Source organism: Comamonas faecalis (genome assembly GCF_039538025.1).
GTDB lineage: Bacteria > Pseudomonadota > Gammaproteobacteria > Burkholderiales > Burkholderiaceae_C > Comamonas_C > Comamonas_C faecalis.
Genome location: NZ_BAABBP010000013.1, coordinates 52,700 through 95,155 on the forward strand (window position 1 = coordinate 52,700; position 42,456 = coordinate 95,155).

Consider the following 42,456-nt stretch of genomic DNA (forward strand, 5'->3'; position numbering starts at 1 on the left):
AGGCGCTCGCGCTCGGTCTGCAGGCCGTCCTGTGCGCTGCGCGCGCGCTCCATCGCGCCGCGTGCTGCGCGCCATTGCTGCCACAGGGTTTGCGTGCCCTGATCCGATGCGCCGGCGTAGGCGTCCAGCAGCTCGCGCACCGCATCGGCGCGCGTCAGGCTTTGCCAGGCGTGCTGGCCGTGGATGTCCAGCAGGTGTTCGCCCAGCGCACGCATCTGCGCCGCGGTGGCGGGCGTGCCGTTGATCCAGGCGCGGCTCTTGCCCTGGGTGTCGATGGTGCGGCGCAGCAGCAGGCTGGCATCGCGGGCAATGCCAGCCTCGTCAAGCCAGGCCAGCAGCGCGGTGGGCAGGGCGTCGAACTCGGCGCTGATGTCGGCGCGCTGCGCCCCTTCGCGCACCACGGCGGCGTCGGCGCGCGCGCCCAACAGCAGTTGCAGCGCGTCGATCAGAATGGATTTGCCGGCGCCGGTCTCGCCTGTGAGCACGGTAAAGCCGCCGTGCAGCTCCAGCTCCAGCTGCGCGATGATGACGAAGTCGAGCAGCGCAACCCGCACCAGCGCCATGGTCAGCAGCCTCCCTCGTTCCAGCTCAGCTTTTGGCGCAGCGTGGCAAAGTAGCTCCAGCCCTGCGGGTGCAGAAAGCACACGTTGTAGGCCGAGCGGCGCACCAGCACGCGGTCGCCGCGCTGCAGCGACGCGAGCGAATGCATATCGAAGCTGGCGCTGACCTTGCCGCCGGCGACCACCTCGATGACCACGTCCAGCGCGTCGGGCAGCACGATGGGACGGTTGGAGAGCATGTGCGGCGCGATAGGCACCATCACCCAGCCGGGAATGCGCGGGTGCAGCATCGGCCCGCCGGCCGACAGCGCGTAGGCCGACGAGCCGGTGGGCGAGGCGATGATCACGCCATCGGCGCGCTGGTTGGAGACGAAGACGCCGTCGACCTCGATGCGCAGCTCGACCATGCCCGAGGTGGAACTGCGGTTGACCACCACGTCGTTGAGCGCCAGTGCCTCGTACATGCACTCGCTGCCGCGCAGCACGCTGGCGTGCATCAGTGGGCGCACGTCCTCCTCGTAGGAGCCGGTCAGGATGGGCTGCAGCGCCTGCTGGTAGTTGTCCAGCGCAATGTCGGTGATAAAGCCCAGCCGCCCCTTGTTGATGCCCACCAGCGGCGTACCGTAGCGCGCCAGTCGCCGGCTGGCGCCCAGCATCGTGCCGTCGCCGCCGACGACCAGCGCCACGTCGCACTGGCGTCCGATGGCGTCGATATCGAGCGCCGGATAGTCCGTGATGCCGGCGTTGGCAGCCGACTCCGCCTCCAGCGTCAGCGTGCAGCCCAGTTGCGTGACGAAGCCGGCAATCTCCTGCAGCGCCTGGCGCAGCGACTGGCGCAATTTGGCCGCGGGCTCGCCCGAGCCGGGTTTGTGGTATTTGCCGATCAGGGCAACGTGACGAAAGAGGGACATGGCGACGCAAATTACATCATTAAACCGATGTAATTTCGCGCCAGAACGACATCTGTTCTTTGATCTTTGCTTTGCCGCGTGTCTCTGGTTCGGCTTCCATCGCTGCGACGGCTATCCATCGTTCCATGTCGAGGCCCATTAACCGTGCTAGGTTGCCTGCGATGGTCGGGCTGAGTCTTCCGCGTGCTCTGGCTACTGCCAATGCGGTTCTGTTCACGCCAAGTTCTCGACACCAGAACGTCGCGGTGTTTCTGCTGAGTGCTTCGTCCAGTAGATCCATGGTGCTTTTCACGTCCGTTGCTCCTTGTTGACGGTATGTAAACATTATTTGTGAAAACGTGTTGTCTGTCTGACAACATTCTGTTAGGCTCCGCGCATTGTTGTCACATCGACAACATTTCCAGGAGCCGGCAATGCCCCCCACCCCCATCATTCGCGGAACCCAGGTCACCTACCAAGGCATCCCCTACACCGTCCGCAGCGTTGACGGCAACGTCCTCGCCCTCGAATCTGACGACGGCCACTTCTGCCGTTTCGCGCACGTCTCCAGCGTCATCGTTTGCCCGCCCCCTGCCGCAGCGCCTGCGGTTGACAGCTTGCCGGCTCCGGCCGCAGCAGTGCAGGGGGCGGGCATCCATTCCTACCTGTGGCATCAGGTCTTTTTGACTGATCCGGTTGGTCAGTGGCTTTGCATGAGCTTTAGTCGTGCGTGCCCTACCTGCGGTTTCGATCCCTTGCAGCCGCTTTGTCATCTGCCCCCCGATCCTCAGTTCATTTGTGACGGCTGTGGCGGCACCTTCGCAGCTGACCTGTCCCCTTGTTCTGACATGAGCACCCCCGCCCCCGTTGAGATCAACGGCCAATCCGGCCTGCTGCTGCAGCGCCTGCAGCGCGAAGACGCCAACCGCGCCGCCTGGATGGCGATTGCTGATTTCCTGGCCCTCCAGAACCTGCGCGACAGCCTGCGAAATTCCCAGCGCCAGGAGGCCAAGGCATGAGCACCAGCGCAAGTGCCGTCCGCCTGTATTCGGCCCCGCCCCGGGCCATGAGCCGCGCGGCAGAACGCATTGTTCTGCTGTCCGGCTCCTACCAACTGATGATGCAGCAGCCCGAGCGCAGCCCCTGGGCTGACCGCAGGCTGTTCGAGACCGAAGAAAACCTTCGCGCATTCGCTCACGACTACATCAGCCAGGCCACTACTGACCTGTATTTCCACGCCTTCCTGAGCCGTGAAGCGGCTGCGGGAAGGCGTTTTTCTTCGACGCTCGCGCAGGGCGCTTTTTTTCAGGCGGGCGTGGTAGCACCGCCTGAAAGTCTCATATACGAGAAAACGCCGGGGTTTGGGGGCTGCTGATGGCATACGACACCGTAAAGCTGCGCAGCCCCTACATCGATGAGTCCCTCATGCAGCGGATTGAGCAGCAATGCGTCCTGCGCTCCGGCCTGGATCTCGCATCCGGCCAGATCCTGTACGAACTGCACACCGGCGAACTGCTCGGCTCCTGGGACAGCCGGATCTCTGTTAAGCCCATGCGTGAAGAGTTTGTGTCCGACAAGAACGGGCGCACTGCCTTGCACCCCTGCGAACCGTACCTGTTCATTGAAGCCAGCGTTCACAAAATCCGCCTGGGCCATAACGTCTACGGTGGGCCCACTGACTTCCTGGCCGCATGCCGTGACTTTGTTGCGCTGGTCGAGGAGCTTTTGGGAACTGATTTGCCGGTTGCCGACTGGTGGACGGTCCACCGCGTGGACGTGGCGAACGTCTTCGCGCTGCCCCCGGCTGAGGTGGGGCGCTTCTTCGATTCCATGCAGCTTCTGAGCTTTCCGCGTCGTTCGAAGAAAGCCATGAAGACCAAGCAAAGCTGCTATTTCCCGGGCAAGACGACCACCGTGAAGTTCTATCACAAAGGTCCCGAATTTCAGGTTCACGACGCGGGCCGGCTCAAGCGCTTTTTCCGCCAGGTTTTCACCGCAATCCACGGCGTGGATGCGCAGAACCACGAACGTGCAGAAAAGCGCGTCGCGGCCTTGCAGCGCCTTGCAGACAACCGCCTGCGCGTCGAGGTCGAAATCCACAGCGACAAATTTCAGTATGACTTCGGACGAAACCCCCGCGTATCCGAAGTGACCGACGACTACTTGAACGGGGTACACGACAGCGAGATTGAGCGCATTTTGCGAGAAGGGAAACAAGGCATGGAAACCGTTCGAACCGAAGAAGCCGTTTGGCAAAGGCTGCACGCCCATCACCCCGCCCGCCTCGCCCACGTGCTGCATGCCTTCTGGCAAGTCATGGCCGTGCGCGGCGACGAAAAAACCCGTGAGCGGTACACGAAGGCCACCTTCTACCGCAACCGCAAATTGCTTGAGGCGTCCGGCATCAGCTGGCGCGGCTCTGATCTGGTCATCGTCGCAAACGATGCCATCCAAGACTTCGCGCCCCTGCGCGTTGATCGGCGTTTCTGCTGTGCCCCGGCGCGGAACCGTCCTGAGTACCTGTCCAGCCGGGATTTGATGCGCCTTGCCGCTTGAAAGAAACCACATGAACGCACCTGCAGTAACCCCTATGCCATCGGCCAAGCCTGTCCCGATGCAAGTCTTGATCCGGGGCCGCGTTGAAGCGACGCGGCGCTTCGACAAGACGCGCTACACGCGGATCGTGACGCCCGCTCCTGACCCGTACAGTCGCCCGCAAACCGTTGAGATCCGTTCCAAGGCAAGCATCGGCCAGGCCGGCGACGAAATCACCGTGGTGGCGATGCTCGGCGGCTACTCGCGCAAACCGTTCCGCGCGACGGACAAGGAAACGGGCGAAGTCTCCACGATCACGCCGGTGGATCTGACGTTGGATGCGGTCGAATAACCCGGCTCATTGCCTCGCGTGCGGGGCAGTGGGACGGGCTATTCCGTCGCATCCTCCGAAAGGAAAACCATGTTCCAAAAAATCCGCACCGCTGGCGCAAAGCTGGCCGCCGTCCCCGCCCTGGCCTTGATCGGTGTTTCGTCGGCCTATGCCGAGTTGCCGACTGAGGTGTCCACCGCTGTCACCGAATACAAAACCGATGCTCTGGCTGCAATCGGCATGGTACTGGCCGCTGGTGTAGCGATCTGGGGCTTGCGCAAGCTGGGCACCAAACTGGGCTGGTTCTAATGCCTGACTCCACCCCCACGGAAACCGGCTCCACGGTCACCGTGGTGGTGGAGCCTGCGCCTGTCAATCCTGATCACATTGCGGACATGTCTGCAATGTGGTCTCTTTTTTTGGTCGCTGCTGTCGTCATCTTTTGTGCGCGTCGGCTGCTTGACCTTTTCCGAGTTGACGAGTCATGACTTATGGCAAACGCTATCGAATTGCAATTCGCCTTGCTCTCTGCGCTACTGCTTTGGGTGGCCTTTCGCTAGCCTGGGCGTCCAGCTCGGGTAGTCCTGGCGGTTCGTCGGCCTATGACGCATTTCGGGCAAAAGTCGCTGGCAACAAGACGACTGTTGGCTATGGCTCCAACGGCACGCCGGTGGTGACAAGCTCGGCGGGCCTGGGTACGCCCCATGTAGCCGGCAACGTGGGCATTGATACTGCAAGTCCGGCTGTTAAAACCACTGCCACATTGCCGCTCGGTAATACCGGAAAAACGGTGGATACTGTCGCCAAGATGCCTCTGAATAAGGGTTCTGTCGCGCGCGGCATGGTGGATGCCATTAAAAAAGCTGTCCCTATTGGCGGATCAATTGTCGGCGGCGCGATTGGTGGCGTCGCCGGTTCTGCCATCTCTGCCTTGCTTGATTATGGTCTTAGTGGACTAAGGCTTGATGATGATGGTAATTTGGTGGGTGAATATGAGGATGAATCTATCCCGTCCTATCCATCTGACGGGCGTTTGTGGAGCGGTTCAAAAAACACCACTCATCTGACGGCTGAATTAGCTATGGATAGTTGGCGGCGTGATAACCCTACTTATAAAGAGGATGGGGCTTGTTATTCTGACGTTCAGAGTAATGGCAGGCCCAGTTTTAAATGCCCCTATTACTATACTTATTGGGGTACAAAATATGAGGTTGTTTTTACTACCAATCAATTGCTTAACGTGTCTAGTTGTGCGGCGGGTATGTATGTTGTTCAAAGTGATGATGGTTGGATTTGTTCGCCAACTTCTGGCAGGGGGCAATTAACTGGGCAGGCTCTTGAGGATTGGATTGCTTCGCGCAGCGGTTGGCCGACATCAGCCGCCAGGGCGACCGCTGGCATGTGGGAAGACGCCAGCCTGCGCGACATTTTGACTGCTGATGCTGGCCCGGTTGAACTCACGGGGCCGGCCTCTGTCCCTGGCGCGCAAACCACGACGCAAGAGCCCGTAAAGCTTGCCCCTGGAACCACGACCGAAGCGGCTCCGGGCACGACCACGGGCACCGACAGCGGCACCAAGGAAACCACCAAAGTACAGACCCATGATCTGACCTATGACGGCCCGAATGTGACCTACAAGACTACGGTAACGACTGTCACGAATATCACTAACAACGTCACGAACCAGACCAATATTGAGACCAAAACCGAAACCACGGAAAAAGACGCGCCTGACGAACCGGAGAAAGACGATTGCGAAAAGCGCCCGGATTCGCTAATGTGCGCTGACCTAGATAGTCCCCAGGGCGAGATACCCCGGAAAACTTTTAACGTGAGCTACAACGTAGAAGACAGTTTCGGCAATGGCTCCTGCCCTGCTGATGTTTATTCGATGGTCGGCGGCAAAAACATGCTGATCTATGACTGGCAGCAAACCTGCGGATATATCTCGTCCTATTTCCGCCCAGTGCTGCTTCTGGTGGCCGCATTCGCGGCAATGATGATCTTAATGCCGGGGAGAGCAGACGCATGAAACTGGGCACATGGTTGCTTGCGCTCATGGAACCCATGCTTGCGCGCATATTGGCCGCACTGGGTTTTAGCGTCGTGACTGTCACGGGCTTTGACCTGGCCGTGAATCAGATAAAGCAGCTAGTCATGTCGCAAGTGAATAGCCTTCCCATGGACATGCTCAATCTGTTTTTGTACGCGGGTGGCGGCTACGCCCTGGGCATGATCTTTGGAGCGGTCACAACAAAACTGCTGCTTTGGCAAATTCAAAGTGCCACGAAAATCCTGGGGGCAAACGTCGGATGATTACGGTAATCACGGGCACGCCCGGGGCCGGGAAAACGCTTTATACCGTGTCAAAGCTGTTATTGCCGTTGGTGGGCGCTACGGTGGATGTTACGGACGATAAAGGCGAGATTAAGAAAATCCCCCGCACCATTTACACCAATATCAAGGGCCTGCTGATTGATCATGAATTGATTGACGATGGCGACAATCAGGGGCTGCGAGACTGGCACAAATGGGCCAAGCCTGGGGCCGTCATTGTCTTTGATGAATATCAAAAAGCATGGCCGCCCAGGGCAAACGGCTCGAAAGTCCCTGACGATATCCAGGCGCTTGATACGCACCGCCATATGGGCGTGGATTTCATCCTGATCACGCAGAACGTCATGAACACAGATCGGCACGTGCATGGGCTTGTCAACCGCCATCTGCATGTGCGCCGCCTGGGCAATAGCAGGATGGCGGTAGTGTATGAATGGGATCATTGCAGCCGTGCTCTGATGTATTCCAAGGCGTTCACAAAATCGCCCTGGCGCTACGACAAAAAAGTCTTCAAGCTTTACAAAAGCGCGGAAGTTCACACCAAGCAGCCGCGCAAGCTGCCCGGCCTGCTCTGGTTCATCTTGGTCGGCCTGGGCTTTGCGGCCTATCTCGGCCCTTCGACCTATGCGCGGCTCAACGAGCGCATCGCAGGAAAGCCGCTGGCGGAAAAAGTCGCGGCCGCCCAGGTCGAGGGTGGTGCACCGACGATCACCACCCCTGCGGCGCCGGCCACGCCGAACCCTGTCCAGGCTCCCGACGCTGCGCCTGCGTTTGCCGGCTGCATCGCATCTGCGGAGCGCTGCGCCTGCTACGACAGCGTCGGGGAATTCGTCGAGCGCCCAACTGCGGAATGCCGGGCGCGAACCCGAAAAGCGGCCATCGTTTTGGCCGGTGGTACGTTCCCCGAGCCCCCGCCACGGCCGCAGGAAGAACCGCCAACCCTGCTACTGACGACGATCAACCCTAGAACATACCGATAAACAATAGGTGTTATTACTTATTGATTAATATTTATTTCAATAAAACATGAAAAAGACTTGACAATTAAAAAGTCAATAAAACTAAAAAAATAAATGCTAAGTATTTTCCCTGGTCGCACCCGAGAATATCGCGGCGACGCCCCTGCGAAAGGGATGGTTACGCCGCCCCGAGTGACGAGCGCCAGAGCGGGCAAGCTTGCGCCGCACGCTCTGGCGCTCGGAACGAATGCGGTTCGGATCCCGGGGTATGGGGCAGCGCCCCATGTTGCCGTCCAGCTCGCGCGCGTGCCCCGTGCAGTGGAAGTCATGGCATCCTGCGCGCCCCCTGCTGGCCTGGCCCGCGCGTGATGGTCAACCCTGCCGCATCCGCACGCCCGCACATGACAGCGAACCGAGCGCGGCCATGCCAGTGAAACCGCAGCCGCGGCCCCTCGTGTTTGATAAACAAATTGCCTGCAATACACTTCGTCACAAAGGAGGGCAGGGGGATGGGAATAGAGGATCGGGACTACTATCGCGAACGCTACGCGAAGCGCCAGGGCATGCGCTACAACGCGGCCAAAGGCACGTACAGCAGTGCGCAAGATTGGTATGCCCCGAAGCAATACCGCACGTACGTTGAAGACGGCCCCGAGCCAGAACCCGGCGAAACAAAGCGGCCGCCACCGAAGCGCCCGTCCGTCGCGCAAAAGGCCGCAGATCGTGGGTCCGGCCCGCCGGATATTCCAGGCTCTAACCTGCCCTGGTACATGCAAGCTCTGATCTATGCGGCTCTGACGTTCACGTGCGTGACCGCTTACAAGCTTCTGATCGGTAAAAAGCCGCGCATCGCTCCCAATCCGGTTGTTACAGCGCCTGCGTTCGTGCCTGAATCCGCACCGGTGCTGATTTACCGCCCGCAGCGCCCTCAGGTTGACACGGCAGCGCAGCAGGAGAAGATGCAGCGCAGACAGCTTGAGGATCAGCGCGCAGCAGCTGCGCACGCTGCCCATATCGCCAAAACGAAAGATCGGGATGCGCGGTGGAAACGCTTCTACCAACCATCGCCGCCTTGCCGCTCCAACCCTGGAACCGTCGATTGCGCCAATGAGTTCATCCGCGCGCGGCGCGCCTTCGACGCGTCCAACGAATGAGCTCAATGCATTGCTGGAAAAACCCCGGCCTATTCTGAGTTGACCATTTACGGATACGCCCGCGTCTCAACGCTCGAACAGAACACTGCCGCGCAGCTCGCGGCCTTCCGGCGTGCCGGCATTGAACACGTCGTCGAAGAAAAGCGCTCCGGCGTCAAAGACCGCCCCGAGCTCGACAAGCTCCTTCTGCAGCTGCAGGCCGGCGATACGCTCGTTGTCTACAAGCTTGACCGCCTGGCGCGCTCCGTCTCCCATTTCGTCAAAGTGTTCGACGCGCTCAAAGCCAAGGGCGTCGGCTTCCGCTCACTGACCGAAGCGATAGAGACCGACACGCCGCAGGGGCGCATGTTCCTGCACCTGCTGACCGCGTTTGCGGAGTTCGAAAGGGAGTTGATCAGGGAACGCTGCCTTGCTGGGCAACGTGCGGCGCGGGCCGCTGGGAAGACGTGGGGAAGAAAACGCTCGCTGTCCGACGAGGACACCGCTCAAGCCGTTGCAGCCTGGCGTAGTGGCTGGTACACGCAGGCCATCCTGGCCGACATGCTCGGCATCACTGTCCCCTGCATGCGTGACCACATACACCGGTACGAGAAGCGCGGGCGCTGGCGGGAGGAGTGACCTCGGTAAAATGATTCGATGCTTGACGATCGTTCCAGGTTGTTGCTCAAGGCGCTGGTGGAGCGCTACATCGCCGACGGGCAGCCGGTCGGTTCGCGCACGCTCTCGCGTGCGTCGGGCCTTGAATTGTCGCCTGCGACGATACGCAATGTCATGGCCGACCTGGAGGAACTGGGGTTGATTGCCAGCCCCCACACTTCGGCCGGGCGCGTGCCCACAGCCAAGGGCTACCGGCTGTTCGTCGACACCATGCTCACGGTGCACAAGGAGCAGCTGCCAACGGTGCAGATCCGGCCCGAGCAGCCGCAAAAGGTGATTGCCAGCGCGGCGCAAATGCTGTCCAGCCTATCGCAATTCGTCGGTGTCGTGATGGCGCCGCGGCGTGCCTCGGTTTTTCACCACATCGAGTTCCTGCGCCTGTCCGAGCGGCGGCTGCTGGTCATCATCGTCTCGCCCGACGGCGACGTGCAAAACCGCGTCATCTTTACCGAGAGCGACTACGTGCAGTCCCAGTTGGTGGAGGCGGCCAACTTCTTGAACTCGAACTACGCGGGACTGGCCATCGAGCAGGTGCGCGAGCGGCTCAAGGACGAGGTCGATCGTCTGCGTGGCGAAATCGCCGCACTGATGCAGGCGGCGGTCAGTGTCAGCAGTGAGGCAATGAGCGCGTCGCAGGATGAGGTGGTGATCTCGGGCGAGCGCAATTTGCTGGCGGTGTCGGATTTTTCTGGCGACATGGGCAATCTGCGCCGGGCGTTCGACTTGTTCGAGCAGAAGACGCAGATCCTGCGCCTGCTCGACATCTCCAGCCGCGCCGAGGGCGTGCGCATCTTCATCGGCGGCGAGAGCCAGGTCGTGCCGTTCGAGGAACTGTCAGTCGTCAGCGCACCCTACGAGGTCGACGGCCAGGTGGTGGGTACGCTGGGCGTTATCGGCCCCACGCGCATGCCGTATGACCGCATGATCCACATCGTCGATATCACCTCGCGCCTGGTCTCCAACGCGCTGAGCCACCGCCAGTAACGATCCTTGCGCCGCCCGTTTGGCTCGTCGCAAGTGCGCCGATGTCACGGCGGCCGCTCAGCCTCCTCGCCAGACCGGTAGATCCAGCGCAAGGGGCGCGGCGGCAAGCTGCACTTGCTACCATATTGCACTGCAACAGAGCTTGCGCCATTGAGACCATGGAACTCGACGACCCTTATCACGAACTTGGCCTGGCACCGGGCTCCAGCGATGCCGAGGTGAAGGCAGCGTGGCGCCGCCTGTCCGCGCGCTGGCACCCTGATCGCAATGACAGTCCGCATGCGCTGAGAAAAATTCAGTCCATCAATCGAGCCCTGGAAATGATCCGCAGCGCCCGGGACGAGCAGGAGGCTGAAGTCGAGGATCCCGCCCACGGTGCACAGGAACCCACTATCGAGCACACCATCAGCCTCACGCTCGAAGAGGTGGTGACCGGCTGCGTCAGGGAAGTGCGGGGAGAGGTGGTCGAAGACTGCGCCGAATGCAAAGGCAGCGGGCTGCAACTGCAGGCTACTGAGTGCAGCGAATGCAGTGGTGCTGGCCACATCCGGCAGCATCTCTGGTTCGCTTGGGTCGCGTCCACGGTCGAATGCGCAGCCTGCCATGGGCAGGGCAAGAAGCACCAAAGCTGCACTGCCTGCGCAGGCAGCGGCAAGGCACCAGCGAACAAATACCGCTGTCGGGTGCAGGTCGCGCCTGGCGCACGTGCTGGCGACCTGCTCGATGCGACGGCCCGCGTGCAAGGCAGTCAGCGCCGGCGCAAGCTGGCGCTGCGCGTGCGCGTGGAACTGCAGTCGCACGAGTTCTTCATGGCCGAAGCCGATGGAATCTTGAAGTGCGAGCTACCCGTCGACGGCTTTGCATGGATGGCCAACCGCTGGATCGAGGTTCCAACTCCTCGCGGGCTGCAGCAGATGAAGCTGCAGCGAGGTCACCTGAACTACCGTATCAAGAACGCGGGTCTGCCGTGGACGAACGAGGCAGAGGCTGCGGACTGCATCGTCACCGTCGTGCCGATGTTTCCGGATGAGTTCAGCCAGGAGCAGGAGGCAGCGATCGATCGGCTGGTGACCAGCAACTCCGGAATGGCCGGCACGTCGGCCGGCGATCGCATGGTGGCATGGAACCGGATGGTGAGCAGCTGGCAGGATCGGTGCAGGTGAACCCTCAGGGCTTCTGGTCAGCGGCTGTCACTTTAGAAAAGCTGGCGATGTGCGCCATCGATATCTCCGGTGATGGGGAGTCTTGCTGTAGTCAGCACTTTTACATGGATCTGGTTGCGATCCGTGGCTCAGGCCAACCCCGGCCGTTTTGCACGGAATTGGCACGAAATCGCCAGAAAACAAAACAGCCGCATCACTGCGGCTGTTCTAGATCTCTGATTCACAAAGAAATTCTGGTCGGGGTGAGAGGATTCGAACCTCCGGCCTCTACGTCCCGAACGTATCGATTTCTTGCATTTCTCCCTGGTATCTTTTTCCGTGATAGCATTTTTTGGGCCATTTTTGGGCCATTGGCGACGATGTGAGGCAAATGCGACATGGGGCAAATTACAAAGCGCGGGGAGTACCAGTGGCGGGCCAAGGTGAGGCGCAAGGGCTTCCCGGAACAGTCCCGCACCTTCACGTACAAGGAAGATGCCGAGAAGTGGGTTCGCACGGTTGAGAGCGAACTGGAAACCAAGGGGTTCATCGATCGACGGGAGGCTGAGAAGAACACGCTTGCAGCGATTCTCAAACGCTATCAGCAGGAGATAACGCCAGGCAAGAAATCTGCTGCCATCGAGTCCGTGAAGATCGATGTGCTCTTGCGCGATACGGCGCTGGTGGGTCTGAAGATGACGGCCATCACCAGTACGGAGGTTGCCAGGTGGCGTGACCGTCGACTCAAGGAGGTGACCGGGGGCACCGTCAATCGGGAAATCGACGTGCTTTCCACAGTGCTCAATCATGCGCGACGAGAGTGGGGCATCCATGTCGAGAACCCGATTCCGTTGGTGAAGCGGCCGGAAAAGGCACGTGCGCGAGATCGGCGGCTTTCGCCTGAGGAGGAAAGCTACTTGTTGGCGGCGCTGACGGGCGGAGAGCGCCAACAGGATGGAACCTTCACTAAGGGGGCGCGTAATCCGTGGTTGCTGCCGCTGGTGCGGCTGGCGTTGGAAACGGCAATGCGCAGGGGTGAGTTGCTGGCCCTTCAGTGGGAGAACGTCGATCTCAAGCGGCGCACCGCCCACCTGCCGGACACGAAAAATGGAGATGCACGCACCGTGCCGCTGTCCACGACGGCGGTCGGTATTCTGAGGGCGCTTCCTTCACGTCCGAAGGCGGAACACGGAAAGCCTGTTGAACCCGTTGCCGGGTCAGTATTCCCCACGACTGCAATGGCGTTGCGCAAGGGATTTACGCGAGCGATTGAGCGAGCGCAGCAGGACTACCTGGCTGACTGCAAAACCGCACGCAGAAAGCCGCAACCAGGCTTTCTGAGCGACGTTCATTTTCACGATACTCGCCATGAGGCGGCTTCGAGGCTGGCAGAAAAATTGTCCAATGTGCTGGAGTTGTCCGCAGTGACAGGGCACCGAGACTTGCGCATGCTCAAGCGCTACTACCATCCGCGAGCGGAAGATTTGGCCAAGAAGCTGGGCTGATGATTGAGGTGTTTTGCCACCTGATGGTGGCTGTATTTCTCCGGGTCTCGTAGAAACGAGTAGAGAGCAGACAACGCGTAGCGTTGTCTGCTCTAAAAATCCTCATGATTGTCAGGATTTGGTTGCATAAGAATTGGCTTGGGTAAAAATCCGCACGAACGAGTGTATTCATTGTCAAATCTTCTCATTTGGCTCAAAATCCTTGCAAACGTGAGGATTTACTATGAACATACCCATAATCAGCGCATCCGCCATCGGCCAAGTGGTGCGTGCCAGCCGCAAGGCGCAGAAGATTCGTCAGGATGATACTGCCGGCAGCATCGGCGTGAGCGAGAACTTCCTGGGCAAGGTGGAGCGCGGCAGCGAATCCGTGCAGTGGGGCAAGCTCTTTCAGGTGCTGGAGGGTTTAGGCATCCGCGTCATGGTGGATGTGCCAGAAGACGTGGCTGCACATCTTGAGGCTGTGCGCAGCAAGGGGCAGCCATGAATGGCCGCTCATTGCGTGCCTCGATCAACCAGCAGGAAGTCGGCAGTCTGCAAGAGGTGGCGGGCCTGTGGAGTTTTCAATACGCCGCAAGCTGGTTGAACCACCCGCAAGCCTTTGCGCTGAGCCCGTACCTACCCTTGAGCGCCGAGCCCTTGCTGGACGGCGCCAGTCAGCGCCCGGTACAGTGGTATTTTGACAATCTGCTGCCCGAGGAGGGGCAACGCACCCTGCTGGCCGGTGATGCCAAGCTGGATGCTGCCGACGCTTTCGGCCTGCTGGCGTGGTATGGCGCGGAGTCTGCTGGATCGCTGACCTTACTGCCGCCCGAGGCCGCGCCCCAAGCCACCGAGCCGTTGCGCCTTTTGCCTGATGAGTCCTTGCAGGCGCGCATCCTGCAGATGCCGAAGGCGCCATTGACGCACGCAGCCATCAAGCGCATGTCGCTGGCTGGGGCGCAGCACAAACTGGCCGTGGTCTTGCAAGAGGGCGCATTGTTTGAGCCCGCCGGTGCCACACCTTCCACCCATATCCTCAAGCCAGATCACCCTGACGAGGACTACCCCCACTCCGTCATCAACGAATGGTTCGTCATGCGCCTGGCCCAGCGGCTGGGCCTGGATGTGCCCCACGTGCATCGGCACTACGTGCCCTCGCCGGTGTACCTGATTGATCGCTTTGACCGAGTGTCTAGCCCCCAGGGGTGGCAGCGCCGTCACGTCATTGATGCCTGTCAACTGCTTGGCCTGGATCGCGGCTTCAAGTACAGCCAGGGCAGCATGGACAGCCTGGCGGCTCTGGCCAAGGCCTGCCGCAGCCCGGCTGTAGCGCGTACGCGGCTGTTTGGCTGGCTAGTGTTCAACGTGCTCGTGGGCAACAGCGATGCGCACCTGAAAAATCTGAGCTTTCTGGTCTCGCATGAGGGCGTGCAGCTGGCGCCGTTCTATGACCTGCTCAGCGTCGCCACCTACGACTCCCCAGCTTTTGACAAAAACGGCTGGCCCGCGCAAACCCCGCTGGCATGGCCCATTTTGGGCGTTCACCACTTCTCTAATATCCGCCGTGGCGTGCTGCTGGATGCAGGGGAAGCGTTGAATTTGGCCAAAGGCACGGCGGGGCGCCTGCTGGAAAATCTGCGCCATCGTTTGATGCCCGAAGCTGAAGCGTTGTACGCCGAGGTTGAAGCCGAGAACGCTCGAATCGTCCAGGCACGCCCAGAACTGGCGGCCACCCTGGCAGGCGAATTGCGCTGCCTCAGGGCCATCTTGCACACCACTCTCAAAGAGATGGCCAAGCAAATTGCCTGACACATGGCCACCGTAGATGTCACGATCTTCATGGATGTGGTTTTTGAAAATTGTAGTATGTAGTATAATAATACTATCTACATTTGGAGGGGTAATATGGCCATCAGCATCGAAGATGTTTATTCCGTCGCCGACCGGCTCGCTGAATCAGGCCAGCAGCCAACACTGGCAGCAGTGCGTTCGGCATTGGGTGGCGGAAGCTTCACCACCATCAGCGAGGCAATGAAGTCCTGGCGGTCAAGGCAACAAGCGGCTACAACTCCCATTCGTGAGGCCGCTCCTGTCGCCGTTATGGAGCGTCTCAATCAACTGGGTGCAGATGTGTGGGCGATGGCGATCAGCATGGCCAACGACCGCCTCGCCAAAGAACGGGAGGCCTTTGAGGACTCCAAGGCGGGGGTGGAGCGTGCCCATAAAGAGGCTGCCGAACTGGCCGACCAGATGGCCACCGAACTGGAATCAACACGAAACCAGCTTGAACAGCAGGGCGCACTGCTGAGCGCGGCACAGGAGGCTACCCAAACATCGCAGGCGGCATTGGCCGAGGCGCAGAGGCGCTCTGACAGCTTGGCTGAACTTCTGGAGCGCGAGCGAACGCTGAGCAAAGAGATGCAGGCCAAGGCCGAGAAAGCCATTGCCGATGCCGCCAGGCTTGCGGGAAAACTGGAGGTCTTGCAGGCCCAGGGCAACCTGGGGCACTGATGCCTTCCAGCCTGCACCGAGCGGGAAGGCTGGTTACATTCTGGCCGCTGCTTCGGATAACCAGGTCGCCTTGTTGTAGCAATAGTCAGAGAATTCCCGCTCAAGCGTGGTGCTGCCTAGCAGGAGGCGGCACGCCAGATCGGCCACGACCGCCAGCTCCTGTTCGTTACGCACCTCCAGTGGCGCAACCAGATCCAACCCCGTCGCCCACGACAGGCGCTTGCGCTTGCTGCTGGGGTGCACATCACAGTCAATCCCTTGCGCTGACAGCTCCTGCTCCATAGCTTGCAGATGCTGGAAATATGCACGTGATGCTTCAGACGGCGGGCGGCAGGTGTAGCTGACGATTTTCTTGCGCGATCGTCCTACCTTGCGGTAATTTGGAATCGCGCCTTGCGTCAACCAATCGTCAAACGGGAACTCGCCAGCCTGCTCCTGCGCCAGCTCTTCAATCGCATCGCGGTACACGTGGCGTGGATGCCGCCACCACACGATGACGCGCCGACGATTGAGGATGAAGCCCACGTCATCCCACCAAGACAGCGCATCCTGCTTGACCTCGGCATAGCTGTGCGGGACGAATAATCCGCCTGGCCCGAGCCGCCATGGATGGTTTCGGTGGTACTCGCGCTGCAAGCGCCCCAAGCGCTCTTGTCGGTGGTCTTTCATACACTCCCCTGCCGCAGGCGTGTTGCCCGCGCTTGGTCAAATTTTCCCGGCTGGACACAACTGCCGTTCATGTCCGTCACACCGCAAAACCCCACGCCGAAGGCCGCAAACCCCAGCCGCGCCTGATCGCGGCTGTAGTCCAGGCAGTCATGGTGGTGGCCATGGAGCGCCTTGCCCACACGCAGGCTGCGCGCCAGTTCATCAATGGCCTCAAAGCCATGTGGGTGGGCGCTGGGCGCCTCGTGCGTCACTAGGATATCGGCGCGCTGTGACACCAGGCCAAAGTAGTCCTCCGGAAAGATGGAACTGCGGTGCTTGCGCGGCAGGCCGTCGCGCCAGCGGTTGCCCCTGCCGCAGCGCGCGGTGAACTCCTTGGAACTCTCGTACAGCCAGTCCACCGGCGGCGTCCACACCTGCCCCCGGAACACACCGCCCAGTCCAGCAATGCGTACGCCATCGACCAGGGCGACGCGGCCGTGCAGATTCCTGTCCGCCAGTGCCGATCCAAACAGGTGGTCATAGTCGGCATCCGAGTCCGTGTCGTGGTTGCCATGGATAAACCACACTTCGGTCATCCCCAGGATGGATTCCAACTCCACCTCCAGCGGGCGCTGCGCCTGCAGGTCACCCAGGAAAACGATGGCAGCCGGGCGATCCCTGGAAACGATCTCCAGCACATGCCGGAAGTGACCGTGGGTGTCACCAAAGAAGTAAATCATTGCGCTTCCCCTGGCAGGGCAGCATCCACGTTGACCAGCACCTCCTGCCGGGTCAATCCCCGTGGCAGGGCCTGACCCGCCTGCAGCAGCAGGGCGGCGATTTCATCCTGTCGCGCCATCTTTTGTGCAGGAGTCCATTGGCTGGCGTAGCCCAGCTTGAGCAGCAACGCCCACTCCCGCCGAAGACCGTCGGCCTGCTTCTGGCTCATGGGCTGGGTATGGTTGGCGGTCATGTTCATCTCCCGTGAAGGATTGTTATCACCAGCATGGGCTTGCATAGAAGGGCAATTTCATAGATAGTTAGTTTAACTAGTGTTGTTAATTAAACAAGCATGGCACGTCCACGAACCGGCAGGCAGTCCTCCGCCGAATACCAACGCCGCTACCGGGAGCGCAAAAAGGCCCAGGGCGCGATGGCGCAAACCAACTGGATGCTGGACATGCGTCTGGCGGATGCGATCCGGCACGAGGCCAAGACCCGAGGCCTGCGCGAATCCGAGCTCGCCACAGAAATCCTGGGCGAGTGGTACGAGGCGCGGTTTGGCGGGCGGCTGCCACCAGCGCAGCCCGAACCGCTCCAGGGCACCGCCGCGCCCACGCCACCACCGACACCCATCAACGCCACGGTCGAGCTGCTGCTGGGCAAGTTGGAGGAGCTGGGTTTCATCATTCCGCTGCAGGGCATGGCCACGCAGTGCCTGCATGGGGACGAACGCAATGGCCTGTGGGCCACGGTCACCCTCAACGGGCTGGACGCCATCGAGTTCGGCCTGGTCGAGCGCAGCGACGGCCTGGCGCAAAACATCCTGCATTGTGTGGTGGACACGGTCGCGCGCCATGCCTGGCTGACCAGTGACGCCTATGGCGATCTGAACCAGGACAGGGACATCGGCACCAGGATCAACACCAAAGGCCTGCAGGCGCTTGACGATGTGTTTGCGCGGCTGCGCGAGTTCATCATGGCCAAGCGCAAGCCGCTGCACTACGAAGAAACGCTGGCCGCGCTTCCGGGCTATCTTGACCAGGAGCCGTCACGCTCGCTGCTGGTGCTGGCGTTTCAGCGCGTTGGTCTGGAGCTGGTGCATGTGGCACCCACCGATCTGGTGATTTCTGCTGCTGAGCCGCCGCAGAACATTGCGCTGCATGACTTGGAGGCACTGGCGCAATACGTGCACCGCGAATTCCTGCGCATGGGCAAAACGGTCTGCACCTTCTCGCTATGGGATGGCGGCGAGCTCATCGCCTTCGCACCCGAGGCCCGTGCCGACGTATATGCCGGGCTGCGGATGCAGTCGCCTGATACCGAGGGAGACCATCCATGAACACCACCGAAGCCGCCGAGCTGGCGGCTGAGCTGCGCAAGGCCGCACAAGACCTGCTGCTGTGCGTCAACACCATCGTGGGGCAGGAGCAGTCCCTGGCCGCTGACCTGCTGCGGCACTTTCCGGGGCGGCTGGAGTTGCTGGCCTTGCGTGTGGCGCCGCGCCCCCAGCCCGATCTGCCACCCGAGTGGCCGCAGTGGAATGCGTCCGGTGAAACCCATTTTCAGGCCCTGCTGGAACGCCAGCAGTGGAGGTTGCAACGTCGTTCGGAGAGGAACTCATCATGAATCGGAATCTGCGCGCTCTGCGGCACTGGCTTGCATGTGGCTTGGCTGTGTTCGGCGTTGGCCTGGCATGGGCACAAATGCCAGTGCCGCTGCTCGATGCCAATGCTCAAACAGCCGCACCCCCAGCCGCTGCACAGCAGCTCGAATCCTTGCTGCAATGCAAGGCCGGAACGGTGCTCAAGACCGATGAAGTGGAATCCAGGCTCCGCGCAATCGGCCTGGCCAAAGGGGCCGATGGCTTCTTTTTGCCTCCACAAAAAAGTCCTTGCCCTTCGCTGTTCGGGGACGAAGTGGTGGCCGCGCTGGTGACTGCCGCCGATGGCGAGAAGAAGGCGACCGTCTATCTGAAACACCAGACGGGCAAGCAGATGGCCAAACGGCTGGGCGTCAGCAAGATCGACGAACAGGCGGACACCGACGAGCCGTCCTACTTCAAGAAGACGAGCAAGAAGACGACCTTGCTGGTCGGCGCAGCGTCCGAGGTTTTTGTGGGCAATGACGGCATCAAGTACCAATCGGCGGTGGCTTGTCAGCAGGCCAGATGAGTGTGCGTCCGAGCCCCGGCGGATCGCTCGCTTTCTGACATTTCCCGCGAACCACAAGGGCTGGCTGGAGGTCGCGCCACCTCAGCTAGAACGCACTATCGCAAGGACACCGAGCATTGAGTGTCCGGCCTACCGCCAATTGGCGCAGCGTTAGTTGATACGGTTTTCGTTCAAATACATCACTGCGTTGGACTGCTTTCACTGGCTACCGCGCCAAGCTGTGTCGTGCGGCACCCCAGTTGGGAGCGTACTCGATGCCCACCTCCGCGAGGTCAACGGCGATATCTTCCTGGAGGTGGCGTGTGTTCGGTGCGAAGTACTCCTTGGTGTTAGACGAGGCAAAGACCATCGGGGCCGTCATTCCGGCAGCACGCAGCTGACTCGCCGCTTCGATGTAGGTCTCAACGATCACACAGTCCTTCATCGACTCCTTACCGCGCCGCGCAGGCGTGCGAGGCTCATTAACACGCCTCAATGCCCGACTGGCCACGCCATCGTTGTGAGGCACTACCTTGGCAACCTGCACCCACCGATCCAGCACCGGCCTCGCGCGGCTCACGTGGCCATCCAAATGACGGACTTGCAGCGGCCCTTGCGCTCCATACGCCCTCACCACATCGTGAATGCGCTCCGCCTGGGCGAGGAATTTCTGCAGGGCGGCTTGCGCTTCTTGCTCAACGCTCGCGACGTTGCCTGCGATCTCCAGGCTAACCTGTTCGGCCATCAGCACGGTCAGCTCCGAGCCCCCTTCAGCCATCGCGAGCAGGGCCAGCCCCGCGTTAACGTCCGAAGTCGTGACACTCTCCCGAGTAATGTCGCGAACTACATCAAGCACCGTGCATGTGTCCACATACAGCACCGGCAACCCCAGCCCCACGAGACGGGCGATTTCTTGGGGACTCAAACTCATGAGCGCGATTGGTCGTATTGCTCAAGCAGGCCGAGTGCGAATTCATAGTCGATCGCCAATTCGTGTGCCTTGTCTTCAGGCCAGCGCTCCACTTCGACCAGCCAACGAACGAGCTGATCAGCATCCAAACGCTTCGATGCGTGGTGTACCGCGATCAGGAAAACGTACCACCGATCCCGATCCATGGGATGTGCGGCCCCCGTGGACTTGTTGGCCAAGCGCGAGAAGCGCCTCAGCGCGGTAGTTGGCTCTGCGTCTAGCCAGTCGTCAAGGGACTGATGTGGCGAAGACAGCTCTACCTCGAAACCACCGACACGGGCCGCTGGCTCCGCGATCTTCGTCACGAAGTCGCGCAAGATGAGGTTGTACTTGGTGATACCTAGTTCGCCAACATTTCGGGGCACGATATTGGAGACCTTGTAGCCATCCCCCTCTTGCCAGAGCACGAGACCAGACTCGTCAACATCATCGAATGCGTCTCGCACGAGAACGATGGCATCCTCTTCGTCGGTCGCATGGTTCCGAATGTCTTCTTCCTGCTCCAGGGCGTGGTGCCATTGCCCCTGGACCTGTGCCAGGATGGACGCGCGAATCGAGCTCGCCGTTTTGCGCCCCTTGAGGTGCAGGTTTTGGAAGACCTCGATGTTCTTGTCCGTCATGTTGCTAGCCGTTGATGGTCATTGTGAGAATGCGAGAACAGGTAAATAGCCTTGTCAGCTCCAGATGGCAACTAGTTCAGCAATCTTGGTTGCGACTACCGCCATCGTATCTTCTGAGGTATCAAGACCGCTTCTCGAAGCTAACATGGGACTGACATCGCGGAGCGCTGTGTACGTCGTCCCGTGCACGATGGGAACGAGCCGATTTCCCTGCAGCAGAGTGGAAAGCTCTTTGTCGGCAACACCCTCTTTGGGAAGTCGTGCCAGCAATGCTGGGGTCACAAGGACAAGGCCGATTTTCGAAGCCGCCAAGCCTTTGTCGATTGCTCGCATCATCGGCACGCCAAGGCCAAGATCCTTTTCGCTGAACCAAACCTTGACACCAGCTGCATCGAGCAAATCATGAAGTTGTTTGGCGGGTCCTTGCCGGTCATCCCAAGCGTGACAGAGGAAGCAATCCCGAAGGTCCGGCTTCGCCGCCGCCTCTCTTTCAACAGCCTCACGTACCGGCGTGAGGGACGTCACCTGAGCAGGTGTGTACGAAACGGACGAATTCGCGCGCGACCAGCGCGGCCTTGAACTGCCACCGCCACTAGATCTTCCTCCGCTGCCGTAGCCGTTGCTCCCGCCCGGCGAGTAGGACGCGCGGTAGTCGCTGCCATAACTGCTGTAACCACCGTACCGGCGGCCATAGCTGCCACGGCATGCGGGGCAAGCCGCTGCAGCGCTAGATGAGCGATGGCCTTCCACTGGAGCTGTGCATCTAGCCATGCTTACCCCCTCGGCGGAAACGTGTCGTTGCCGCGACTGTCCTTGTATTGAATCTGGCCGTTCTGACCATGAACCACCAACTCGGACTTCTGATTCTGCGATATCTCTCGGGCGCGATCCACCGCGTCTTGCTTGCGATCAAACACCTGCGTGTCGCGTTGGGCTCCCGCCCCCCGGACGGCCCAGCCATCTTCACGGGGAACGACATGTTGATTGCGTTTGCTCATATCGAGGCTCCTTGTCGCGGCGTGATTGCCGCTGTATATGTATGCGGTCGCCAAATCCGTCGCGGACAACAGCCAGATCGTTGTCCGCATGGAAAATGACAACCGCACACATAAAAGCCCAGGGAGGAGCTGTGCCACCGAAACCGCCTTTAGAACGCCATGCCAGTGTTGAGGAGTTATCCCGTGCGTTAACGATGCTGACTGCCGCCGAGCGGCTGCGCCTGTTCGCAAGAGCCCGGCTGCTTGTCTGGGGTACCGAGTACACGGATCCCCAGGAATTGTTCAATGAGGCCGTGAAGCGTGCCCTCGTCGCCGCAAACGGGGCCAAGCAGGATGGTGAACGCGGACGGCCGTGGCCCATTGACCGGGTGCCGCTCCCGGCCTTTTTGGCTGGCTGCATGGACAGCATCGCCGATTCGTCCCGGGAATCCCTTGGCCAGACCCAAACCGACCGATTGGAAGCGTTGGCGGGCGAGGCCGGGGACGTGGGCACCGTGCTCCACCGGGCTGGTCACTGGAACACTGACGTCATGGAACAGGCCATTGAGGTGGAGGACACGTTTGACAGGCAGCAACACGCTCGGGCCGACGTGCGTGCCATTGAGGTGCACTTCAAGGACGACCAAGAAGTTCTGGCGGTAATCGAGGGGGAGAAGGCCGATATGCCGGTAGCAGAGGTACTTGCCTTGTTCGATCTCGATCAAAAGACCTACGACACAGCACGACGCAGGCTTAGGAGGCAGGTGGACAAGCTGATGCCCGGAAGGAGACAGCAATGACCAACGAAACGCGGAAAACGTTCGATTCAATTCGAGCCTTGGCGCTTAAAGACCTTGAATCTGCGTCTGACGAAGACATCCGAGCCGAACTAGCCGCTGAAGGCATCGATCCCGATCAACTGGCAGCCAGCATTGCAGCGAGTCTCGATGACGTTCTGGCAGCCAGCCTTCGTCAACAAGCTGCGGCCGCAAAAGTAGCCATGCAGATCCGCACACCCCCAAAGAAGTCGCTGCGGCCTACCCTGGATCGAATTAAAGAGCGCATCGGGCAAGCGTTTGCGGCAGATCCTCAGTTGGCTACTGCCTTTAGAGAAGGAAGCCGCCAAAGCAATGCCGACCTGGAAACGCTCTATGACGATCTTGTGCTGATGGGCAAAATCCCCGACACCAATGATGGCCGTTGATGTTGATAGGCTCAGCCGCCCGGAGCGCTTACTTTGGGGGCATGGCGTCAGGAGGCCCGAGCACATTGATTTGGAGGCCATCGCCGGGGCCGCGGGTGCTCACGTAATTTACAGAAAGCTCGACGGATGCGCTGCGCGCTTGGTGGCTGCCGGTGATCGAGCGGTCATCAGTGTCGCCATAGACGACAACCTCGGACGAAGGCGGTTCTCACTGGGGCATGAGTTGGCTCATTGGATGCAGGACGCCCAACGAACATCATTCAAGTGCTCTAGCGCGGACATCGGGCCGCAGAATGCTGAAGCCAAGTCCATCGAGGCCGATGCCAACAGCTTCGCCAGTCAGCTGATCCTTCCAGACTATCTGGTCTGGCCATGGGTAGCGGATCGCAAACCCAGTCTCGATCTTGCGAGCGCAATGGGCGGCGATTTTCAAGCTAGTCTGACTGCTTCAGCCCTGAAATTGCTCCAACGTGCCAAGGTGCCGACCGTCATCACCTGCCACGGTCAGCGAAAGTTGAAATGGTTCAGACGCAGCCGGGACTTCTCAATCGATTTTTACGTTCTCAACGAGTTGCACCAAGACACAATCGCGTTCGACATGGCTTTTGGTTCCGCCAAAGGGCTGAGCCGTCCGAAACGAGAATGTGCCTCGCGCTGGATCAGCGGCCCAGGCACCTATCGAATGGAGGTCTGGTCGCAGTCGATCAAGCTTCCAGAAGGTTCGGTGCTGACCATGCTATCGGTTGTATAACCGTCTCAGGCTGCGGCTTTTCCCCCACCTGCGCATCGTCGCCCGCAATGTTTGCTTTGCCTTGGCATCCAGGGGCATGTCACCCACGAGCGCCAGGGCGGCTTCCAGATTCACATAGCCGTACTGCAGCAGCGCAATGCAGAACTCCCGATCCTTTTCCCGTGCGGCGACAGCCTTGGCGAGGAATAGGTCGATAACGTCCAGACAGTACCCAATCCGATCCTGCGTATTGCGGTTCTGGATGCGATGCACGCGCTGCATCCAGCCCGCTGGCAGGCACGCCGTTTCCGGGCCAACACCTTGAGCGTAGTAGCCGTAGGTTTCATGGAACTGCGAGCCTTCGCCAATGGAGCCGTCGATCCTGTCGGCCAGCTCCGGCGCCTGCAGGGGATAGATGTCCGCTTCCATGGACACCGTGAACACCTCCTCGGGCCGGGGCACCGCGCCCAGGATGGACTGGCTGCCGACAATGACGAATTCGTACTGGTCGGTGATGTCACCGCTGGCACGGATGATGTGCTCCAGCTCTTCGCGCGTCATGGTTGCTCCTCGGGCGCATCGCCCAGCTCATCGCCGATCGCAATCCCCTTCTTGAGTTCGCCCACCTGTTGCAGGATGGCCTGACGGGTCTCGGCCGACAGGGTCGTGACCAGCGGTGATGCCTGGCGCAGTTGCTGCGCGCGGCGGGTGTGGGCCAACACCTTGCGCCAGGCGCCCGCCTTCAGGATGTCCTCCCACTCACGCCACAAGGCTGCAGAGCGAACATCGCCAGTAGCCAGCCAGCGCTGGAGCGTGTCCTTTGCCTGCTGCACCTGAGCAGGGTCGGCCTTGGCCAGCCGCACGGCTTCTTCATGCAGGGCCAGGCTTTGTAGGTCCTGCAGCTGGTGTCTGGTTGGATCGGCACGCACGCGCACTTGCACCACGGGCGCGGGATGCCGGGAACGTGCGGCGGCGGAGCCCGCAGGCGCCGGTTGCAAGACATCGCCTGCCAGCAACGCCAGATCGCCACCAACGCCCAAAATGGACATGACGCGCAGGTAGGTGCCGATGGACGGTGCGGGATCACCTGACTCGACCGCGCGCAGGGTGTTGCGCGTCATGCCTGCGCGCGCCGCAAGCTCTACTGTGCCCAGGCGCTGGGCCTTGCGCAGGCGCTTGAGACGGTCGCCAAGTTGCAGAAGCAGTTGGCGTTCAAGGAGGGCGTACGATTCATGAGCGCTCATTTGATCATAAATTTAACCAAATTCGTTTTTTTGGTCAACTTATTGATCATTTCACAGATGCGCCGTACGAACCTCCCTAACAACCTTGTATCCCCCATCCCAGTATCACGACAAGGTCAGCTTGGCTGGGCTGCACTACCTGAACTGCTACAGGCTGTCCAAGAATGCGCCAGCCGTGGCCACGCAGTGGTCGAAGCTCTGCGATTCCGCCAGGGCATCAACCCAGACCAAGAGAGGGTTCGGAGCGCGGAGGTTTTGGACGCACTGCCACAGTGCTGCGGACGGCCCAGATCGACTCAGGAGCCGCACGCATACTTCTGCCCGAATAACCTGCTTTTCTCTTGCCATAGTGCCGACGGGCTGTATTGGTGCTGCTGTGACCGAATAGCGCAGCTATTTCCTTTTGGGTTAACCCATCCACACGGGCATTGGCAACAGCCTGATGTCGAGTGCTATAAAGGGTTGGCGCCTCTCCCTCCCAGTTTTCTTTGCCAAATACACTACGGACAGCTCGCTGCATACCTCCGTATATATTCTTGTATTGTTCGGATTCCGACATACGCATCAATTCAGGCGACTTGAGATGCGAAATAAATTTAAGCCATTCTTCAATATGCTTAATTTTCTCTCTATCAAGATTATCAAGAAGAATGATGCGTTTCTCGCTATTTCCTCGGATAGACGAATGTTTTGCATTGAAAACAACAAGAGACAGCGAAGATTTTATTGATCCATCGGAACCATAAATCGGATCACCCAAAGCGTTTTTGTGCAGATACTTTTCAACACTGGCATCGAGCCACTCAATAGGGCGGAGTCCTACGTAAAGATTTGCTCTAATGAACAACAGAGCATTGAAGAGATGTTCAGACCTAGATGCAAAAGCCGCTTGCAGGAGCAAATCAACCGCTTCATCTGAAAAATCTTTGGCTTTTACTGAAGATGTATTTTCGGATGTTTTTGGAAGCTCGCCAACTACTATCGCCAATATCTCTGAATATGCAGCCTCATAATCCCCAAGATCTTGGAAGCTGGAATCCATCAATCCCTGAGCCTTCTCGGCGAGCCAGAAAAGTGTTGCCGATTTTTCCATCCGAGCTGTTGCTTGCGTAATTTTCTTGGACTGCACCCTATCCTTCAGGTCTTGCACAATAATTTCGGGTGTCAGTTGTGAATAATTAGAAATCGATGCACGACTTGCTATTTGCCTAATTTTTCTGGAATATGCCAATATAGTGTCCGAAGCCAAAGATTCTCCAACTCGCTCCTCGGCTGCTATGCGTGAAAATAGGCCGCCTGCGCGAAGTGTTCCATCAAATGATTTCTTGTACATCTGAAATCAGCCTCAAATTTACAAAACACAGAAGGTATTTGTTGTGTGGCTAGATATACGCTCACTCGCCCCTCAAACGCCCTGAAGGGGCCAGGTTGAGTCAATTTTTCGATTTCATGATCGCCGGGTGGGCACAAGAAATAACGTTCTCGTTATCAAGAGAAATCGACAGATTGGAACCACAAGATCGCACCCACCCACCATGCCCACAACGCAAGTAATTATGGCTGCAGGGTAAGGTTCCAGGGGTGGGTTGTTTCGACGACAAGTGCTGCGCACCTCTGTTTGCAAGAGGTTTTTCTTGGTCACAGTGCAGCATTACTCCCCAAAACTTTGTACGTATCGCCGCCAAGATAGGTGCGCATCACAACAAGAAAACAAGGGAAATTGCCGTCTATTGGGTCCAATTTCGCTCAAAAACAGTAGATATGTGTACATATCACAACATACACCCCACCCCGCAGGAATGCGACAGTTGTTTGGCGGCGAAATTTTGGGAAGTAATGCTGCACGATCGCTTTGTGACCACGAGAATGTTGTTGCGCAAACACGACAGTCTCTATTAACGTGTCGTCATGGGAATAATTGCGTGCTGTGATGGTGCCACATAAGAGTTATGAAGGTGGAGCAAAGGTGATGAAGGAGTAGCATCTTGAATAACCAATTTGCGCACGATGGCAGCACCAACTGAGCACCAATATGACACCTGACCAGCACCTACAGAGCACCTATTCAGTGCAAATGACGCTGATCACAAAGGCGTATGTTATTTATATATTTATCGGCTCTCAGAGGCATTTTGGGTGATATTTTTAGAATCTCCTTCTTGCTGCTGGAGCTGCTTGTAGGTCTGGTTGAATACCTGATTGGCGATGGGCAGGTATTTCAAGATCAGTTGCTGATTTGCGGGGAAGCGATTTGCCTTTACGTAGTCCAGAGTTTGCAGCCTAGCCGCTTCATCGCCGTACTCGTAGTAGATTTGACCGCGCTCTTTAAGGGGCAGCTTTGCAACAGCCTTCATCGCAGGGCGCGCGATGGCAACTACGCCAAGGAAGGACTTGAACATTGTCTCGTACTCGGCCCGAAGGGCTTGCGCCTGTTCTTGCTGCAATTGGAGTTGCTGCTTCAACTGTGCGTTCTCCGCACCCAGCTCATCACGTTCAACATGATACAGCTCACTAACGTGATGTGATTTTTCCAACGAGGCACGAAGGTCTTTGATGTGAGCGTTTCCTTTGTGAATTTCATTCGACAAGCGATCAATTTCTTGTTCGAGTTCTGCCACCACGCCATTTGCATGCGTAGTCGCATCGTTCCAACCCTTAGTATATCCGTGCTCCAAACCCACGTCGATGCCAGACGAAATCCCACGCGCATGGCCGTTGTTGTAGCCAACAGATTCTGCAAGGTATGAATTTTCAAATCTTGACATAGGAGTAATGACCTTGATGGTTGATTATTATGATTTCCAGAGAATCTTCTTGCCGATGACGTTCTCTGCATCAATATCATCCGTTGGATCGACAAATGATTCGACTCCACACTCGCAACCCCATCCTTTTGTGTTCGGATGATATTTATCACTGCATTCAAAGATGGCCGTGCAGAGCTTGGTTTCTGGCGTTGATGAAAAAGGGGTCAACGGCGGAATCACCACAAAGACCGTGACTTCTTCAAACTCATTTTGATTCAAGAGTTCCGCAGCAATTCCTGCCTTTGTCACCATGAGGTGAGTCCGCCTTTTGTACACATGGCCATCAGGCTCCTTCGCTGGCTGGATTCCGATAATGTGCCAAACCAGGTGGCCAGAAACCACTTCGGCAATTGGAAAATGTCGAATAGGAGGCTCTTGCCCTCCGAAGTTAATCATCGAGCGCTCAAAGCGTTGCTCTACCTGAAACATGAATATCCTTGCAGATTATGGTTTGACGCCTGATTCCCGTCGATTTTCAAGAAGGGGGAACATATCCGAATTATGCGATGTTCGCATATTCAATGATCGCATGCAACCTCATGGGCCGAGTTGCCCATGTACAAGACCCTCTACACCCGCGAATACCAGCAGATGCTTGCGCTGCTGCGCGCCAAACGCGCAGACGCTCAGGTCAGCCAAGTGGAGCTGGCGCGCCGCCTGGCGTGGACGCAGGCGGACGTGAGCAAGTGCGAGACGGGTGTGCGCAGGCTGGACGTGATCGAGCTCAGAATCTGGCTCAAGGCGCTGGGTTGCGAGTTGGCAGACTTCGTGCGGGAGCTGGACAGCAGCTCACCCCAGCTGTTAGATCAGGCGTAGCCCGCTGCCGCTGCCCAGCCGCAGTCCTTTGGTTGAATAGTGGTGGCGGACGGTTGCCGCCCGAAAAAGTGACGTGTGCACCTCGGCAGGTTGCTGCGGGCTTGCAGGTGCTTTTTCGGCAAAGCCGCTTTTGACTCACGCGCCTGGATGCGTCTCCAGCCATCGCCGCCCGAGGGCCGTCAGGCGGTAACGCTGCTTGCTGCTGCGCGGCTTGTCGGGCAGGGTCATTTCCACTAGGCCTGATCCGAGGGCTGGCAGCAGGTAGGCTTTGCGGAAGTGCTCGTCGTTTTTGAGTGCCAACCCCTCCTGCAATTCTTGGCGGGACATCTCCCCAACCAGCACCCGTAGCACGCGCTCAACTTCCGTGGTGACTTCCGTGGTGACTTCCGTGGTGCTCATCACCGGCCTCGGAATCACTGCCCTGAACTCATTGCCCGCCACATCATCCACCAGCCGGGTTTCCGGCCAATCTTGCAGCACGCGCGGGATGCCGGTGCCGATGCCTCGGTACGGCAGGATGCTGATCACGTGATGGGTCAAGGTGGGGTTGCGCCGGTTCGACTTGCCCTGCCGAATTTGCTCCGTACTCAGGCTGTCGGGCAGATGGCCAGGGCTGATGATCTCGATGCGATCGGCAAAAATCAGCAAACGAACCGAGGCGCTGGTGAAGTAGTCACGGTGGATCAGCGCGTTGACCAGCAATTCGATGATGGCCTATTCCGGCACTTCCAGCAGGCCCAGGGAGTTGAAATTCTGGTCACGCTGGACATGGTGCAGGTTGCGCTTGATAAACCCCAGGCTGCGCTGGTACTGCTCCAACAGCGTGCCGTCGATGTCTTCGCTGTCCAGATAGTGGTGACTGGCCAGTGACGTGCCGGGGAAGGCCACAGCCTTGACCATGAACGCGGGCCGATAACGCTGCGGGTGCTTGCCAAATAGCAGCAGACCCGCGAGGGTCAGTTCCTGCCCGTCACCCAAGCCGATGTTCTGCAAGGCCTGCGGCAAGGGCTGGTCGGGCAGCTGGCCGTAGCGCCGATTGAAGTAGTCGTTGAACGCCTTTTCGTCGATGTCGGCGGCGGATGTGCCTTCCACCGGAATCACATCGGCATAGATCAACCCGGAGCGCTGGAACAGGCGCTGGATTTCCTCCCGTGCCGTGACGTGGCGCTTGTCCGAGCCACTCTTGACCCAAATGCGCCCCTGGCTGTCCAGGTAAGGCTTGCTCAGGCCATTGGGCACGGTGACGGCGATCACGATGCCCTGCGCCGTCTGGATGTTCTCAGTGGTCGGATGAACCGGTGGGCGAACGTTCTGCGACGCGGCATTCGAGATCAGCTGGTTCAAGCGGCGTACATTGGCCGCATCCAACCCTGTCACCTTGCCGTTGTCGTCTACGCCCAGCAACAACAGGCCGCCGCCGCTGTTGGCGAACGCAGCCAGTTCTGCCGCGATGCTGTCGGCGTTGGTCTCATCGCGCTTGAACTGGTGGCGGCTGTCTTCGCCGCGCGCGAGGATGGGAAGGAGGTCGGCTTCGTTCACAGCACCCTCTAAACAGGCTCTTCCGCACTCTGACCTAATGTGGTTCCAATGGTGATCAACGGCTTTCTACTTTGAGTGGTCACCGGCAATGCTCCTGTGGAATGTCAAGTTCGTTTGCTCCTGCCCTGAGAAAACGCGGCTGAGCAGGCTGTCTGTGGAGGTATCGCCGTAACGATCAGCAAGCACAGTGCGCAGCCTCAGCAATCGTTTGTTGGCCGTGTCCACCAACGAGCCGAAGGTTGCTGCTCGAACACGTCCGTATTCCGGATTGCCCAGCTTCTTGTCCTTCTCCACGCCTGCTGCGATTTTCTGCCCGACGACCCACGCGCAGATATACGGTGCACCAGACATGGCCCCCGACAGCTTGATGTCCTGCACGTAGTTGTCGGCTTGGGTGACTTCCTTGCGTGTCAGCTCGAATCCACCCTTCTTCAATTCGATCACCAAAACGTGTTGCATCTGGGTGAGCGTGGAATCGGCGGGATCGAAGGATTCGACGCCCGTCATCTGCCACGTCGTTTTGTCCGGGAGCACCACGATGTCGGGACGATTCCGGTCGTTGATGAAGTGCGCTTCGCTGTTTTTGAACAAGTCATTGGCCACGGTTTTCAGCGTGACGTTCGAGCAATACTCCTGTGACTCGAACTCCGGCCCGAACAACCAGCGCGAGCGCAGGATTAGCGGATGCAGGGTGTGCAGTTCGTCGGTGTTCGGATCGTCGGCCAAGCGGCGGATGGTTTCGATGACGCTCAGACGGCTGTCGATCTCATCGAGAACACGTAGCGCGTCCTTGACCGTCCACTCTCCAAGCAGGCGATCCAGGCCATCGATGTCATCGGCGGGCAGTTCCGAGAGCTTCTGGAGCAGCGCTGCGCCGCTTTTGGTTTTCTCAAGATGAATCACGGCCTTGACGGCGGTGGCGAGGAAATCCGGCGAGATCGTGGGATGCTCCTGCGCCACGATCTTCGTGAACTCGGCGACTTCAAGCCGCGCGCCTTGACCCAAGGTAGCCAATTCAGTTCGGTTCTGCTTCAGGGCATCCTCAGACGTAGCCTCGACGATCTCGGCGGCGAGCGTCTGCGCCACCTTGGCGATATGTTCGGCGGTCGCCCGGTACAGGTCGCGGACGACCTCTGTCGGGAGGAAAGCCGTCCAGTCCTGCTCCACATCGGCGTCATAGCCTTGCGTATCAACAATTACCTTGTAGCGACGCGCAAAACGCGTACGCCCGTCGAACGATGCCACCTGCCCAATCGACCACGACGGCGTGCCGACCAGCCGCCGCTGCACCCAGAAGGCGACACCTTGATGCACAGAGGACTGGTTGAGCCGGGTGGTGTCGATCACGAAGACCGTGGCGCTCCTGCCACCGCCGAGATCAAGTGTTTCCTGGCTGACCTTGCCGTCGATTTCATCGAATGACCGTTGTGCGCCGTTGACCCGGATTTCAAACGCCGGGTCATGGATGAAACGCGCGGCCAGCACGGTCAAGATTTCATCGGCATCGGGCAGCTTGCGCGCCACCTGCACCGACAGTCGGGTGCCGCTGCCAGTCTTGCGCTCCGAGGTTTCGCTACGCAGCACAAAGGGACTGGGGCCGGATTCCGTGCCAACGACAAAGCTTGTCATCACGCCATCACGCCACGTTTGCACTTCGTATTCGTCCGCAAAGCACAGCAGGCCGTGTCGCCCGATGCCGTTGCGCCCATAGGCCCGGCGCGGCCGGGTGGTTCTCCCGGATGGAAACTCGACATTCGTACCCTGATGCTTTTCGCGGTTGTAGCGCAGCGTCATCCACCGTTTCTTGAACTGCGCCGGGGTCATGCCATGACCGTCATCGGTGACGGTCAGCGTGCCGCCGATTTCGGCGGGCAAGATCAAATCCACCTGGGATGCGCCTGCGTCCCACGCATTGGCCACCAGCTCCGTCAGCGCCACCTGCGGCACGTGGGCGACCTGCCCGAGCTCCCGCAACAGGTAGTCATCCTCGAACAAGGCGGTTTGCGATTGCGTGTCAGACATTGGTCACTCCTTGCGCGGCAAACACCCGCTCCAGCGTCGCGGGCAGCAGGGCGGCGTTGGCGGCGCGGATGGATGCGTGCTTGGCCTTGAGCGCAGCGACCTCGGTTTGCAAGCGGTTGAAGGATTGCTGGATGGGCAAGGGCGGGATGGGGACTTCGATGGCCTCAAGATTGGCGGCAATCAGCGTTCTGTTTCGCGCGGCGGTGCCGGGAGATGCCGCATAGACCTTGGCGAATCCATCGTCCGTCATGAAGTAGTAGGCAAGAAATCCGGGGACGGCCTTTTCGTCGTCTGCAACACAGGTCAACATTCGGTGGTTGCCGACGCAGCCGTGATCTTCCGGCGTGGCGAGAGCAATGGCTTGTTCCCACGCCATGATGTTGCTGAAGATCAGGTCGCCTTCTTCCACGCGAAACATCTTTTGCCACGTGAACTCCGAGCCCGCGACCGTGCGACGATGGAACGTCCCTTTGTAGAAGCTGCGCACCCCCAGTTCGGTGTAGCTGGCTTGCGGGTCAATGGCCACCTCACGCCGCACCAGCGGCGCAACCTCCGCCATCGGCCGCAGCGGCGCATTGGCAATGGCATCGCGCAAGCGCAGGGCCAGCAGGTGTTCGGCGTTGCGCTCGGCGGCGTCCAGATGCGCTTCGAGCTGCCGGGTTTTCTCGGCCAGGGCATCGAGGCGGGCGACGAGGGTTTGTTGTTCGGCGAGCGGTGGAAGCGCAATTTGCTTGGCGAGGAACCGATCTTCCTTGATGCGAACACGGTTGGTCGTTCCCTCGCTGGCTGCTTTGCAAAGCGCTACGAACGGCGTTGAACGAACGAGCCAACCTATAAATGCAGGGCTGCATCGGCGCACGTCGCGGAAATCGAAGGACGGAAAGTCGTTGCTGACGATGGCGCCATCCAGTTCGGGTGGAACCATGCCAATTGCGCCGTTGCGGGCGTCGATTTTGGAGAGAATGAGCTGATTGGCGCGCACTGCACGACGCACAGTCACCACATCGCTGCCGCGCACTTTTCCCCGGCTGACAACCCCCTTGCCCCAAAGCTTGATCGTAACTTCGTGATATTCCGCGTCGGGCGCAATGACAGCGGTTTCCGTTGACCGCCTCAGCAAGTCACCCAAAGCCACAGTCGGCCACGCCTTCACGACCGCACCTCATTGACCAAGGCTTCAATCTCGCTCAGCAGTCGCATCACCTCGGCCTCGTGCCCGCGCATGGAGGCGATCAGGTCTTTGGGGGCGGCGTGTTCCAGCCCGGCCTTGGCGTTGGGGTTCTTGCGGTCGAGGTTGTAGCCGCTGGCGGTAATGTCGGCGGCGCTGACCTGCCACGCCTGCGGGCCATCCTCGCGGTGGTTCCACCACGCCAACAGGGGCGCAAATTCATCGAACTGCAGGGGCGCGGTCTTGCTGTATTTCTTGCGGCCTTCGGGCAGGGGCAGTTCGTAATACCAGATGCTTTGCGTCGGCCCGCCGCGCTCGAAGAACAGCAGGTTGGCCGGGATGTCGGTGTACGGGGCAAACACGCCTTGTGGCAGGCGCACGATGGTGTGGAGGTTGAATTCCTTGAGCAGCTCGGCCTTGATGAGGGCGGCCACGCCGTCGCCGAACAAGGTGCCGTTGGGCACGACCACCGCCGCGCGGCCACCAAGCTCTGCCGCCTTCTTGCCCTTCACCGGCACACCGGCCACGCGCAGCTTGCGCATGATGTATTGCAGGAACAGCAGCGCGGTTTCGCTGGTCTGCATATTGGGCGGGAAGTTGGCCTTGATGCCGGCTTCTTCCTCTCCGCCGAAGGGGGGGTTGGTGAGGATCACATCCACGCGCTCGTCGTGGCCGATTTCGGTGATGCGCCGCTCCAGCGTATTGCCGTAGGCGATCTGCGGCGCTTCCAGTCCGTGCAGCAGCAGGTTCATCTGCGCCAGCATGTAGGGCAGCGGCTTGGCTTCCTGGCCGGTGAGCGTGTCGCGCTGCAGGGTGCGGCGCTGCTCGGTGGTAGTGACCTGGGCGTGGATGTGGTCGAAGGCTTCAACCAAAAAGCCGCCGGTGCCGCAGGCGGGGTCGAGCACGGTGTCGCCAAGTTGCGGGTTGGTCACCTGCACCATGAAGCGTACCACCGGGCGCGGGGTATAGAACTCGCCGCTGTCGCCCGCCGCATCGCGCATTTCACGCAGCATGGATTCGTACAGGTGCGAGAGGGTGTGAATTTCCTCGCTGGCGTTGAAGTGAATGCCGTTGATCTTGTTGACGATGTCGCGCAGCAGATAGCCGCTGACCATGCGGTTTTGCACGCCCTTGAACACGTTGGCTATGACTTCGCGCTGGCTGCCTTTTTCTCCCTGGCCCGCCAGGGCGCGCAGATACGCGAACAGGCCCTGGCCCACGCTGCCGTCGGCACGGTGGGTGCGTTCCTGCCCGATGAAGTCCAGCAGTTCGTCGCCGGTGATGCCGTCTTCGCGCGCGGCCCAGTCGCGCCAGCGGTAGGGCTGCTCGATGATGGGTTGATAGCGCTTGCCGTCGAGCGCGGCCTCTTGCTCGTGCTTGAATTCCAGGTCGTCGAGGAACTTGAGGAACATCACCCAGGTGAGAAGAGGCAGGCGATCCACGTCGCCATTGAGGCCCTTGTCCTTGCGCAGAATCTTGCGCGCGCTGCCGATCAGTGCGGAGAGGTTGTCGCGGGTGGTGAGCGGAGTTTTGCTTTTGGCTTTGGCCATCGGGTCGGGTTCTTCTTATTGATAGAGCACTGTCTGTAGCCGCGTGACGGCCTCGCGCATCGCGGGCACACCGCCGAAGTGGCGGGTGGCGATCTCGGCAGGGGAGCCGTAGCGGTCGAAGGGTTGCACCTTCATCAGCTCGGACAGTGCATTGAATTGGATGATGCCGCGCTCGATGTAGCGGTCGAGCAGCAGCGTGAGGATTTCGCGCGCCGTGTCGCCGTACTGCGCGAACAGGTCTTGGGTTTGGCGCTTGGCGGCTTCGGCCCGCTGGCGGCGCGTGAGAAGCGGCGCATTCCAGGCCAAATGGCAAAGCAGGTCGAAGGGATCGGCGTCGGGTTGTTCGCTGCTGGAGGCCAGTTCCTCGAAGCTGATGCCGCGCTCGGTCAGCTCGCGCAGCACTTCGGCGCGCGTGTCCGGGTTGGCCCACTTGGATTGCAGCGCCTCGCGCGTGGGGTAAAGGGTGCGTAGGGCGCGGCCCGAGTAGTCGGTGTACTTGACGACCTGGAGCTTTTTGCCGTCGGTGTCGAGGTCATAGACCAGATGGCCGATGACTTCGACCTCGCCGCCGTCGATGTAGAACTTGCGCGGCTCGGGCGGCGGCTCGCCGATCACATGGCCGGTGCCGGGGCCAAGCTGTTCTTGGGGTAACGGATACTTGGTTTCTTCCGGTGGCTCTGGTTCGGTGGCGGTTGCGCCAGTCTGCTCGCCGTCTTCGTTGACCGTCACCACGTCGATGCGCGCCGGATCACCGTCGAAGTCCGGGTCGGCGAAGTGCTGGGTGGCGGTGCCGGTGAAGTCGATGATGTTGAAGTATTCCTTGCCGTAGTCCACCTTGAGCCGCGTGCCGCGCCCGATGATTTGCTTGAATTCGGAACGCGAGCCGACCACGCGGGCCAGCACCACGTTCTTGACCATTTCGGCATCGACGCCGGTGGTCAGCAACTGCGAGGTGGTGAGGATGACGGGCGTGGTCTTGTCCACGTCCTGAAAATCGGCCAGATGCGCCAGGCCAATGTCGCCCTCGTCGGCGGTGACGCGGCAGACGTAGTTGGGGTACTGCTGCACCAGGTCGCTGTTGAGGTTGATGAGCTCCTGCCGCATCTCGGCGGCATGCTCCTGATCTACGCAGAACACCAGCGTCTTGGCGAAGCGGTCGGTGCCTTTGAGCAAGTCGGTCAGGTGGCGGGCCATCGCCTTGGTGCGGGCGCGCAAGGCGACGATGCGCTCGAAGTCCTTGGTTTGATATTCGTCGTCGGGCACCTCGCGGCCAAAGCGGTCGAGTTCGTCCTTGCTGGGCCGCCAGCCTGCGGCATCGACGGTGGTGATGACGCGGTGCACGCGATACGGCGCGAGGAAGCCATCCTCGATGCCTTGGCGCAGGCTGTAGGTATAGACCGGATTGCCGAAGTATTCGTAGCTGTCGCGCGATTCTTCGCGTAGCGGCGTGGCGGTCATGCCGAACTGCACGGCGGGCGCAAAGTAATCGAGCACTACGCGCCACGCGCTTTCATCGCGGCTGGAGCCGCGATGGCATTCATCGATGATGATGAGGTCGAAAAAGTCCGGGCGGTACTGGCGGAACACGTCGGCGCTGGCCGTGGTCAGCGCCTGATAGATGCCGAAGTACATGTCTCGGCTCTGGCTGGTGTCGCCGCCGCTGATCTTGTGCCGGGCATCGCCGAAGGGCGCGAACATCTTGGCCATCGGGTCATCAACCAGGATGTTGCGGTCGGCAAGGAACAGGATTTTGGGGCGGCGGTATTCGCCAGTGCGGTTCCAGCGGCTGTTCCACAGCTTCCAGCACACCTGGAAAGCCACATTGGTCTTGCCCGTGCCAGTGGCCAGCGTAGCGAGGATGCGCTTTTGGCCCAGCAGGATGACCTCGATCACGCGCTGGATGGCGATGCGCTGGTAGTAGCGTGGCACCTTGCCTGAGACCAGGTTGAAGGGTTCGAGCAGGTGCGGTGTGGAGGCTTGCGGCAGGTGCGCCCCAGCGGTCAGACGGGCGAACAGTTCCTCCGGCGTGGCATAGCGTTCCACCTCGCGCTCGGTGCCGGTGGTGTAGTCGATCTCAATGATGCGGTGGCCGTTGGTGGCGTAGGCGAACTGGAGGCCGAGGATTTCGGCGTACTCACGTGCCTGTTGCACACCGGTTTCGGCGGGCAAGCCGATTTCCTTGGCTTCGACCACAGCCAGCGGGTAATCACGGCGGTAGTACAGCAGGTAGTCGGCACGCTTTTGCTGGCCGCGCCGCACCTTGCCACCCGCAACGATGATGCGGCCGTTGGTGAAGCTGCGCTGCTCGCCGATGGCGCAGGGCGCATTGCCCCAGCCTGCCTCGACCAGTCGTGGCGTGACGAATTCGCGGCAGGTGTCTGCTTCGGTGATCACGCCGTCTCGCATCGCCATCTCTCCCTCAGTCGATCAAAATTTTGAAACGGGTCGCGAGCGCCACCGGCGCAATCTCGCGTGCGCTTTTTTTCAGCGTCACCAGACCGTAGCTTTCCATCATCCTCAGCGTGCGAGAGAGGTTGGGCACCTGCCGCCCGGTGAGTTCGGCCAGCGCCGTCAATGAAGGCGGGCGCTGGTTGTGGATCAGCCGGAGCAACGCCCGGTTGTCCTCGGACAGCACGGCAGCCAGCGTGGGCATGGACGGAAACCAGACGGTCGGTACGTCACTGCTCTTGGCAGCAGGCTCAGGGGCATCGGGTCGGCGAATCCCGACTACGCAGCGTTTCATCCCGGTAGTCCTGATGGAAATGGTGGAGCTTGAATTTTATCAGTGTGGCACAGGTAACGAGAAATGGAACTGGAAAGCGTCAGTGCCACCTCAATTACCTGGCAGCGTTTGGAACGGATGCCGGCTCACCCTGTTTGGTGCAGGTCGTCGCGCCCGGCAGCAGGTTGCGTGGTCATGAACCCTGGCACATCCAGTTATTCCATAGATTGGATTCACTTTTAACAATACAATTTCACCTCAACTTAATATTAAATTGAGGTTAAAATACATGATCATCACTGTTGGAAACACCAAGGGCGGAGTAGGTAAAACCACGCTGACCGTGAACCTTGCCATTGCCCGTGCATTGGCTGGGCGTGACGTGTGGCTGATTGATGGTGACCGTCAGGGCACGGCCCAAACGGCCATCAGCATCCGGGCTGAAGCAGGGCATGTGCCAGGCATTGCCTGCGCCACCTACCCGGATGGGCCCACCTTGCGTGTCCAGGTACAGCAGCAGGCGGCCAAATTTGATGACGTGGTGATTGATGCTGGAGGGCGGGATTCAACCGCCTTGCGTGCGGCACTGGTGTTGTCGGACGTGCTGCTGGTGCCCTTCCAGCCACGCAGCTACGACGTGTGGGCGCTCAGCGACATCGCAGCGCTGGTCGATGAGGCCCGCAGCGTGCGGGATGGCCTGCGGGCCTATGCCGTGCTCAATTGCGCCGATCCTGGTGAGCATTCCAGTGACAACGCCGAAGCTGCCGCTGCTGTGGCAGAGGTACCGCAATTTGAGTACCTGCCCACCCCTTTGCGCCGCCGCAAGGCCTTTGCCAACGCTGCGGGCGCTGGCCTGTGCGTGCTGGAGGCCAAGCCCAGAGATGACAAGGCGGTTGCAGAGCTAAATGCACTTATGAAAACATTGTTTTAATATTAAAAACAAGTTGTTTCACTGTTTACTTGATGTATGGCAATCACGAAAAAACCTTCCAGACCTGCAAGTCCTGCCAGCACTGAGGCTGCGGACGCATTCATCTCTGGCGCGCCGGATGCGGGTGTAGATGCTTCCCAAGCACCCCGCCGGGTGCGCAAGGGGCGCAAAGTGCAAATCACGCTGACCATTGCCGAGCCTTTGCTGGAGCGGGTTGATGGATTGGCTGGGCAGCTGGGGCAAAGCCGGGCTGCTGTGATCAACCTGGCTGTGGTGCAGATGCTGGAACGCGGACTGCGGTTGGGTGCGGAGGAGTGAGCTGGCCTGTGGATAAAAAAAGTTATCCACGTGCAATCAGCCCCCCCAGACCTCCGTTTTGTCGGGAAATCGGCCCCCCCTTCGTTCGGGAAATCAGACCCCCCCTAAATCCTGTAATTTTTCCCTGTAATGTTTTACCTGTAACTAAGCTGCCATTTTTGGGGAAAACTTCGCTCTTGGTCGGTACTTGCAGACCTTCAATCGCGCCCCCACAGGGGCGAGCCGTACTCCCAAGGCTTCCAGCCCGCCGCCTAGCGCGGCTCCTCGGCGTGGGGCCGGGGGGCGGCACGCTCCCTGTGGCCTGCGGCCCCCTTGCGCGGCCTGAACGGCCACGCAGGCACCCCCGCAAAGGCTTGGCAATGAAGGAGGATGGGGATAGACAGCTGGATCTGCTGTGCAATGTCGGAGCCAAGTGTTCATGAGGCCATTGACGAGAAATCCGGCGCTACTATTCACTGATTCTCAATCAGTAGTGTTGCACTTCATACTTGAGGCCACCCTGTCAAAGCTTGTGACCGGAAAATTTCTAAATGGTGAAAAAGGTTCCGTCTCCCGTTCCGATCCCGCAACCCCCCGTGCCGTCGCCAGGATTGGCTGCGGATGTCGTGGCGTCAGGGCCATCAGTCCATCCCGAAGACCGCATCAAGCTGTTCAGCGATACGCAGTGGGAGTTATTTATCCAAGAGTGGGTGGACTCGCTGCGCGACGAGTACGATTTGGTCGAACGCTGCGGTGGGGCTGGCGACATGGGTCGTGATGTCATTGCAACAGTCAAGGGTGGGAACGGTGTGTGGGACAACTACCAGTGCAAACACTATGGCAACTCACTGAAACCCAGCGACATCTGGGTCGAGCTGGGTAAACTCGCGTACTACACGAAGCGTGGCGACTACGGATGCCCGCGCCGTTACTACTTCATCGCTCCGAAGGGCGTGGGTACGAAGCTATCGAACCTTCTGAGGAAGCCGAAGGAGCTCAAGAGCGAACTACTGAAGCAATGGGACGCCCACTGCCGAGAGGGCATCACCACCACCGAGAAGGTCGAATGCGACACAAAGATGAAGGCTCACATCGAGAGCCTCGACTTTTCGATCTTCCAGGCGACGCCGGTTCTTCGCATCATCGAAGGACACGCCAAGACGCGCTGGCACGTGGCACGGTTTGGGGGAGGACTTCCCCAGCGCCCGAATCCAGTGGCTCCGCCTAACCTGCCTGCCGACAACGAGGCAGTATTTATCGGAGAACTTCGGTGCGCGTACGCACAATATCTCAAACAAGATTTGAAGGATCTCGACGCAGGGCTCGCGGCTCACGAGGGACTCCGCGAGCACTTCCATGATGCCCGCGTGGAGTTCTACAGCGCTGAAGGACTGCGTGCCTTCTCGCGCGATACGCTGCCGCCAGGCGAGTTCGAGAAATTGCAAGATGAGGTTCACTCTGGCATCAAGGACGACGTGCGCAGCGAATACGACGATGGGTATCGTCGCGTCCTCGCGGTGGTGAAGACGGCCCGAGCTCTGCAGCTCACGAGCAACCCACTCACCACGCGCATCCACACCCGCGACCGGGGTGGCATCTGCCACCAGCTCGCGAACGACGGAAAGCTTCGGTGGGTCAAGTGACAACCAATATACCCCCCCATTTTGTTTCGCCGTTCAACGGGCCAGTCGAGATCGGCCTGCGTGCTCTCTGTGTTCTGACCACCGCCTTCCCCTCTGCGTATGCCCTCCAGCGGCTGGTCATCTTCGACTATTTCCTCGTGCATTCCGACGACATCGATGGTGGCCCTGAGGGGATGCACCCAAGAACCCCACATCGAGGCGGTGAAATTCTCGTTCGGCGCGGCGTGATTCAAGATGGCCTCGCGCTCTACGAGAGCCGAGGCCTCATTGAGCGAGTCTACAAGGACGGAGGTATCTTCTTCGCAGCGACCGACAAGTCTGCCGACTTCCTCAACACGCTTAGTACCGAGTACCTGACCGGCTTACGGGAGCGCGCCGACTGGATCGTTGAGAGCTTCGATGCCCTCGACGACATGGATCTCGACGTGATGGTTCGTGAGCGCATCGGTACGTGGGGTGCCGAGCTCACGATGGAGTCCGTTCTTTGGACCGAGGAGGCGTCATGAAATTTGGCTTTGCCCTTCGGCGTCTCTCGCTTATTGGGCAGGGGAAGGCACCCGCTGAGGTTACGTTTGAGCGCGGTCTGAACGTCATCGCCGGCCCCTCAGATTCTGGTAAGAGCTTCATCGCGCATTGCCTAGACTACGCGCTTGGTGGTGGTGACACACCGAAGGAGATCCCCCAAGCGGAGGGCTATAGCTCCGTCGTCATCGACATCGAGGCCAACAGCGACGGGCGCGTCTACTCGTTGGAGAGGAGTCTGCGTGGCGGCGAAGTGCTCTGCAAGACCGACGGGCAGCCAGATCGCGTGCTGGCTGCAAAGCACCAAGGGGGCAAAGAAGACACCGTCTCACAGTTCCTCCTTGATCTGTCGGGACTGGGAACGAAGAAGGTTCGCACCAACGAACAGGGCAAGACACGCCCGCTAAGTTTCCGCGATATTGCTCGGCTCGTGATCATCGACGAAGAGACAATCATCAAGGAGGACTCGCCGGTTCTTAGTGGACAGTTCATGTCCAAAACAGTTGAGAGTGGCGTGTTTCGCCTCTTGCTTACGGGCACCGATGACTCATCTGTCATCGCAAAGGAAGATCCGAAAGTCGCGAAGGGACGTCAGACTGGCAAGGTCGAATTACTCGACGGCCTACTAAAATCGACGCGGGCGCGACTCGCCGAGCTTGGTGAGGTGGGCACGCTCATCGAGGAGCACGACCGTCTGGCCCGAATCGAGGCTTCGATTCAGACGGCTCTCGTCGAACGAAACGCTGCACAGGCAAGCGTAGTGCCGCTCCAAACGAAGCGCAGCACCGCATGGACGGCGTTGAAGGCGGTTGAGTCCAAGCTCGCAGTCCTATTGGAGTTGCAGACACGGTTCGATTTGCTGGGACAGCAATATAAGTCCGACCTGCGACGGCTAGAAGCAATTGCTGAGGCTGGTGCTCGGCTTGATCAGCTCAAGGAAGAGCGATGCCCGATATGCGGCGCGCTCGCCGAGTACCAGCATCACGAGCACCCGAAGGCGACTCCCGCACCGGCGGATGTTTCTCTGGCGTGCAGGGCTGAGGCGGCCAAGACCTCGAAGCTGCTTATGGATCTCCAGACGACGCGAACTGCCAACGCCGCCGAGGTCGAGCAGCTTCAAGTAGATCGCGACACTCGCCGGATCGAGTTCGACGCGATCGCGTCGGAACTGAAAGGCCTGATGGAACAGCATGTCGATGTCGCTTCCAAGAAGGTCGACGAGTTTCGTGCTCACGCGGAGGCGTGTCGCAAGACGATTGAACACCTTGAACGGATTCAGGAGCTCGAAGAACTGCTGGAAGATGTCAACAAGCCGAGAAAGAAGCAGAAAATCGACGTGGCTGGGGCGGCGGTGAGCACAGCGCAAGCCGATCCATTCAGCAGGGAGGTCGAGGCGCTTTTGAAGGCATGGCACTTTCCCGGGCTCGACCGCGTATCGTTCAGCGAGAACGACCAAGATGTCGTGATCTCCGGCCGCGCCCGAAAAAGCCACGGCAAGGGAGGGTGTGCAGAATTTTGTGTAAACGGACAATCCACCGCCGGCGTAAGCCGGCCTGTCCGTAAGCGCAATGAACACCAAGAAACACGACGTACCCGAAGAACTGCTGTCTGGCCTGCTGGCCAACT

At 59.6% G+C, this 42,456-nt stretch carries 50 protein-coding genes (1 of these 50 running past the window's edge); 28 read left to right on the plus strand and 22 right to left on the minus strand.

The genetic code is table 11. From position 1 onward, the window contains the following. The 3 genes in view from recN to ABD767_RS09115 are tightly spaced (at most 19 nt apart) and all read right to left on the minus strand, a layout consistent with a single transcriptional unit that may run on beyond the window. On the minus strand, positions 1–563 hold the start of the coding sequence (recN, locus tag ABD767_RS09105) for a DNA repair protein RecN (RefSeq protein WP_344869361.1). The gene continues 1,156 nt to the left of window position 1, outside the view; 563 of the gene's 1,719 nt are visible here — the first part of the coding sequence; its start codon is at positions 561–563; the stop codon falls past the left edge of the window. 2 nt (positions 564–565) lie between these two features. Then, complete coding sequence (locus tag ABD767_RS09110) at positions 566–1,471, minus strand: NAD kinase (protein WP_103045791.1); 906 nt, start codon at positions 1,469–1,471, stop codon at positions 566–568. Positions 1,472–1,490: 19 nt separating this feature from the next. Continuing rightward, positions 1,491–1,763, minus strand: coding sequence for a hypothetical protein (locus ABD767_RS09115; RefSeq protein WP_344869364.1), 273 nt, complete (start codon positions 1,761–1,763; stop codon positions 1,491–1,493). A 121-nt stretch (positions 1,764–1,884) separates the two neighbouring features. On the opposite strand from ABD767_RS09115, the gene ABD767_RS09120 reads away from it, so the two are divergent. The 16 genes from ABD767_RS09120 to ABD767_RS09195 all read left to right on the plus strand — a co-directional run bounded on the left by ABD767_RS09120 (position 1,885) and on the right by ABD767_RS09195 (position 15,547). Beyond that, positions 1,885–2,469: a hypothetical protein gene (locus ABD767_RS09120; RefSeq protein ID WP_344869366.1), complete on the plus strand. Its 585-nt coding sequence runs from the start codon at positions 1,885–1,887 to the stop codon at positions 2,467–2,469. Beyond that, positions 2,466–2,825 (plus strand): hypothetical protein, encoded by a 360-nt coding sequence (locus ABD767_RS09125; RefSeq protein WP_344869368.1) that lies wholly within the window; start codon positions 2,466–2,468, stop codon positions 2,823–2,825. Before ABD767_RS09120 ends, ABD767_RS09125 begins: the two co-directional genes overlap by 4 nt. Further along, entirely contained in the window at positions 2,825–4,006 is a 1,182-nt protein-coding gene (locus tag ABD767_RS09130; protein ID WP_344869370.1) for a phage/plasmid replication protein, II/X family, read from the plus strand. The genes ABD767_RS09125 and ABD767_RS09130 overlap by 1 nt, the downstream gene beginning before the upstream one ends. A gap of 58 nt (positions 4,007–4,064) precedes the next feature. After that, the gene (locus ABD767_RS09135; protein ID WP_344869372.1) at positions 4,065–4,337 is read left to right on the plus strand and encodes a single-stranded DNA-binding protein; all 273 of its coding nucleotides are present in this window, start codon (positions 4,065–4,067) and stop codon (positions 4,335–4,337) included. A 69-nt stretch (positions 4,338–4,406) separates the two neighbouring features. Next, positions 4,407–4,625: a major capsid protein gene (locus ABD767_RS09140; protein ID WP_344869374.1), complete on the plus strand. Its 219-nt coding sequence runs from the start codon at positions 4,407–4,409 to the stop codon at positions 4,623–4,625. A 175-nt stretch (positions 4,626–4,800) separates the two neighbouring features. After that, the gene (locus ABD767_RS09145) at positions 4,801–6,348 is read left to right on the plus strand and encodes a hypothetical protein (RefSeq protein WP_344869376.1); all 1,548 of its coding nucleotides are present in this window, start codon (positions 4,801–4,803) and stop codon (positions 6,346–6,348) included. After that, a complete protein-coding gene (locus ABD767_RS09150; protein WP_344869379.1) occupies positions 6,345–6,632 on the plus strand; it encodes a DUF2523 domain-containing protein in 288 nt (95 codons plus the stop codon). Before ABD767_RS09145 ends, ABD767_RS09150 begins: the two co-directional genes overlap by 4 nt. Then, positions 6,629–7,633: a zonular occludens toxin domain-containing protein gene (locus ABD767_RS09155; protein WP_344869381.1), complete on the plus strand. Its 1,005-nt coding sequence runs from the start codon at positions 6,629–6,631 to the stop codon at positions 7,631–7,633. The genes ABD767_RS09150 and ABD767_RS09155 overlap by 4 nt, the downstream gene beginning before the upstream one ends. Positions 7,634–8,121: 488 nt before the next feature. Further along, on the plus strand, positions 8,122–8,766 hold the full coding sequence (locus ABD767_RS09160; protein ID WP_344869383.1) for a hypothetical protein: 645 nt from the start codon (positions 8,122–8,124) through the stop codon (positions 8,764–8,766). Between the two features lie 39 nt (positions 8,767–8,805). Then, positions 8,806–9,384: a recombinase family protein gene (locus tag ABD767_RS09165; RefSeq protein ID WP_344869385.1), complete on the plus strand. Its 579-nt coding sequence runs from the start codon at positions 8,806–8,808 to the stop codon at positions 9,382–9,384. A gap of 18 nt (positions 9,385–9,402) precedes the next feature. Then, positions 9,403–10,407 carry a heat-inducible transcriptional repressor HrcA gene (gene hrcA / locus ABD767_RS09170; protein ID WP_103045792.1) on the plus strand — a complete coding sequence of 335 codons (1,005 nt, stop codon included), beginning with the start codon at positions 9,403–9,405 and terminating at the stop codon, positions 10,405–10,407. 158 nt (positions 10,408–10,565) lie between these two features. Continuing rightward, positions 10,566–11,570, plus strand: a complete 1,005-nt coding sequence (locus tag ABD767_RS09175; protein WP_344869387.1) for a DnaJ domain-containing protein — start codon at positions 10,566–10,568, stop codon at positions 11,568–11,570. Positions 11,571–11,947: 377 nt separating this feature from the next. Next, entirely contained in the window at positions 11,948–13,054 is a 1,107-nt protein-coding gene (locus ABD767_RS09180) for a site-specific integrase (RefSeq protein WP_344869389.1), read from the plus strand. Positions 13,055–13,277: 223 nt separating this feature from the next. After that, the gene (locus tag ABD767_RS09185) at positions 13,278–13,541 is read left to right on the plus strand and encodes a helix-turn-helix domain-containing protein (protein WP_344869391.1); all 264 of its coding nucleotides are present in this window, start codon (positions 13,278–13,280) and stop codon (positions 13,539–13,541) included. Next, positions 13,538–14,845, plus strand: coding sequence for a HipA domain-containing protein (locus ABD767_RS09190; RefSeq protein ID WP_344869393.1), 1,308 nt, complete (start codon positions 13,538–13,540; stop codon positions 14,843–14,845). The genes ABD767_RS09185 and ABD767_RS09190 overlap by 4 nt, the downstream gene beginning before the upstream one ends. A gap of 96 nt (positions 14,846–14,941) precedes the next feature. Continuing rightward, positions 14,942–15,547, plus strand: a complete 606-nt coding sequence (locus tag ABD767_RS09195) for a DNA-binding protein (protein WP_344869395.1) — start codon at positions 14,942–14,944, stop codon at positions 15,545–15,547. A gap of 33 nt (positions 15,548–15,580) precedes the next feature. Here ABD767_RS09195 and ABD767_RS09200 read toward each other — a convergent pair whose 3' ends face one another. Genes ABD767_RS09200 through ABD767_RS09210 form a run of 3 tightly spaced genes read right to left on the minus strand, consistent with a single transcriptional unit; the run spans position 15,581 to position 17,168 of the window. Then, complete coding sequence (locus tag ABD767_RS09200) at positions 15,581–16,216, minus strand: hypothetical protein (RefSeq protein ID WP_344869397.1); 636 nt, start codon at positions 16,214–16,216, stop codon at positions 15,581–15,583. Further along, the gene (locus tag ABD767_RS09205; RefSeq protein ID WP_344869399.1) at positions 16,213–16,935 is read right to left on the minus strand and encodes a metallophosphoesterase family protein; all 723 of its coding nucleotides are present in this window, start codon (positions 16,933–16,935) and stop codon (positions 16,213–16,215) included. Before ABD767_RS09205 ends, ABD767_RS09200 begins: the two co-directional genes overlap by 4 nt. Further along, on the minus strand, positions 16,932–17,168 hold the full coding sequence (locus tag ABD767_RS09210) for a hypothetical protein (RefSeq protein ID WP_344869401.1): 237 nt from the start codon (positions 17,166–17,168) through the stop codon (positions 16,932–16,934). Before ABD767_RS09210 ends, ABD767_RS09205 begins: the two co-directional genes overlap by 4 nt. 99 nt (positions 17,169–17,267) lie before the next feature. On the opposite strand from ABD767_RS09210, the gene ABD767_RS09215 reads away from it, so the two are divergent. From ABD767_RS09215 to ABD767_RS09225, 3 genes are read left to right on the plus strand one after another with little or no spacing between them, the layout of a single operon-like run. Further along, on the plus strand, positions 17,268–18,257 hold the full coding sequence (locus ABD767_RS09215; RefSeq protein ID WP_344869403.1) for a hypothetical protein: 990 nt from the start codon (positions 17,268–17,270) through the stop codon (positions 18,255–18,257). Beyond that, a complete protein-coding gene (locus ABD767_RS09220) occupies positions 18,254–18,544 on the plus strand; it encodes a hypothetical protein (protein ID WP_344869405.1) in 291 nt (96 codons plus the stop codon). The genes ABD767_RS09215 and ABD767_RS09220 overlap by 4 nt, the downstream gene beginning before the upstream one ends. Beyond that, a complete protein-coding gene (locus ABD767_RS09225; protein ID WP_344869407.1) occupies positions 18,541–19,089 on the plus strand; it encodes a hypothetical protein in 549 nt (182 codons plus the stop codon). Before ABD767_RS09220 ends, ABD767_RS09225 begins: the two co-directional genes overlap by 4 nt. 205 nt (positions 19,090–19,294) lie before the next feature. Here the strand turns inward: ABD767_RS09225 and ABD767_RS09230 are convergent, their stop codons facing one another. The 4 genes from ABD767_RS09230 to ABD767_RS09245 all read right to left on the minus strand — a co-directional run bounded on the left by ABD767_RS09230 (position 19,295) and on the right by ABD767_RS09245 (position 21,656). Next, a complete protein-coding gene (locus tag ABD767_RS09230) occupies positions 19,295–19,999 on the minus strand; it encodes a PIN domain-containing protein (RefSeq protein ID WP_344869409.1) in 705 nt (234 codons plus the stop codon). Beyond that, positions 19,996–20,658 carry a hypothetical protein gene (locus ABD767_RS09235; protein WP_344869411.1) on the minus strand — a complete coding sequence of 221 codons (663 nt, stop codon included), beginning with the start codon at positions 20,656–20,658 and terminating at the stop codon, positions 19,996–19,998. The genes ABD767_RS09230 and ABD767_RS09235 overlap by 4 nt, the downstream gene beginning before the upstream one ends. A 54-nt stretch (positions 20,659–20,712) precedes the next feature. After that, positions 20,713–21,183, minus strand: coding sequence for a toll/interleukin-1 receptor domain-containing protein (locus ABD767_RS09240; protein WP_344869413.1), 471 nt, complete (start codon positions 21,181–21,183; stop codon positions 20,713–20,715). Positions 21,184–21,431: 248 nt separating this feature from the next. Beyond that, entirely contained in the window at positions 21,432–21,656 is a 225-nt protein-coding gene (locus ABD767_RS09245) for a DUF2188 domain-containing protein (protein ID WP_344869415.1), read from the minus strand. 194 nt (positions 21,657–21,850) lie between these two features. Here ABD767_RS09245 and ABD767_RS09250 point away from each other — a divergent pair, with 194 nt between their 5' ends. The 3 genes from ABD767_RS09250 to ABD767_RS09260 all read left to right on the plus strand — a co-directional run bounded on the left by ABD767_RS09250 (position 21,851) and on the right by ABD767_RS09260 (position 23,590). Beyond that, a complete protein-coding gene (locus ABD767_RS09250) occupies positions 21,851–22,435 on the plus strand; it encodes a hypothetical protein (RefSeq protein ID WP_344869417.1) in 585 nt (194 codons plus the stop codon). Continuing rightward, positions 22,432–22,839 carry a hypothetical protein gene (locus ABD767_RS09255; RefSeq protein WP_344869419.1) on the plus strand — a complete coding sequence of 136 codons (408 nt, stop codon included), beginning with the start codon at positions 22,432–22,434 and terminating at the stop codon, positions 22,837–22,839. Before ABD767_RS09250 ends, ABD767_RS09255 begins: the two co-directional genes overlap by 4 nt. A gap of 70 nt (positions 22,840–22,909) precedes the next feature. Then, a complete protein-coding gene (locus ABD767_RS09260; protein WP_344869422.1) occupies positions 22,910–23,590 on the plus strand; it encodes an ImmA/IrrE family metallo-endopeptidase in 681 nt (226 codons plus the stop codon). Here ABD767_RS09260 and ABD767_RS09265 read toward each other — a convergent pair. From ABD767_RS09265 to ABD767_RS09285, 5 genes are all read right to left on the minus strand, one after another. Continuing rightward, complete coding sequence (locus tag ABD767_RS09265; protein ID WP_344869423.1) at positions 23,576–24,130, minus strand: DUF6036 family nucleotidyltransferase; 555 nt, start codon at positions 24,128–24,130, stop codon at positions 23,576–23,578. The genes ABD767_RS09260 and ABD767_RS09265 overlap by 15 nt on opposite strands. Next, complete coding sequence (locus ABD767_RS09270) at positions 24,127–24,813, minus strand: helix-turn-helix transcriptional regulator (RefSeq protein WP_344869424.1); 687 nt, start codon at positions 24,811–24,813, stop codon at positions 24,127–24,129. Before ABD767_RS09270 ends, ABD767_RS09265 begins: the two co-directional genes overlap by 4 nt. A 217-nt stretch (positions 24,814–25,030) precedes the next feature. Further along, a complete protein-coding gene (locus ABD767_RS09275; RefSeq protein WP_344869425.1) occupies positions 25,031–26,146 on the minus strand; it encodes a hypothetical protein in 1,116 nt (371 codons plus the stop codon). Positions 26,147–26,924: 778 nt separating this feature from the next. Next, positions 26,925–27,578 (minus strand): hypothetical protein, encoded by a 654-nt coding sequence (locus ABD767_RS09280; protein WP_344869426.1) that lies wholly within the window; start codon positions 27,576–27,578, stop codon positions 26,925–26,927. Positions 27,579–27,605: 27 nt separating this feature from the next. Then, positions 27,606–28,049 carry a hypothetical protein gene (locus ABD767_RS09285; protein ID WP_344869427.1) on the minus strand — a complete coding sequence of 148 codons (444 nt, stop codon included), beginning with the start codon at positions 28,047–28,049 and terminating at the stop codon, positions 27,606–27,608. A gap of 126 nt (positions 28,050–28,175) precedes the next feature. On the opposite strand from ABD767_RS09285, the gene ABD767_RS09290 reads away from it, so the two are divergent. Continuing rightward, positions 28,176–28,436 carry a helix-turn-helix domain-containing protein gene (locus ABD767_RS09290; protein WP_344869428.1) on the plus strand — a complete coding sequence of 87 codons (261 nt, stop codon included), beginning with the start codon at positions 28,176–28,178 and terminating at the stop codon, positions 28,434–28,436. A 135-nt stretch (positions 28,437–28,571) separates the two neighbouring features. On the opposite strand, the gene ABD767_RS09295 is transcribed toward ABD767_RS09290, so the two are convergent. From ABD767_RS09295 to ABD767_RS09325, 7 genes are all read right to left on the minus strand, one after another. Next, the gene (locus ABD767_RS09295; protein WP_344869430.1) at positions 28,572–29,138 is read right to left on the minus strand and encodes a Fic family protein; all 567 of its coding nucleotides are present in this window, start codon (positions 29,136–29,138) and stop codon (positions 28,572–28,574) included. Positions 29,139–29,150: 12 nt separating this feature from the next. After that, positions 29,151–29,975, minus strand: a complete 825-nt coding sequence (locus ABD767_RS09300; RefSeq protein WP_344869432.1) for an AlbA family DNA-binding domain-containing protein — start codon at positions 29,973–29,975, stop codon at positions 29,151–29,153. A gap of 66 nt (positions 29,976–30,041) precedes the next feature. Continuing rightward, positions 30,042–31,997 (minus strand): ATP-binding protein, encoded by a 1,956-nt coding sequence (locus ABD767_RS09305; protein WP_344869434.1) that lies wholly within the window; start codon positions 31,995–31,997, stop codon positions 30,042–30,044. Then, entirely contained in the window at positions 31,990–33,150 is a 1,161-nt protein-coding gene (locus ABD767_RS09310) for a restriction endonuclease subunit S domain-containing protein (protein WP_344869436.1), read from the minus strand. Before ABD767_RS09310 ends, ABD767_RS09305 begins: the two co-directional genes overlap by 8 nt. Further along, positions 33,147–34,715, minus strand: a complete 1,569-nt coding sequence (locus tag ABD767_RS09315) for a class I SAM-dependent DNA methyltransferase (RefSeq protein ID WP_344869438.1) — start codon at positions 34,713–34,715, stop codon at positions 33,147–33,149. The genes ABD767_RS09310 and ABD767_RS09315 overlap by 4 nt, the downstream gene beginning before the upstream one ends. 15 nt (positions 34,716–34,730) lie before the next feature. Then, complete coding sequence (gene hsdR / locus ABD767_RS09320; RefSeq protein WP_344869455.1) at positions 34,731–37,121, minus strand: EcoAI/FtnUII family type I restriction enzme subunit R; 2,391 nt, start codon at positions 37,119–37,121, stop codon at positions 34,731–34,733. Between the two features lie 13 nt (positions 37,122–37,134). Further along, positions 37,135–37,458 carry an HVO_A0114 family putative DNA-binding protein gene (locus tag ABD767_RS09325; protein WP_486303636.1) on the minus strand — a complete coding sequence of 108 codons (324 nt, stop codon included), beginning with the start codon at positions 37,456–37,458 and terminating at the stop codon, positions 37,135–37,137. Positions 37,459–37,726: 268 nt separating this feature from the next. Between ABD767_RS09325 and ABD767_RS09330 the strand changes: the two genes are divergently transcribed. From ABD767_RS09330 to ABD767_RS09350, 5 genes are all read left to right on the plus strand, one after another. Continuing rightward, positions 37,727–38,368: an AAA family ATPase gene (locus ABD767_RS09330; protein WP_344869442.1), complete on the plus strand. Its 642-nt coding sequence runs from the start codon at positions 37,727–37,729 to the stop codon at positions 38,366–38,368. Positions 38,369–38,404: 36 nt separating this feature from the next. Then, the gene (locus ABD767_RS09335) at positions 38,405–38,686 is read left to right on the plus strand and encodes a CopG family transcriptional regulator (RefSeq protein WP_344869444.1); all 282 of its coding nucleotides are present in this window, start codon (positions 38,405–38,407) and stop codon (positions 38,684–38,686) included. 530 nt (positions 38,687–39,216) lie between these two features. After that, complete coding sequence (locus ABD767_RS09340) at positions 39,217–40,308, plus strand: ABC-three component system protein (RefSeq protein ID WP_344869446.1); 1,092 nt, start codon at positions 39,217–39,219, stop codon at positions 40,306–40,308. Continuing rightward, the gene (locus ABD767_RS09345; RefSeq protein WP_344869449.1) at positions 40,296–40,814 is read left to right on the plus strand and encodes an ABC-three component system middle component 2; all 519 of its coding nucleotides are present in this window, start codon (positions 40,296–40,298) and stop codon (positions 40,812–40,814) included. The genes ABD767_RS09340 and ABD767_RS09345 overlap by 13 nt, the downstream gene beginning before the upstream one ends. Next, on the plus strand, positions 40,811–42,456 hold a 1,646-nt coding region (locus tag ABD767_RS09350), incomplete at its 3' end, for an AAA family ATPase (RefSeq protein ID WP_344869451.1). The genes ABD767_RS09345 and ABD767_RS09350, both read left to right, overlap by 4 nt.

Bases quoted from the DNA above. Each gene is read 5' to 3' on its own strand.
- ABD767_RS09110 (WP_103045791.1), bottom strand. From the start codon at position 1,471: ATGTCCCTCTTTCGTCACGTTGCCCTGATCGGCAAATACCACAAACCC.
- ABD767_RS09140 (WP_344869374.1), top strand. From the start codon at position 4,407: ATGTTCCAAAAAATCCGCACCGCTGGCGCAAAGCTGGCCGCCGTCCCC.
- ABD767_RS09175 (WP_344869387.1), top strand. From the start codon at position 10,566: ATGGAACTCGACGACCCTTATCACGAACTTGGCCTGGCACCGGGCTCC.
- ABD767_RS09180 (WP_344869389.1), top strand. From the start codon at position 11,948: ATGGGGCAAATTACAAAGCGCGGGGAGTACCAGTGGCGGGCCAAGGTG.
- ABD767_RS09265 (WP_344869423.1), bottom strand. From the start codon at position 24,130: ATGACGCGCGAAGAGCTGGAGCACATCATCCGTGCCAGCGGTGACATC.
- ABD767_RS09315 (WP_344869438.1), bottom strand. From the start codon at position 34,715: ATGGCCAAAGCCAAAAGCAAAACTCCGCTCACCACCCGCGACAACCTC.
- ABD767_RS09145 (WP_344869376.1), top strand. From the start codon at position 4,801: ATGACTTATGGCAAACGCTATCGAATTGCAATTCGCCTTGCTCTCTGC.
- ABD767_RS09120 (WP_344869366.1), top strand. From the start codon at position 1,885: ATGCCCCCCACCCCCATCATTCGCGGAACCCAGGTCACCTACCAAGGC.
- ABD767_RS09230 (WP_344869409.1), bottom strand. From the start codon at position 19,999: ATGAGTTTGAGTCCCCAAGAAATCGCCCGTCTCGTGGGGCTGGGGTTG.
- ABD767_RS09275 (WP_344869425.1), bottom strand. From the start codon at position 26,146: ATGTACAAGAAATCATTTGATGGAACACTTCGCGCAGGCGGCCTATTT.
- hrcA (WP_103045792.1), top strand. From the start codon at position 9,403: ATGCTTGACGATCGTTCCAGGTTGTTGCTCAAGGCGCTGGTGGAGCGC.
- ABD767_RS09135 (WP_344869372.1), top strand. From the start codon at position 4,065: ATGCAAGTCTTGATCCGGGGCCGCGTTGAAGCGACGCGGCGCTTCGAC.
- ABD767_RS09255 (WP_344869419.1), top strand. From the start codon at position 22,432: ATGACCAACGAAACGCGGAAAACGTTCGATTCAATTCGAGCCTTGGCG.
- ABD767_RS09270 (WP_344869424.1), bottom strand. From the start codon at position 24,813: ATGAGCGCTCATGAATCGTACGCCCTCCTTGAACGCCAACTGCTTCTG.
- ABD767_RS09225 (WP_344869407.1), top strand. From the start codon at position 18,541: ATGAATCGGAATCTGCGCGCTCTGCGGCACTGGCTTGCATGTGGCTTG.
- ABD767_RS09250 (WP_344869417.1), top strand. From the start codon at position 21,851: ATGCTGACTGCCGCCGAGCGGCTGCGCCTGTTCGCAAGAGCCCGGCTG.
- hsdR (WP_344869455.1), bottom strand. From the start codon at position 37,121: ATGCGAGACGGCGTGATCACCGAAGCAGACACCTGCCGCGAATTCGTC.
- ABD767_RS09200 (WP_344869397.1), bottom strand. From the start codon at position 16,216: ATGAAAGACCACCGACAAGAGCGCTTGGGGCGCTTGCAGCGCGAGTAC.
- ABD767_RS09280 (WP_344869426.1), bottom strand. From the start codon at position 27,578: ATGTCAAGATTTGAAAATTCATACCTTGCAGAATCTGTTGGCTACAAC.
- ABD767_RS09330 (WP_344869442.1), top strand. From the start codon at position 37,727: ATGATCATCACTGTTGGAAACACCAAGGGCGGAGTAGGTAAAACCACG.
- ABD767_RS09185 (WP_344869391.1), top strand. From the start codon at position 13,278: ATGAACATACCCATAATCAGCGCATCCGCCATCGGCCAAGTGGTGCGT.
- ABD767_RS09125 (WP_344869368.1), top strand. From the start codon at position 2,466: ATGAGCACCAGCGCAAGTGCCGTCCGCCTGTATTCGGCCCCGCCCCGG.
- ABD767_RS09190 (WP_344869393.1), top strand. From the start codon at position 13,538: ATGAATGGCCGCTCATTGCGTGCCTCGATCAACCAGCAGGAAGTCGGC.
- ABD767_RS09285 (WP_344869427.1), bottom strand. From the start codon at position 28,049: ATGTTTCAGGTAGAGCAACGCTTTGAGCGCTCGATGATTAACTTCGGA.
- ABD767_RS09130 (WP_344869370.1), top strand. From the start codon at position 2,825: ATGGCATACGACACCGTAAAGCTGCGCAGCCCCTACATCGATGAGTCC.
- ABD767_RS09150 (WP_344869379.1), top strand. From the start codon at position 6,345: ATGAAACTGGGCACATGGTTGCTTGCGCTCATGGAACCCATGCTTGCG.
- ABD767_RS09210 (WP_344869401.1), bottom strand. From the start codon at position 17,168: ATGACCGCCAACCATACCCAGCCCATGAGCCAGAAGCAGGCCGACGGT.
- ABD767_RS09215 (WP_344869403.1), top strand. From the start codon at position 17,268: ATGGCACGTCCACGAACCGGCAGGCAGTCCTCCGCCGAATACCAACGC.
- ABD767_RS09290 (WP_344869428.1), top strand. From the start codon at position 28,176: ATGTACAAGACCCTCTACACCCGCGAATACCAGCAGATGCTTGCGCTG.
- ABD767_RS09325 (WP_486303636.1), bottom strand. From the start codon at position 37,458: ATGAAACGCTGCGTAGTCGGGATTCGCCGACCCGATGCCCCTGAGCCT.
- ABD767_RS09160 (WP_344869383.1), top strand. From the start codon at position 8,122: ATGGGAATAGAGGATCGGGACTACTATCGCGAACGCTACGCGAAGCGC.
- ABD767_RS09335 (WP_344869444.1), top strand. From the start codon at position 38,405: ATGGCAATCACGAAAAAACCTTCCAGACCTGCAAGTCCTGCCAGCACT.
- ABD767_RS09340 (WP_344869446.1), top strand. From the start codon at position 39,217: ATGGTGAAAAAGGTTCCGTCTCCCGTTCCGATCCCGCAACCCCCCGTG.
- ABD767_RS09155 (WP_344869381.1), top strand. From the start codon at position 6,629: ATGATTACGGTAATCACGGGCACGCCCGGGGCCGGGAAAACGCTTTAT.
- ABD767_RS09245 (WP_344869415.1), bottom strand. From the start codon at position 21,656: ATGAGCAAACGCAATCAACATGTCGTTCCCCGTGAAGATGGCTGGGCC.
- ABD767_RS09235 (WP_344869411.1), bottom strand. From the start codon at position 20,658: ATGACGGACAAGAACATCGAGGTCTTCCAAAACCTGCACCTCAAGGGG.
- ABD767_RS09205 (WP_344869399.1), bottom strand. From the start codon at position 16,935: ATGATTTACTTCTTTGGTGACACCCACGGTCACTTCCGGCATGTGCTG.
- ABD767_RS09220 (WP_344869405.1), top strand. From the start codon at position 18,254: ATGAACACCACCGAAGCCGCCGAGCTGGCGGCTGAGCTGCGCAAGGCC.
- ABD767_RS09305 (WP_344869434.1), bottom strand. From the start codon at position 31,997: ATGTCTGACACGCAATCGCAAACCGCCTTGTTCGAGGATGACTACCTG.
- ABD767_RS09195 (WP_344869395.1), top strand. From the start codon at position 14,942: ATGGCCATCAGCATCGAAGATGTTTATTCCGTCGCCGACCGGCTCGCT.